At 60.0% G+C, this 56,620-nt stretch carries 56 protein-coding genes (1 of these 56 running past the window's edge); 43 read left to right on the plus strand and 13 right to left on the minus strand.

Features of this window, described 5'->3' with window-relative positions:
- Nucleotides 1-37: 37 nt before the first annotated feature.
- The 3 genes from secD to QDY28_RS17705 all read right to left on the minus strand — a co-directional run bounded on the left by secD (nt 38) and on the right by QDY28_RS17705 (nt 4,980).
- Entirely contained in the window at nt 38-2,596 is a 2,559-nt protein-coding gene (gene secD, locus QDY28_RS17695; protein WP_331382969.1) for a protein translocase subunit SecD, read from the minus strand.
- 95 nt (nt 2,597-2,691) lie between these two features.
- Entirely contained in the window at nt 2,692-3,063 is a 372-nt protein-coding gene (locus tag QDY28_RS17700) for a hypothetical protein (protein ID WP_331382970.1), read from the minus strand.
- A 66-nt stretch (nt 3,064-3,129) separates the two neighbouring features.
- Complete coding sequence (locus QDY28_RS17705) at nt 3,130-4,980, minus strand: cation:proton antiporter domain-containing protein (protein ID WP_331382971.1); 1,851 nt, start codon at nt 4,978-4,980, stop codon at nt 3,130-3,132.
- Between the two features lie 76 nt (nt 4,981-5,056).
- Here QDY28_RS17705 and QDY28_RS17710 point away from each other — a divergent pair, with 76 nt between their 5' ends.
- Complete coding sequence (locus QDY28_RS17710) at nt 5,057-5,329, plus strand: helix-turn-helix domain-containing protein (protein WP_442967549.1); 273 nt, start codon at nt 5,057-5,059, stop codon at nt 5,327-5,329.
- A gap of 97 nt (nt 5,330-5,426) precedes the next feature.
- On the opposite strand, the gene QDY28_RS17715 is transcribed toward QDY28_RS17710, so the two are convergent.
- Nucleotides 5,427-6,923 carry an ArnT family glycosyltransferase gene (locus QDY28_RS17715; RefSeq protein WP_331382972.1) on the minus strand — a complete coding sequence of 499 codons (1,497 nt, stop codon included), beginning with the start codon at nt 6,921-6,923 and terminating at the stop codon, nt 5,427-5,429.
- A gap of 723 nt (nt 6,924-7,646) precedes the next feature.
- Between QDY28_RS17715 and QDY28_RS17720 the strand changes: the two genes are divergently transcribed.
- The 13 genes from QDY28_RS17720 to visR all read left to right on the plus strand — a co-directional run bounded on the left by QDY28_RS17720 (nt 7,647) and on the right by visR (nt 19,969).
- The gene (locus QDY28_RS17720) at nt 7,647-9,287 is read left to right on the plus strand and encodes a globin-coupled sensor protein (RefSeq protein ID WP_331383030.1); all 1,641 of its coding nucleotides are present in this window, start codon (nt 7,647-7,649) and stop codon (nt 9,285-9,287) included.
- A 62-nt stretch (nt 9,288-9,349) separates the two neighbouring features.
- Nucleotides 9,350-9,646 (plus strand): STAS domain-containing protein, encoded by a 297-nt coding sequence (locus tag QDY28_RS17725; protein ID WP_331382973.1) that lies wholly within the window; start codon nt 9,350-9,352, stop codon nt 9,644-9,646.
- On the plus strand, nt 9,643-10,008 hold the full coding sequence (gene cheY1, locus QDY28_RS17730) for a chemotaxis response regulator CheY1 (RefSeq protein ID WP_104821976.1): 366 nt from the start codon (nt 9,643-9,645) through the stop codon (nt 10,006-10,008). The genes QDY28_RS17725 and cheY1 overlap by 4 nt, the downstream gene beginning before the upstream one ends.
- 15 nt (nt 10,009-10,023) lie before the next feature.
- Nucleotides 10,024-12,330 carry a chemotaxis protein CheA gene (locus tag QDY28_RS17735; protein WP_331382974.1) on the plus strand — a complete coding sequence of 769 codons (2,307 nt, stop codon included), beginning with the start codon at nt 10,024-10,026 and terminating at the stop codon, nt 12,328-12,330.
- A 4-nt stretch (nt 12,331-12,334) separates the two neighbouring features.
- Entirely contained in the window at nt 12,335-12,802 is a 468-nt protein-coding gene (locus QDY28_RS17740; protein ID WP_283057086.1) for a chemotaxis protein CheW, read from the plus strand.
- On the plus strand, nt 12,799-13,707 hold the full coding sequence (cheR, locus tag QDY28_RS17745; protein WP_331382975.1) for a protein-glutamate O-methyltransferase CheR: 909 nt from the start codon (nt 12,799-12,801) through the stop codon (nt 13,705-13,707). The genes QDY28_RS17740 and cheR overlap by 4 nt, the downstream gene beginning before the upstream one ends.
- Nucleotides 13,704-14,744 (plus strand): protein-glutamate O-methylesterase CheB, encoded by a 1,041-nt coding sequence (cheB, locus tag QDY28_RS17750; protein ID WP_331382976.1) that lies wholly within the window; start codon nt 13,704-13,706, stop codon nt 14,742-14,744. The genes cheR and cheB overlap by 4 nt, the downstream gene beginning before the upstream one ends.
- Nucleotides 14,744-15,133 (plus strand): response regulator, encoded by a 390-nt coding sequence (locus QDY28_RS17755; RefSeq protein WP_004128537.1) that lies wholly within the window; start codon nt 14,744-14,746, stop codon nt 15,131-15,133. The genes cheB and QDY28_RS17755 overlap by 1 nt, the downstream gene beginning before the upstream one ends.
- Nucleotides 15,130-15,684, plus strand: coding sequence for a chemoreceptor glutamine deamidase CheD (cheD, locus tag QDY28_RS17760; protein WP_028751183.1), 555 nt, complete (start codon nt 15,130-15,132; stop codon nt 15,682-15,684). Before QDY28_RS17755 ends, cheD begins: the two co-directional genes overlap by 4 nt.
- A gap of 17 nt (nt 15,685-15,701) precedes the next feature.
- Nucleotides 15,702-16,091, plus strand: a complete 390-nt coding sequence (cheT, locus tag QDY28_RS17765) for a chemotaxis protein CheT (RefSeq protein WP_028751184.1) — start codon at nt 15,702-15,704, stop codon at nt 16,089-16,091.
- Nucleotides 16,092-16,257: 166 nt separating this feature from the next.
- On the plus strand, nt 16,258-17,937 hold the full coding sequence (fliF, locus tag QDY28_RS17770; protein WP_331382977.1) for a flagellar basal-body MS-ring/collar protein FliF: 1,680 nt from the start codon (nt 16,258-16,260) through the stop codon (nt 17,935-17,937).
- A gap of 536 nt (nt 17,938-18,473) precedes the next feature.
- Complete coding sequence (gene visN, locus QDY28_RS17775; protein ID WP_331382978.1) at nt 18,474-19,211, plus strand: transcriptional regulator VisN; 738 nt, start codon at nt 18,474-18,476, stop codon at nt 19,209-19,211.
- Nucleotides 19,212-19,222: 11 nt separating this feature from the next.
- On the plus strand, nt 19,223-19,969 hold the full coding sequence (gene visR / locus QDY28_RS17780; protein ID WP_331382979.1) for a transcriptional regulator VisR: 747 nt from the start codon (nt 19,223-19,225) through the stop codon (nt 19,967-19,969).
- Nucleotides 19,970-20,170: 201 nt separating this feature from the next.
- Here visR and QDY28_RS17785 read toward each other — a convergent pair whose 3' ends face one another.
- The 6 genes from QDY28_RS17785 to motA all read right to left on the minus strand — a co-directional run bounded on the left by QDY28_RS17785 (nt 20,171) and on the right by motA (nt 25,305).
- Nucleotides 20,171-20,608, minus strand: coding sequence for a hypothetical protein (locus tag QDY28_RS17785; protein WP_331382980.1), 438 nt, complete (start codon nt 20,606-20,608; stop codon nt 20,171-20,173).
- A 5-nt stretch (nt 20,609-20,613) separates the two neighbouring features.
- The gene (gene flhB / locus QDY28_RS17790; protein WP_331382981.1) at nt 20,614-21,693 is read right to left on the minus strand and encodes a flagellar biosynthesis protein FlhB; all 1,080 of its coding nucleotides are present in this window, start codon (nt 21,691-21,693) and stop codon (nt 20,614-20,616) included.
- 93 nt (nt 21,694-21,786) lie between these two features.
- Nucleotides 21,787-22,830, minus strand: a complete 1,044-nt coding sequence (gene fliG, locus QDY28_RS17795) for a flagellar motor switch protein FliG (RefSeq protein ID WP_331382982.1) — start codon at nt 22,828-22,830, stop codon at nt 21,787-21,789.
- A 49-nt stretch (nt 22,831-22,879) separates the two neighbouring features.
- Nucleotides 22,880-23,416, minus strand: coding sequence for a flagellar motor switch protein FliN (gene fliN, locus QDY28_RS17800; protein WP_331382983.1), 537 nt, complete (start codon nt 23,414-23,416; stop codon nt 22,880-22,882).
- A 66-nt stretch (nt 23,417-23,482) separates the two neighbouring features.
- Complete coding sequence (locus QDY28_RS17805; protein ID WP_331382984.1) at nt 23,483-24,427, minus strand: FliM/FliN family flagellar motor switch protein; 945 nt, start codon at nt 24,425-24,427, stop codon at nt 23,483-23,485.
- Between the two features lie 5 nt (nt 24,428-24,432).
- Complete coding sequence (motA, locus tag QDY28_RS17810; RefSeq protein WP_331382986.1) at nt 24,433-25,305, minus strand: flagellar motor stator protein MotA; 873 nt, start codon at nt 25,303-25,305, stop codon at nt 24,433-24,435.
- A 228-nt stretch (nt 25,306-25,533) separates the two neighbouring features.
- On the opposite strand from motA, the gene flgF reads away from it, so the two are divergent.
- From flgF to fliP, 13 genes are all read left to right on the plus strand, one after another.
- Nucleotides 25,534-26,268 carry a flagellar basal-body rod protein FlgF gene (gene flgF / locus QDY28_RS17815; protein WP_331382987.1) on the plus strand — a complete coding sequence of 245 codons (735 nt, stop codon included), beginning with the start codon at nt 25,534-25,536 and terminating at the stop codon, nt 26,266-26,268.
- 12 nt (nt 26,269-26,280) lie between these two features.
- Nucleotides 26,281-27,669: a flagellar protein export ATPase FliI gene (fliI, locus tag QDY28_RS17820; RefSeq protein WP_331383031.1), complete on the plus strand. Its 1,389-nt coding sequence runs from the start codon at nt 26,281-26,283 to the stop codon at nt 27,667-27,669.
- 100 nt (nt 27,670-27,769) lie between these two features.
- Nucleotides 27,770-28,315: a flagellar protein gene (locus QDY28_RS17825; protein WP_331382988.1), complete on the plus strand. Its 546-nt coding sequence runs from the start codon at nt 27,770-27,772 to the stop codon at nt 28,313-28,315.
- 118 nt (nt 28,316-28,433) lie between these two features.
- Nucleotides 28,434-28,826 carry a flagellar basal body rod protein FlgB gene (flgB, locus tag QDY28_RS17830; protein WP_331382989.1) on the plus strand — a complete coding sequence of 131 codons (393 nt, stop codon included), beginning with the start codon at nt 28,434-28,436 and terminating at the stop codon, nt 28,824-28,826.
- Between the two features lie 16 nt (nt 28,827-28,842).
- Nucleotides 28,843-29,262 (plus strand): flagellar basal body rod protein FlgC, encoded by a 420-nt coding sequence (flgC, locus tag QDY28_RS17835; RefSeq protein ID WP_331382990.1) that lies wholly within the window; start codon nt 28,843-28,845, stop codon nt 29,260-29,262.
- On the plus strand, nt 29,259-29,609 hold the full coding sequence (locus tag QDY28_RS17840; RefSeq protein ID WP_331382991.1) for a flagellar hook-basal body complex protein FliE: 351 nt from the start codon (nt 29,259-29,261) through the stop codon (nt 29,607-29,609). Before flgC ends, QDY28_RS17840 begins: the two co-directional genes overlap by 4 nt.
- A 97-nt stretch (nt 29,610-29,706) precedes the next feature.
- Nucleotides 29,707-30,495, plus strand: a complete 789-nt coding sequence (gene flgG / locus QDY28_RS17845; protein ID WP_331382992.1) for a flagellar basal-body rod protein FlgG — start codon at nt 29,707-29,709, stop codon at nt 30,493-30,495.
- A gap of 33 nt (nt 30,496-30,528) precedes the next feature.
- On the plus strand, nt 30,529-31,014 hold the full coding sequence (gene flgA / locus QDY28_RS17850; protein ID WP_442967550.1) for a flagellar basal body P-ring formation chaperone FlgA: 486 nt from the start codon (nt 30,529-30,531) through the stop codon (nt 31,012-31,014).
- Entirely contained in the window at nt 31,011-32,129 is a 1,119-nt protein-coding gene (locus QDY28_RS17855) for a flagellar basal body P-ring protein FlgI (protein WP_331382994.1), read from the plus strand. The genes flgA and QDY28_RS17855 overlap by 4 nt, the downstream gene beginning before the upstream one ends.
- Nucleotides 32,126-32,659: a MotE family protein gene (locus tag QDY28_RS17860; protein WP_331382995.1), complete on the plus strand. Its 534-nt coding sequence runs from the start codon at nt 32,126-32,128 to the stop codon at nt 32,657-32,659. Before QDY28_RS17855 ends, QDY28_RS17860 begins: the two co-directional genes overlap by 4 nt.
- Nucleotides 32,656-33,369 (plus strand): flagellar basal body L-ring protein FlgH, encoded by a 714-nt coding sequence (flgH, locus tag QDY28_RS17865; RefSeq protein ID WP_104822002.1) that lies wholly within the window; start codon nt 32,656-32,658, stop codon nt 33,367-33,369. The genes QDY28_RS17860 and flgH overlap by 4 nt, the downstream gene beginning before the upstream one ends.
- 43 nt (nt 33,370-33,412) lie before the next feature.
- Nucleotides 33,413-33,904 (plus strand): flagellar basal body-associated FliL family protein, encoded by a 492-nt coding sequence (locus QDY28_RS17870; RefSeq protein ID WP_331382996.1) that lies wholly within the window; start codon nt 33,413-33,415, stop codon nt 33,902-33,904.
- Nucleotides 33,901-34,659 (plus strand): flagellar type III secretion system pore protein FliP, encoded by a 759-nt coding sequence (gene fliP, locus QDY28_RS17875; protein ID WP_331382997.1) that lies wholly within the window; start codon nt 33,901-33,903, stop codon nt 34,657-34,659. The genes QDY28_RS17870 and fliP overlap by 4 nt, the downstream gene beginning before the upstream one ends.
- Before the next feature lie 144 nt (nt 34,660-34,803).
- Here the strand turns inward: fliP and QDY28_RS17880 are convergent, their stop codons facing one another.
- Nucleotides 34,804-36,747, minus strand: coding sequence for an O-linked N-acetylglucosamine transferase, SPINDLY family protein (locus QDY28_RS17880; RefSeq protein WP_331382998.1), 1,944 nt, complete (start codon nt 36,745-36,747; stop codon nt 34,804-34,806).
- Between the two features lie 330 nt (nt 36,748-37,077).
- On the opposite strand from QDY28_RS17880, the gene QDY28_RS17885 reads away from it, so the two are divergent.
- Together QDY28_RS17885 and QDY28_RS17890 are read left to right on the plus strand one after the other, a co-directional pair.
- Nucleotides 37,078-37,989, plus strand: coding sequence for a flagellin N-terminal helical domain-containing protein (locus QDY28_RS17885; RefSeq protein WP_331382999.1), 912 nt, complete (start codon nt 37,078-37,080; stop codon nt 37,987-37,989).
- Between the two features lie 256 nt (nt 37,990-38,245).
- Nucleotides 38,246-39,157 (plus strand): flagellin N-terminal helical domain-containing protein, encoded by a 912-nt coding sequence (locus QDY28_RS17890; protein WP_331383000.1) that lies wholly within the window; start codon nt 38,246-38,248, stop codon nt 39,155-39,157.
- A 127-nt stretch (nt 39,158-39,284) separates the two neighbouring features.
- Here QDY28_RS17890 and QDY28_RS17895 read toward each other — a convergent pair whose 3' ends face one another.
- Together QDY28_RS17895 and QDY28_RS17900 are read right to left on the minus strand one after the other, a co-directional pair.
- Nucleotides 39,285-40,547 carry an ATP-grasp domain-containing protein gene (locus tag QDY28_RS17895; RefSeq protein WP_331383001.1) on the minus strand — a complete coding sequence of 421 codons (1,263 nt, stop codon included), beginning with the start codon at nt 40,545-40,547 and terminating at the stop codon, nt 39,285-39,287.
- Entirely contained in the window at nt 40,541-42,028 is a 1,488-nt protein-coding gene (locus tag QDY28_RS17900; protein ID WP_331383002.1) for a pyridoxal phosphate-dependent decarboxylase family protein, read from the minus strand. Before QDY28_RS17900 ends, QDY28_RS17895 begins: the two co-directional genes overlap by 7 nt.
- Before the next feature lie 318 nt (nt 42,029-42,346).
- On the opposite strand from QDY28_RS17900, the gene QDY28_RS17905 reads away from it, so the two are divergent.
- The 14 genes from QDY28_RS17905 to flgD form a co-directional block, all read left to right on the plus strand.
- Nucleotides 42,347-43,267, plus strand: a complete 921-nt coding sequence (locus tag QDY28_RS17905) for a flagellin N-terminal helical domain-containing protein (protein WP_331383003.1) — start codon at nt 42,347-42,349, stop codon at nt 43,265-43,267.
- 257 nt (nt 43,268-43,524) lie between these two features.
- Nucleotides 43,525-44,502 (plus strand): flagellin N-terminal helical domain-containing protein, encoded by a 978-nt coding sequence (locus QDY28_RS17910; protein ID WP_331383004.1) that lies wholly within the window; start codon nt 43,525-43,527, stop codon nt 44,500-44,502.
- 221 nt (nt 44,503-44,723) lie between these two features.
- Nucleotides 44,724-45,353, plus strand: coding sequence for a hypothetical protein (locus QDY28_RS17915; protein ID WP_331383005.1), 630 nt, complete (start codon nt 44,724-44,726; stop codon nt 45,351-45,353).
- Nucleotides 45,350-46,852: a MotB family protein gene (locus QDY28_RS17920; protein ID WP_331383006.1), complete on the plus strand. Its 1,503-nt coding sequence runs from the start codon at nt 45,350-45,352 to the stop codon at nt 46,850-46,852. Before QDY28_RS17915 ends, QDY28_RS17920 begins: the two co-directional genes overlap by 4 nt.
- Before the next feature lie 3 nt (nt 46,853-46,855).
- Entirely contained in the window at nt 46,856-48,160 is a 1,305-nt protein-coding gene (motC, locus tag QDY28_RS17925; RefSeq protein ID WP_331383007.1) for a chemotaxis protein MotC, read from the plus strand.
- Nucleotides 48,161-48,162: 2 nt separating this feature from the next.
- Nucleotides 48,163-49,839, plus strand: coding sequence for a flagellar hook-length control protein FliK (gene fliK, locus QDY28_RS17930; protein ID WP_331383008.1), 1,677 nt, complete (start codon nt 48,163-48,165; stop codon nt 49,837-49,839).
- Nucleotides 49,787-50,374 (plus strand): transglycosylase SLT domain-containing protein, encoded by a 588-nt coding sequence (locus QDY28_RS17935; RefSeq protein WP_331383032.1) that lies wholly within the window; start codon nt 49,787-49,789, stop codon nt 50,372-50,374. The genes fliK and QDY28_RS17935 overlap by 53 nt, the downstream gene beginning before the upstream one ends.
- Before the next feature lie 280 nt (nt 50,375-50,654).
- Nucleotides 50,655-51,326 carry a transcriptional activator Rem gene (gene rem, locus QDY28_RS17940; protein ID WP_331383009.1) on the plus strand — a complete coding sequence of 224 codons (672 nt, stop codon included), beginning with the start codon at nt 50,655-50,657 and terminating at the stop codon, nt 51,324-51,326.
- A gap of 290 nt (nt 51,327-51,616) precedes the next feature.
- Entirely contained in the window at nt 51,617-52,897 is a 1,281-nt protein-coding gene (locus QDY28_RS17945; RefSeq protein WP_331383010.1) for a flagellar hook protein FlgE, read from the plus strand.
- Nucleotides 52,898-52,924: 27 nt separating this feature from the next.
- On the plus strand, nt 52,925-54,400 hold the full coding sequence (gene flgK / locus QDY28_RS17950; protein ID WP_331383011.1) for a flagellar hook-associated protein FlgK: 1,476 nt from the start codon (nt 52,925-52,927) through the stop codon (nt 54,398-54,400).
- Between the two features lie 3 nt (nt 54,401-54,403).
- Nucleotides 54,404-55,462, plus strand: a complete 1,059-nt coding sequence (locus QDY28_RS17955; protein WP_331383012.1) for a flagellar hook-associated family protein — start codon at nt 54,404-54,406, stop codon at nt 55,460-55,462.
- Nucleotides 55,463-55,499: 37 nt separating this feature from the next.
- Entirely contained in the window at nt 55,500-55,847 is a 348-nt protein-coding gene (flaF, locus tag QDY28_RS17960; RefSeq protein WP_028751223.1) for a flagellar biosynthesis regulator FlaF, read from the plus strand.
- Nucleotides 55,844-56,293, plus strand: coding sequence for a flagellar biosynthesis repressor FlbT (gene flbT, locus QDY28_RS17965; protein ID WP_331383013.1), 450 nt, complete (start codon nt 55,844-55,846; stop codon nt 56,291-56,293). Before flaF ends, flbT begins: the two co-directional genes overlap by 4 nt.
- Nucleotides 56,284-56,620, plus strand: partial view of a flagellar hook assembly protein FlgD gene (gene flgD, locus QDY28_RS17970; RefSeq protein ID WP_331383014.1) — the 5' portion only. It continues 161 nt past the right edge of the window; 337 of the gene's 498 nt are visible here — the first part of the coding sequence; it begins with the start codon at nt 56,284-56,286; the stop codon falls past the right edge of the window. The genes flbT and flgD overlap by 10 nt, the downstream gene beginning before the upstream one ends.

A 56,620-nucleotide genomic window follows, 5' to 3' on the forward strand; every position in this document is an offset into this window, starting at 1 on the left:
AAAGTCGGGCATGCCCTCGTTCGTGTCCGTCTGCCGCTTATTCGGCGGCGGGGATTTGCTTGTTGTCCTTGTCGGACTTGTCGTCGCCAGGCTTCTCATCATTGGCAACCGCCTTGGCATGGCGGCGGCGCCAATCGCCGAGGAAGAGCAGGATCGGAGCGGCGATAAAGACCGACGAGGCGCCTGCGACAAGTATGCCGAACACCATCGGGATCGCGAAGCTCGAGACGGCGCTGCCGCCCCAGATCGCCATCGGCACCAGCGCCAGGAAGGCGGTGGCGTTGGTATAAAGGCTTCGCGCCAAGGTCTCGTTGATCGACTTGTCGATGATGTCGCGCAGCGGCATCGATTTGTAGAGCCGCATGTTTTCACGCATACGGTCATAGACCACGACCTTGTCGTTGACCGAATAACCGACCAGCGTCAGGATCGCGGCGATGGCCGTCAGGTTGAAATCGAGGCCGGTGATCGCGAAGAAGCCGATCGCCTTGGTGACGTCGAGTATCAGAGTGACGATGGCGCCGACCGCGAACGGCCATTCGAACCGATACCAGATGTAGAACAGCATCGCCAGGCTGGCGATCACGACCGACAGGATGCCGGCCCAGGCAAGCTCGCCCGAAACCTTCGGACCGATGACATCCGTGCCTTCGATGGTCGCGGTTGGGTCGATCTTGATGATTTCTGCCTTGAGCTTGGTGACCGCGGCCGTCTGCGCCTCTTCACCGCCGTCCTGGCGCTGGGCGCGGACAAGGAGGCTGTGGTTGTCGCCGAAGGACTGCAGTGCGATTTCGCCGAGGCCGAGCGTGTTCAGGCCCTCGCGGAACGTCGCCAAATCGGCCGTGTCCTTGGTCTTGACCGACATCTGGATGCCGCCGCGGAAATCGACGCCGTAGTTGAGGCCCGGATGGATGAAAAGGACCACCGAGGCGATCGACAGGATCGCCGAGACGGTAACGCCAAAGAAGCGGGCCTTCATGAACTGGATGTGCTTGTCATAGGGGCTGAGGGGGATCAGCGGCCTTATGTTGAGCACCTTCAGCTTGCGGCGACGGGTGATGGCGATCATCACGACGCGCACGAAGGCGACGGAGGTGAACATCGAGATAATGAGGCCGAGACCCATGGTCACGGCAAAGCCGCGAACCGGGCCGGAGCCGAAGTAGAACAGGATGGCGGCAGCGATCAGGGCCGTCATGTTGCCGTCGATAATCGTCGAATACGCCTTCTTGAAGCCGTTATCGATGGCGGCGAAGGCGCCGCGGCCCTTGCGGGTTTCTTCACGGATGCGCTCGTTGATGAGAACGTTGGCATCAACCGCAAGACCGATACCAAGGACAACGCCGGCGATGCCGGGGAGCGTCAGCGTGGCGCCGACAAGCGTCAGGGCGGAGAATGTCAGGATCGTGTGGATGAGCAGTGCAACATTCGCGAGAATCCCCCAGGCGCCGTAGAGCACGAAGATGAAGGCGGCAACCAAGACGAAGCCGATCAGGCCGCTATAGATACCCTTCTGGATCGCGTCGCTGCCGAGGTCGGCGCCGACCGTGCGCTCTTCGATGACGGTGAGCTTGGCTGGCAGAGCGCCGGCGCGCAGCAGGGCTGCGAGCGTGGTTGCGCTGTCAGCCGTGAAGTTGCCGGAGATCTGGCCCGAACCGCCGGTGATCGGCTCGCGAATATTGGGCGCGCTCAGCACCTTGTTGTCGAGCACGATGGCGAAAGGCTTGCCGACATTCTCGCGGGTAATTTCCGCAAAGCGGTTGGCGCCGGCGCTGTCGAAGCGGAAGGTGACGAGCGGCTCGTGCGTATTCGGATCGAAGCTGACGCGGGCGTCGGTGAGGCGGTCGCCGGCAAGCTCGATACGATCGAGAACCGGAAAGCTGTTGCCTTGGTCATCCTTCAGGATGGAAACGCCGGGCCCGGGGTTTTTCGGATCGACATTCTCGGCGAGCAGATGGAAGGACATCTTCGCGGTCGAGCCGAGCAGTTCGCGCAGGCGCGAGGGATCCTGTGCGCCGGGAAGCTGGACGAGGACGCGATTGGGACCGACGCGCTGAATGGTCGGTTCGGCGACGCCCACCTGGTCGACGCGCTTGCGGATGACTTCAAGGCTCTGCTGGACGGCGGAATCGACGTTGCTGGCGATGCCGGCCGGCGAGAAGGACATGGCAATCGCATTGCCATTCGGCGTGATCGTCAGGTCGGACTGGCCGGCGGAAAGGCCGGACGCGATCGTATTGGCAAGCGTCCGCAACTGCGTCACCGCATCGTTGCTCTGTGACGGATCGGTCAGCGTGACGACGATCTGGTCACCATTGCGGACGATCGAACGGGTCTGGATGTTCTTGTCGCGCAGGACACGGCGCGAGTCTTGCAGCAGCGATTGCAGCCGGCCATTGGTCAGGTCCTTCTCGTCGACTTCGAGGACGAGATAGGAGCCGCCGCGAAGGTCGAGGCCGAGGGAAACCTGGCTGTGCGGCAGCCAGGACGGCATTTTGCTTAAGACCGACTGCGGCAGCGCGTTCGGCAGGGCGATGAAAAGGCCAAGCACGATGATCACAGTATAGAGGACCACCAGCCATGGTGAGGTGCGCATGAGTATTATCCTTGGAAATACACTTATACCAGCGGAGCCTGCCGCTGGCGGACGTTAGGTCATGTCGAAGATGCGCCGTCAGGCGCGCGAACCGGTCAGGCGAAAGCAGCCGGCGGGGCGCGGGCGAGATAGGCGCGGAAAGCAAGCGATTCGTGCCGCGCGAGTTCGCCGCGCTCGCGCGGCAGTCCCGGATTGCTCAGAAGTCTGAGCGACGGAAGGGTCGTAAGTGTTGCCGGTCCGATATCATGCCAGGTAGCTTTCGGCGTGACCGTACGGTCGGCGACGACAGTGCCACGCACCGGATCGCGCAGGGCGAGATAAAGCGGTTGGGTGTCCTTGCCGGAGGAGAAGGCTTCCGCATCGGCCCGCGCGGCAAGATTGATGCCGCCGCCGAGCGCCAGTCCGAGATAAGCGAAGAAGGCGACGAACAGCGAGGCGATCACGCGCGCTCCGGCACGTCGCGTCATCCTGCTATCGCTCTCTTCGCTGTCGGCAGCGCCGAATTCGAATGGGTTCAACGGTTAAAAGGGCCTTCATTCCTTTGCCGGAGCGGATTCCGACGGTTCGATGATGATATCAGGACGCTGCGCGTCTTCATAGTGCGGCCTGTCATGATGCACTTGCGCCAGCCGGTCAACCATCCCCAGTGCAATTTCCCGCTCTCCCATGATCACCGTATCGGCGCCATATTGCTTGAGCACGTCGACCTCGGCATCGAAATGGGCGCGGGCGACGATCAGGATCGATGGATTGACGGCGCGCGCCTGCTCGGCGGCGCTGCACGCTTCGAAGGTATTCGGAATGGCAATGACCAGGCTGCGGGCGGCGGAAATATTGGCATAGGCCAAAACCTCGGCGGAGGCGGCATTGCCGTAGATCGCCTCGATTCCCTCTCTCATGAGATCGCCGATTCGTTTGTCGGAATCTTCGATGACCACGAAGGGTGTATCGGAGGATTTGAGCTTTTCCCCGACGATGCTGCCGACGCGGCCATAGCCGATCAGCACCGCATGGTCCGTCAGCGTAACCGCGTGCAGTTCCTCACCGACATCGTGGGCCGTTGGGCGATTGGTAGGGGCAGGTAAGGCTTCGCCCTCCGTCGGCTCTGCCTGCGCGGCCGGCTCCGTGCCTTCCGTCATCTCGCCCTGCGGCCTGGTTTCCTGCGTCTTCCGCAGCCAGTCGCAGGCAACGAAGACAAGCGGGTTGAGAATGATCGAAATGATCGCGCCGCCAAGGATCAGGTCGCGGCCTTCGCCCGGCAGCAGACCGAGATCGGAGCCGAGAGCTGCGAGGATGAAGGAGAATTCGCCGATCTGCGCCAAGCTGGCGGAGATCGTCAGCGCCGTGCTCATCGGCTTTCGGAAGGCGAGCACGATGAAGAAGGCGGCGACGGACTTGCCGATGACGATGATGAACACCGTCGCCAGCAGCGGCAGCGGATTGTCGACGAGGATATTGGGATCGAACAGCATGCCAACCGAGACGAAGAACAGCACGGCGAAAGCATCGCGCAGCGGCAGGCTTTCCTGCGCCGCCCGGTGGCTGAGCTCGCTTTCCGAGAGGATCATGCCGGCGAAGAAGGCGCCGAGCGCTAACGAGACTCCGAAGAGTTTCGCAGCCCCGAACGCGACGCCGAGCGCAATGGCGAGGACACCGAGGCGGAAGAGTTCCCGTGAGCCGGTATGGGCGATGCGGTGCAGGATCCAGGGAATGATCCGCCGCCCGAAGACCAGCATTAGCCCGACGAAGGCCACGACCTTCAGCAGCGTCATGCCGATGATGCCGGTGAGCCCGAGATCGAGGCCAAGCAACCGGCTGAGGCCGGCCGATAGCGGCTCGGCGGCGCCGTGACCGTCGCCGGAGATGCTGGCGGCAGCCGGAATGAGCACGAGGGCCAGCACCATGGCCAGATCCTCGACGATCAGCCAGCCGACCGCGATCTTGCCGCGCTCGCTCTCGATCAGCCGCCGCTCCTGCAAGGCTTTCAGGAGAACGACCGTCGAAGCGACGGAGAGCGCGAGGCCGAAGACGAGGCTCCCGCCCAGCGGCCACCCCATCAGCGCGCCGAGCCCCCAGCCGAGCAGGGTGGCGAAGCCGATCTGGACGATCGCGCCGGGAACGGCGATGCCGCGTACCGACAGCAGGTCCTTCAACGAAAAATGCAGGCCGACCCCGAACATCAACAGGATGACGCCGATTTCGGCGAGTTCCGGCGCAAGGCTCTGGTCGGCAACGAAGCCCGGCGTATGCGGGCCTGCGAGCACGCCCGCGATGAGATAGCCGACGAGTGGCGGCAGCTTGAAGCGATTGGCGACGGCGCCGAAGATGAATGCCAGCACAAGGCCCATGACGATGGTCGAAATCAAAGGCGTGTCGTGCGGCATCGCTGTCTCCTTCGATACTGGAAATCCTGTCTGGTTTATGACATATTTGGCTTAAGTTGACCAATATGAGTAGTTTTTGATTGTGAATCAAGGCCGCAACCTAACGATTCTGACGCCCGCGCTCTGCCGCGCGGCGCGCGGGCTGCTCGACTGGACACAGTTGGATATAGCCGAGAGAGCCGGCGTGTCACGGAGCACGATCCGCGACTACGAGGGTGGGCGCCACGACATTCACCGGGCGACCGAAGCGCAACTGCGCATCGCCTTCGAAGAGGGTGGGGTCGTCTTTGCGGAAATGCCGGGACTTGGTTGGGGCGTCTGCCTGCGGCCGGCTTCCGACCGCGGTTAGAGCGCTTTAGCGTTTCACGGAATCGCTTTCCCGCTCTATCCCTTTGTTTTTACGCATTCCGGACGGAAAACCGCTTCGCACTTTTCCTGGAATTGCTCTAAGCTTTCGGCGCCAGGCAGCTTGGCGAAAGATGGTAGGCGTAGAGCGTCCTGCCTTTCATGTTGCCGAAATCCGGCGACCAGCTCTTGATGAGTTCCGACCGGCCCGCGGTGCAATCGAACGGTTCGTCGTCGATATAGAGCACATCATCGGTCACGGCGGATGGCAGCGAAAAATTCTGCTCGTAATAGCTCTTCGGGAAACCGCCGGCGTTGCGGGCGTAGATATGATAGGGTTTGCCCTTCAGCGTATAGAAGAGATCGGCGAGGATATCGCGGTTATCGGCGACGATGGTCGAAGTATTCGCCTGGGCGGCGATATCGGCGATCTCCAGGCTAATGGCGCTACGGCCGACGTACCGCTTCATGACGAGATCGCCGTTCGGCAGCTTGATGTCATAGGCAAATACGGTCAGGACCGGCAACAAGAAGGCAACCACCGAGCCGATGATCAGCGAGACGGCGAGCCCTTTCCTGGTCAGGCGATAGAGCAGCCAGACAGCGAGGATGGTGCCGGCTGAATAGGCGGTGACCGCCCAATTGGCATAGGCCTTGGCAAACAGCGCCTGCAGCGTGATCAACGCGATGACCGGGATGGACAGCCAGACGAGCAGCTTTTCCCTGTCGTCGCTTTCCCCGCGGATCGTCCGCCAGGCGGCCCAAAGCATGCCATAGAAAATGACGGGGCCGACCACGCCGAATTGCGCGCCGAGGAATCCAAGCGCGCCGAGCAGATGCTTCATCAATCCGCCGCCGTTTCCTTCGCCGTTCCAATGGGCAATGCTTTCTGTATGACGCACCGTCGCGGCATCATGGGCGAAATTCCACCAGAGATTGGGAGCAACGACGATCGCGCCGGCAATGGCGGCGATGAAAACGTCCCGCCAGGCAATGCGCGCCGAACGCAGCGTCAGCATGGCGATGCCGACGCCCGGCAGTAGGAAAAGCACCGAATATTTCGTCAGAAAGGCGATCCCAAGGCTAACGCCAAGGATCAGTGCCTCGATGACCGAGGAGCGCTTGGTAAGGCCGAGAAAAGCCCAGATGGCAATGGTGACGAACAGGATCTGGATCGTGTCCGTCGACATCAGCACGGCCGAAAGCGAGGCCGCCGGCAGGGTGACGAAGATGACGCCGACCCAGGGCTCGATCTCCCGCCCATCATCGCCCTCGATCAGCCGCCGCGTCGTCCGCATCAGCATCAAGGCGGTGGCGAGATGAAAGAGAGGCGCGGAAACGCGGATCCAGAAGGTCGAGTCCGATCCCGATATCGCATTGAAGAAGCGAATGACCCAGGCGACGACCGGTGGCTTGGAATAATAGCCGAAGTCGAGGTTCTGGCCCCAGAACCAATATTGCGCCTCATCGACGAAGAGGTCCGTCTTGTTGAAGACCAGCATTACTACACGCCAAAGCGTGACGCCGAAGATGATTGCAAGAGCAAGCCGCAGTGAAAGTGCCTTGTGGCTCGTTTCGGAATAGGTGGTGTCGGACATCAACAGGTCAATCTCGGTGCCGGGTCGTCAGGCTTCATACGGAACTATCGAGCCCAACGCTAGCTCTGCCCGAGATAACGGCAAAAAGCGCCGCCCGATGCCGCGCATAATACGTCTTTATAAAAGGTTTGTGTCGCCTATGGGCGCCTGAGGCGGGATTCTCAAAGTACGCGCGGAGCGATTGTGCTACGGGCCTCTTCGATGAGACTTAGGAACACGAAGGCAGCAAGCGTCATGCCGGCCGTCAGCGAAGCAGTCAAACCAAGAACAATCATTGCTCTCTCCGTATCGACATCGAAGGTGTCTCTACTTATCGACTTAGAATAGGAAGCTTGCCTGTGACTTGCGGCTACCGCGGTTTTTACTCAAAACGGCGACCGACAGAAATCGAACCTGCGACTGTTTAAATCAAAACGGGATAGCTACCTGCACTTATTAACCTTCAAGCAAGGAATTAACCATAAACATTGGACTAGCACGTCGGAATGGGAAAACTGTCACTCGTTCTCACCAGGCATGAAGCCGCCCCGTCGTACCGGGTCAGATCCGGTATCCATGTCATCAAACGGTCCGAACAGGCTTTGATGAACGAGCGAGCTTCAGCGTCCCGGTCAATGAACCGGCGGCGGCGTGCACCTGTCCTCGTCTCTTCATCGCGTCTGAACCGGATCACCAATGGTTTCGCCGGCGTTGCTTACGCCCGGCAGTTCGGTAGGGACGATTTTGGCGCAGGATTCGCCGTCAGATCAGGCAGGACGGGCGCAGGCGGGCAGCCTTCGCGACCGCTTGCGTTTTGCTGGTCTCGATGCTGAGCAATGCGAAATCGTGCGCCGCAACCGGCCGATGCTGGACGCGCATCTGAAAGCCGGCCTGCGCGACCTCTTCCACCGTCTTCAGACTTTTCCGGACGCCGCCCGCAATTTTAACAGCGAAAGCCAGCTTGAGCGGTTGCAGGATCTGCAATCCTCGCATTGGGGCGTGCTGACAGACGCCCGTTTCGACAGCCTTTATGCCGAGCGCGTCAAGGTTCTCTCCGATACCGAAAGCAAGATGGGGCTCGACCCGCGCTGGCACGTCGCCGGCCACGGTGTGGTGCTGGAGCATGTTCTCGCCGGCATCGTCGAGGAGATGGGCGGCCGCGCCATCCTGCCCGGTACCAAGCGCCGTGCCCGTGAACTCAGCGATCTGATCACGGCGGCCGTCCGCCTCGTCATGGTCGATGTCGAAATCGCCGTTTCGCTGCGCTTCAACGAATTGCGGCTGAGCCATCAGCGGGCGCTTGCCGAACAGCGAAGCTCCGATCATGCCGAAGCCGTAGGTCTTTTTGCCGATGTCATTCGCAGCCTCGCTGAACGCGATCTGACCGCCCGCCTGCCTTCCGATGGTCCAGAAGCCTATGCCGAACTGGCGCAGATGCTGAATGCGGCTCTGGACGACATCCAGCAGCAATTTGCGGTGCTGTCCGGCAGGATACAGGCGGCCGATGCGGCGACGGATGCGCTCGCACGCGATTCCCGTTCCCTCGCTCAGAATTCCATGGAGCAATCCCAGGGGCTTGCGGCATCGGCAAAGCAGCTCGCCGAACTGGCCGATCAGGTTCGCAGCAATGCGGCGAGCACCCGGTCTGCCGAGCGCGCCGCCGCCTCCACCCGTGTTGCGGCTGAAGACAGCGGCCGGGTCGTTGGCCAGGCGATTTCCGCGATGGCCGATATCGAAACCTCGGCGGAAAAGATCGGGCAGATCATCGGCGTCATCGACGAGATCGCTTTTCAGACCAATCTGCTGGCTCTCAATGCCGGCATCGAAGCGGCACGCGCCGGCGAGAGCGGCCGCGGCTTTGCCGTCGTCGCCCAGGAAGTCCGCGCGCTCGCCCAACGCTCCGCCGATGCAGCCCGCGAGATCAAGGTGCTGGTGACAGGCACCAAGGCACAGGTCGATGCCGGCGTGCAGATGGTCGGCCGCACGCAGGAGGCGATCGGCGGCATTGTCCGTCAGGTGACCGATATCAACGATGCAATTTCCGGCATCGCGGCCGCCACCGATGAACAGGCCGCTACCCTGCGTACCGTGACGACGGAGGTCGGCGGCTTCGGCGAAAGCGCCGCTGCCAGCGAAAGCCTTGCCCGTCGCTCGAACGAAGGCGCCGATCATCTTCATACCGTTATCCTCGAACTTGGCCAGACGATCCGCGAATTCCGCCTCGAGCGCGAGCGCCGCCAGGCGGTTGCGCCGCGTCCGGTGACTGCCGCCCAACGCTTGCCGGTCGCTCGCCGCCATGAAGCGGCTGATGACGAGGGAAGTGCCGGCGAATTCGATTTTCCGCTTCGCAGGGCCGCGTTGGGAGGCGAACGGAATGCTTACTGACATCTCTGTTTTATGCGCATGCGGGCTGTGGAACCCGATTTCAGGCAACAAGGAATAAAGCGATGCCGAGCAGGAAGGGCGAAAAGACAATCAGTCTGGCTGCGGTGCTGGACCTCAACGAAGCCTCGACGCTTCGCGGCAAGTTGGTGGGGCTGCGCGGCAGCAATCTCGTGATCGACGCCTCCGGCGTCGAAAGGATCGGGGCCTTGTGCGTCCAGGTCATCATGGCTGCCGCCAAGACTTGGGATGAAGACAAGCTGTCCTTCACCTTTTCGAAGGTGTCGGATGCATTTCAAAAAACGATGCAGTTGATCGGCGTCGACATCGATCATCTGCTTGCCAAGGAGATCCGGCAATGAAGAAAAAAGTACTGACCGTGGATGATTCACGGACCATTCGAAACATGCTTCTCGTCACCCTCAACAACGCCGGCTTCGAGACTATCCAGGCCGAAGACGGTGTCGAGGGTCTCGAGGTTTTGGAAGAAGCCAATCCCGATGTGATCGTCACGGACATCAACATGCCGCGCCTTGACGGCTTCGGCTTCATCGAGGGCGTGCGCCGCAACGACAGGTACCGGGCGATCCCGATCCTGGTCCTGACGACCGAAAGCGACGCCGAAAAGAAGAACCGTGCCCGCCAAGCCGGGGCGACGGGTTGGATCGTCAAGCCCTTCGATCCCGCCAAGCTGATCGATGCCATCGAGCGTGTAACCGCTTAAACAGGATCTGTTCCTATGGATATGAACGAAATCAAAGAGATTTTTTTCCAGGAGTGCGAGGAGCAGCTCGCCGAACTGGAATCCGGTCTCCTGAAAATGAATGATGGCGACCGGGATCCGGAAACCGTCAACGCCGTCTTCCGTGCCGTTCATTCCATCAAGGGTGGGGCAGGGGCCTTCGGTCTGGATGACCTTGTCGCCTTTGCCCATGTCTTCGAAACGACGCTCGATTGCGTTCGATCCAACAAGCTTGAGCCGACACAGGATGTCCTGAAAGTCATGCTCAAGGCCGCCGACGTGCTGGCGGACCTCACCAACGCCGCCCGCGACGGCGGCAGCGTCGACCAGGCCCGCAGCAAGGGGTTGGTCAAGGAACTGGAAGCGCTGGCCCACGGCGAACTGCCCTCGGCATCCCCAGCCGCGGAAGCCGGGCCGAAGCCGGTGAAGGCCGCCGCGCCCGCCCCGGCCCCCACCCCAGTCAAGGCCGCACCAGCTCCCACGGATGACAGCGGTTTTCAGCCGATCCCCTTCAGCTTCGACGACGATTTCGGTGGCGACGAAGCGCCCGTGGCGATGCCGGAATACGAAGTCAGCTTCAAACCGCGCTCCGATCTCTACGCCAAGGGCAATGATGCGACGCTGCTGCTGCGCGATCTGTCGCGCGTCGGCGAGATGAGCATCCATTGCAACATGGATGCCCTGCCGGGCCTCGATCAACTCGACCCCGAAGGCGCCTATTTCAAGTGGACGATCTCGGTCAGAACGGACAAGGGCGAAGACGCCATCCGCACGGTCTTCGAATTCGCCGAATGGGATTGCGAGCTCGATATCCGGCGGATCGAAGACGCCGCTGCCGGTAGCGATGAAGAACTGCCGATGGTCCCCGTGCCTTTCGATCTCTCCGTTCTCGACGGCGACGAACAGGCTGTCGAAACGCCCGTGCAAGCACCGAAGCCGAAAAGCGATGCCGCCGTTGCCGTTGCCGCCGCTGAAACGGCAAGCAATGTCACGCAGCTTGCCGCTGCCGCCGCTCGTGTCGAGAAGAAGGAAGCCGCGGCAGCCGCCGCCGCTGCCGCTGCCAACGCCGCCGCGCAGAACAATGCCGCCGCCGGCGCCGGTCAGACCATCCGCGTCGATCTCGACCGTGTCGACCGGCTGATCAACCTCGTCGGCGAGCTCGTCATCAACCAGGCGATGCTGTCCCAGAGCGTCATCGAGAATGACAACAACGGCGCATCCTCGATCAATATGGGCCTCGAAGAGCTGCAGCAGCTCACCCGCGAGATCCAGGACAGCGTCATGGCGATCCGCGCGCAGCCGGTAAAGCCCGTCTTTCAGCGCATGTCGCGTATCGTCCGCGAAATCGCCGACATGACCGGCAAGTCGATCCGCCTGATCACCGAAGGTGAAAACACCGAAGTCGACAAAACGGTCATCGACAAGCTGGCCGAGCCGCTAACCCATATGATCCGCAACGCCGTCGACCACGGCGTCGAAACTCCGGAAAAGCGTACAGCGCTTGGCAAGAACCCGGAAGGCACGGTCCGCCTGACGGCAAAGCATCGGTCCGGCCGCATCCTGATCGAACTCGCCGACGATGGCGCCGGCATCAACCGCGAAAAGGTGCGGCAGAAGGCGATCGACAACGATCTCATCCCCGCCGACGCCAATCTCTCGGACGAGGAAATCGACAACCTGATCTTCCTGCCGGGCTTCTCGACAGCCGATAAGATCTCCGACATTTCCGGCCGCGGCGTTGGCATGGACGTCGTCAAGCGCTCGATCCAGGCGCTCGGCGGCCGCATCAATATCAGCTCCAAGCCGGGACACGGCTCGGTCTTCACCATGAGCCTGCCGCTGACGCTTGCCGTCCTCGACGGCATGGTGGTCACGGTGGCAGGCCAGACGCTGGTGGTGCCGCTCACCGCCATCGTCGAGACCCTGCAGCCGGAAGCCGCGGCGATCCATTCCTTCGGTGCCAACCACCGCCTGATCTCGATCCGCAACAGCTTCTGCCCGCTGGTCGATGTCGGCCGCATCCTGAACTTCCGCGCCACGCAGGCCAATCCGGTCGACGGTGTCGCATTGCTGGTGGAATCGGAAGGCGGCGGGCAGCGCGCTCTGATGGTCGATGCGATCCAGGGCCAGCGCCAGGTCGTCATCAAGAGCCTCGAAGCGAACTACACGCATGTGCCCGGCATTGCCGCCGCGACCATCCTTGGTGATGGGCGCGTTGCTCTCATCCTCGACGTTGATGCCGTGGTCGGCGCCTCCCGCGGACAATCGCTGAAGGCCGAAATGTCATACGCAGCAGCAGGTTAAGCCTATGTCATATGCCGTCAAGAACCTGACCCAGGGTGCCCGTGAGCTGATCGCCTTCCGCATCGGCGATCAGGAATTCTGCGTCGATATCATGTCGGTCCGTGAAATCCGCGGCTGGACGCCGGCGACGGCCATGCCGCATGCGCCGGCCCATGTCCTCGGCATTATCAACCTGCGCGGCGCCGTCCTGCCGATCGTCGATCTTTCCGCTCGTCTTGGCATGAAACGCGCCGAGCCGACCGCGCGCCATGTGATCATCGTGGCGCAGGTCAAGCGCAAGGTCGTCGGCCTGTTGGTCGACGCCGTGTCCGATATTCTGACAGTAACCGACGACAATATTCAGCCGACGCCGGAAGTTTCTTCCGACTATGAGCGGCAGTTCGCGCGGGGCATCCTGGCGATCGACCGCCGCATGATCTGCCTTATCGAACTCGAAACCCTGTTCCCGGACAGCGAAAGCGAAGCTGCATGAGCATTATGGGAGCGACAGATCTGAGAGCATCCCCGGACGAGGTACTGGCCAGCGGCGAATATCCGCTGACGAGACGCGATCTTTCCGAAATTGCCGCCATGATCTACTCGGACGCCGGAATTTCTCTCAACGAGACCAAGGCCTCGCTGGTTTATTCGCGGCTGTCGAAGCATATCCGCGCACTGGGCTTGCCGGGCTTTCGCGATTATTGCGTGCTGGTCGCCTCGCCCGCGGGGGCGACGGCGCGGCGCGAAATGCTGTCGCATCTGACGACGAACTTCACCCGCTTCTTCCGCGAGAACCATCATTTCGACCATCTGCGCGACGAGGTTCTCCCGGGGCTTCTGGCGCGCGCCAAAAGCGGCGGTCGCGTTCGCATCTGGTCGGCAGCCTGTTCCGACGGGCAGGAGCCCTATTCCATAGCGCTCACGGTGCTGTCGCTGCTGCCGAATGCCGCCGAATTCGACTTCAAGATTCTGGCGACGGATATCGATCCGAAGATCCTCGGCCTTGCTCGCGCAGGCGCGTATGACGAGACTTCGCTCGAAACGGTTTCGCCCGCCATGCGCAAGCAATGGTTCCAGGAAGTCGACATCCAGGGGCGCCGCAAGTTCCAGATCGACGATCGCGTCAAGCGGCTGATCACCTTCAACGAGCTGAACCTGATGGCGCAATGGCCGTTCAAGGGCATGTTCGACGTCATCTTCTGCCGCAACGTCGTCATCTATTTCGACGAGCCGACGCAGACGAAGATCTGGTCGCGCTTCGCCGGTCTGCTGCCGGAGAACGGCCATCTCTACATCGGCCATTCCGAGCGCGTCTCGGGCGAAGCCAAGCACGTCTTCGACAATATCGGCATCACAACCTATCGCCGTCTTGCCAATTCGACCGGGAGGAAAGTATGAGCGCCGCCCGTGTTCTCGTCGTCGATGACTCCGCAACCATGCGCGGCCTGATCACCGCTGTCCTGCGCTCCGATCCGGAGGTCGATGTCATCGGCCAGGCCGGTGATGCAATGGAAGCGCGCGCGGCGATCAAGGCGCTCAATCCCGACGTGGTGACGCTCGACATCGAGATGCCGAACATGAACGGCCTCGATTTCCTCGAAAAAATCATGACGCTGAGACCCATGCCGGTCATCATGGTCTCGACCATGACCCACCGCGGCGCAGAGGCGACCCTGGCCGCCCTCGAGATCGGCGCGTTCGATTGCGTCGGCAAGCCTGCTCCGGGCGAGCCACGCCCGTTCGGGGATCTGGCGGAAAAGGTGAAGGCAGCGGCCCGTTCGCAGCGGCAATATTCCAAGCCGGCCGCAAACCATGCTCCGCCGCCGGCAGTTGCCGACTTCCGCGTCGGCCGCAAGATCGTCGCGATCGGCTCGTCGACGGGGGGCGTCGAGGCATTGATCGCCGTCCTGCAGAAATTCCCGGCCAATTGCCCGCCAACGGTCATTACCCAACATATGCCGCCAAGCTTTACCCGCAGTTTTGCTGAACGGCTCAACCGGCTCTGCGCACCCGTGGTGCAGGAGGCGACCGATGGCGCGCGGCTGGAAATCGGCAAGATTTATCTGGCGCCGGGCGGCGATCGGCATTTGCAGATCGCCAACGCATCGGCGCCTCATTGCCGTCTGGTCGATCGCGGTCCCGTCAACGGCCATCGTCCCTCCGTCGACGTGCTCTTCGATTCAGTCGCCGAGCTCGCCGGCCGCAATGCGGTCGGCGTGATCCTGACCGGCATGGGCCGCGACGGTGCCGCCGGCCTTCTCAAGATGCGCCATGCCGGTGCACGGACGATCGGCCAGAACGAAAAGACCTGCGTGGTTTATGGAATGCCGAGGGTCGCATTCGAATTAGGTGCAGTCGAACAGCAGTTTCCGCTGAACGCCATTGGCGAGGAAATATTGAAAGTAACAGCCGCCCGTAAGGAAGGGAGCGAATAATGTCTCTAGCGGAGAAAATCAAAGTTCTGATCGTGGACGATCAGGTCACCAGCCGTCTGTTGTTGAGCGACGCGCTGACGCAACTGGGTTTCAAGCAGATCACTGCTGCCGGGGACGGCGAGCAGGGCATGAAGATCATGGAGCAGCAGCCGCATCATCTGGTGATCTCCGACTTCAACATGCCGAAGATGGATGGTCTCGGCCTGCTGCAGGCCGTGCGCACCAATCCGACGACAAAGAAGGCGGCCTTCATCATCCTGACGGCGCAGGGCGACCGTGCGCTGGTGCAGAAGGCCGCCCAGCTCGGTGCCAACAACGTTCTCGCCAAGCCCTTCACCATTGAAAAGATGAAAGCGGCGATCGAGGCCGTGTTCGGAGCATTGAAATGATCGTCGAGGGTGCTGCCCGTCGCGTGCACATCATTCAGGGCGAGTACAAGGTCATCAACGATCCGGACGTGGTGCTGTCGACCATTCTGGGCTCGTGCGTGGCGGCGTGCTTGCGTGATCCGATCGCGGGCGTCGGCGGCATGAACCATTTTCTGCTGCCGGGAACGGCTGCTTCGCCGACGAGCGGTGGCGATGCGACGCGATATGGCGTGCATCTGATGGAGCTTCTGATCAACGGTCTTCTGAAGCAGGGCGCGCGTCGTGACCGGCTGGAGGCCAAGGTCTTTGGCGGCGCAAAGACGATTGCCACCTTCTCCAATGTCGGAGAACAGAATGCCGCCTTCGCCATGCAGTTCCTGAGGGATGAAGGCATTCCGGTCGTCGGCTCCAGCACCGGCGGCGAGCATGGACGCAAGATCGAATACTGGCCAATCTCCGGCCGCGCCCGGCAATACCCGTTGACCGGCGCCGAAACGCAGAAGACCGTGGCTCTGGAACAGCGCCCCGTTGCCGCCCCGAAACCGGTCGACAACACGATCGAATTTTTCTGATCAACGAGGACTACCTGATGACCACCATGCCGCGTGCCGAAGCATCCGCCATGCAGGAAGCGCTCCCCGCCATTCTCATGCGTATCGTCTCGGAATTGCACGATGTCGCCTATCTGATCGAGCGCATCGAACCGCAACTGCTCGATCTCGGCGGCATCAACGTGTTGGAATCACCCGACTCCATGAAGGTCATGCAGGGCATCGATCTCGCCGTGCAGAAGACGCGGGGCATTGCCGAGTTCATCGACACGATTACCGGCGGCATGCCTGAGGGTTGGATGGTCGATGTTGCGACGGCGCTGAGCCTGGTCAAGCTGGCCGAAATGCAGAAAGCTCTCGGCGGCAGCGGTCGCCACGGACATTCCCAACCTCTCGCCAAGGCCGCCGGCGATTTCGATTTCTTCTGACGGGAAGCGCCGGCCCCTGATATTGTTTTTCTTATATTATCTCGGATAAATTTTTCGAGTTCTTCATTTTTCCTGCCCAGGACGAAACGCTCGCACAAGTTTCGATTTCTATCTTCGCTGCAGGGCACAAAGCCATCAGGTCTTTGACGAATCGTGCGAGAACAGAATGAATCTGTTAAATCAATTAGTTCCCTTGTTCAGGAATCTGCAGAACCTGGGGAGGACACGCCTGCTGATCATGGCGGGCGTCGGCGTCGTTTCCATGGCGCTGATTCTGTTTGCAGCCCTCTACGTCAATAAACCTGCCCAGGAAACGCTCTATGTGGGCCTGGATGCGACCGATCTGAACCAGATCAGCATAGCGCTTGCCGAAGCCAATATCGGTTTCCAGGTGGGCACGGACGGGACCAGCTTGACCGTGCCAGCCGGCATGACCGGCAAGGCCCGCCTGCTGCTTGCCGAGCGCGGCCTGCCGAACAGCACCAATGCCGGCTATGAGCTCTTCGACAATGTCGGCTCTCTCGGCCTCACCTCCTTCATGCAGGAAGTGACCCGCGTGCGTGCGCTCGAAGGCGAAATCTCGCGCACGATCACCTCGATCACGGGCATCAACGCCGCACGCGTCCACATCGTCATGCAGGATGTCGGCAACTTCCGCAAAGCGGACCAGAAGCCGACGGCCTCCGTCATGATCCGAGCGAATGCCGAAGCGGCGCGCAAGTCGGCCCAGGCCATCCGTCATCTCGTCGCCTCTGCCGTTCCAGGCCTCGAAGTCGATGATGTTACGATTCTTGATTCCACCGGACAATTGCTCGCCTCGGGTGATGATCCGAGCAATGGCGCGCTGAACCGCAATCTCGGCATCGTGCAGAATGTTCAGGACGAAATCGAATCGAATATCAATAAAGCGCTTGCGCCATTTCTCGGCATGGACAATTTCCGCTCCAGTGTAACGGCGCAGCTCAATACCGACAGCCAGCAGGTGCAGGAAACCACCTACGATCCGGATTCGAAGGTCGAGCGTTCGGTCCGCACCACCAAGGAAGCGCAGAAATCGCAGCAGCGCCAGTCGGATACGGCAGCGACCGTTGAGCAGAACATTCCGCAGGCTGCTCCGCAGGCCGGTGGCGGCGGACCGACGTCGAACGATCAGTCCGACAAGCGCGAAGAACAGACCAATTACGAAATCAACAGCAAGACGACCGCCACGACCCGCAACAGCTATAGGGTCGAGAAGCTCTCGGTGGCCGTGGTGGTCAACAAGGGCCGCATCGCCCAGATGGTCGGTCAGCCGGCCGATCAGGCGAAGGTCGACGCTTATATCGCCGAAATGCAGAAGATTGTCGCGACTGCCGCCGGGCTCGACACCAGCCGTGGTGACGTGGTCACCGTCAACGCGATGGACTTCCTCGACAATCAGCTTCTCGACGATGGCTCTTCGGGCTTCAGCGTCATGGACATGCTGAGCCGCAATATGGCCGGCATCATCAACTCGGCTGCCTTCGTTGCGGTTGCCTTCCTCATCGTCTGGATGGGCTTCCGTCCGCTGATCCGCTCGCTCGGTGGCGGTGTGGCCGGTGGCGCGGCTCTGCCGGAAGCGGCGGGCCTGGAGTTGCCGGATTTCGCTCCTGCCGTCGGTGGGCCGGGCGCCGCGCTGATGGACGGCTTCGGCTCGGACTTCGGCTTCGACAGCACCGACGATCTGCTGACAATGGGCGAAGACGGTGGCACCTTCAACCGCCGCGTCAAGGAAGGGCCGGAACGTCGCCTCTCGCGCATGGTGGAAATCAGCGAGGAACGCGCCGCCAAGATCCTCAGAAAATGGGCCGTCGACAACGCTGCCTGATAAGAAGACCGGGATATGCTCCCGGTCTTTTCTTGCGATCGGAAGGAGAGCGGCTTTTTCAGGACAGCTTAGGGTTTCGCAAACGTTTCCTGCAGGTCAACCGGACGAATTCATGTGACCGAACGTGTTGGCAAGGTCTCGCCGGAGCGGAAATTTCGTTGCTGGGTAGAAAGAATCGACTTACAATCATCATACCTATTCGGAATTGCGCAGAAGCGGTGAGAGTCAGACCATGACATGCGTGTTCGGTAAATTCAGAGAATTTTGGAGATGCCGATAGGCGGAGAAATCAGTCTATAGTTGGTTGATTGCGATTTCGGGGATTCGCGCCAATGCGATTGCCCAAATCGAATTTATATATTAGCGCATTTACCGCGTCCTACATTCACCGGGATTCGGAGACGTGGCAACAAATTGAGTTGGCGCAGACGCCTGTTTGAAGATCGATCCCATCTTCGAGGTTATGCGCCGGGTCCAGACCGAGCAATGCTCACGTTGGCGTTTCGAGCGCCTGACAGCGGCAGGAAATGCAAAAAATGGACATGCAGATATTGCAGGGGAGTAAGGGCGACAAGGATATGCGATTGGCCGCATCCGCCAATACCATGTCGCGCGATCAGCTCATTCAGCAGTTGAGCACCATTGTCGGCTCGGCCTATCTCCAATCCGGTCTGCGCGTGCTGACGGACTATGTCGGCGCTTCCCACTATCTTCTGGCTCGTTGCGACCTGATCCAGGAGAGCGGTCTCGATTTCGTCGTATCTTCCGATTGGCCTTTCGATCTCGTCCGGCGTCTTGCTTCCGAACTCACATGCGGCTACGGCCGTACGAGCGAATTTGAGAAGTGCATGTCGCTATTCCAGCCGAATTTTGCATTCCTGCCTGACGATGTTGAGTTGCCGGAAGGCCTCGGCCGCCAATATTGCTCACTGACCTTCAATGTCGGGCGCACGCGCTTCTCGCTGATGCTGCTTGCCCGGGATGGCCTGCTGCTGTCGCCCGAGCGGCTGCGCGACGTGGGATTGTTGTCGGGCTATTTTGCGAGCTTCACGCGCTGCGCAGACGGCAAGTCCGAGCGCGATTTCGATCTGACCGAGCGCGAACTTGAATGCTTGTTCTGGATTGCGGAGGGCAAGACGAGCGACGAGATCGCCATGATCCTCGGTATCTCCAGAAACACCATCAACAACTATATTACCAGCGTGATGCGAAAGACCGCGACCAAGACGCGATCGGAAGCGATCGCCTTTGCCGTCAGAAACAACCTCGTTTGAAAGCCCAGTGGATGCGATATCAGCCGGTTAGGACGACGGACACGCCAAGCGAAGCAAGGCTCGGTCGTTCGCATCGGATATCGAGCCGCTCTGATCTCTTCCCGAAACTGGTGTCGATGCAAAAGTTGATCGACGCGCAGAATTTTGCGGTCTATCGCCTCAGCGGCTCGGGCCTGCCAAGCAAGCAGCGCCTGGTCTGCGAGCTGGAAAACTGGGGCTCGACCAATACTGTCCTCAACAAGGCCTTCGTCGAAGCCTATGGCGAGGCGATGATCGAGCACATCGAAAAGTCGCTGCTGCCGCTAATGTGGAACGGCCGCGATAGCGACAGCACCGCCGAGACGCCTGATTTCGCCTCATTCACCCAGCGCCTGAAGCCGCATCTCCTACCTTTTGCCGGCGTCGCCTTTCCGGTGCGCTTGGGATCGGTCGGCAACGGCTATGTCGTGTTCGCCGCGAAATTCATGGATCTGACCAGCGATATGATCGTCGAGCTGCATGGCCGTAGCTGCCAGATCATGATGGATCTCCTCTCGCTCGACGAACGCCGTTCGCCGGCCGCCGAAGCGCTGAGCGAACGCGAGATCGCCTGCCTGCAGCTTGCCGGCGATGGCCGGATCAGTGAGGAAATAGCCGAAAAGCTGGGATTGTCGGTGCATACCGTCAACGCCTATCTCGGCTCGGCGACAATCAAGCTCGACAGCGTCAACCGCATTCAGGCAATCGCAAAGGCGATCCGCTTCGGTTACATCAGCTAGGGCGCGATTGCGTTCAGAGGAACGCATAAAGTCGGCCCCGATCTGCCCTCAGCTACTGATTTTCATAGCGGATAAGATCTCCCCAAGATTGTGGGAACGCGTAATGAGGGTGCGGTTCTGCGCATCTCTAAGCAGAACCGCTTGAACGCCGAGATGCCTCAGCCATCTTCATTTTAAGACTTGGGATGGGTTCAGCCTACTTCAGGCTGCGTGCGTCGTGCCGCCGATCGCGTAGCGGGCGTCCCGCAGGCTGCGCGCGAGAAGGGCGGTGTTTTCGTCCGGATCGGCCGAGGCCTTGTCGAAGGCGATATGGTTGATCTCGATGCCGGCATGATGTTCGGCCAGCGCGAGCTTGGCATAGACGGTAACGCCGCGCGGTTTGATTTCAAGGTCGATGGTGACTTCCGCCGGTCCGCCCCATTCGAGCTTGTAGTCGCCCCCGAGACCGAAATTGACCGTGCCCGGGTGGAAATAAAGCTCCGCCGCCGAAGCCACGAGGTCGGCGAGATTGCCATAGCGCTCGAAACGGAGCAGCGAGATCAGATCGGCCGCGTCGAGGAGCCGCAATTCACTGGCGACCGGGCTGATGGCCTCAGCCAGAATTTGTTCACGTTGGGCAGAGTAGGGGGATTTTTTCATTCGATTTATCGTACCCGTTTTCTATTCGACTGCGCGGCATAGATCCGATGAATCAGTTCTGCGACGGCCTTGTAAAATACTGACGGGATGACACTATCTACCGAGACTTGCGCAAACATGGAGCGCGCGAGTGGCGGGTCTTCGAAGACGGGAATGCCGTTTGCCTCGGCGATCTCTCTGATTTTGAGGGCGATGAGGTCCTGCCCCTTGGCAACGACGATGGGTGCGTCGTTTTCTTCCCGGACATAACGCAGCGCCACGGCAAAGTGTGTCGGGTTGGCGATGACCAGAGTGGCGCGCGGCACCTGCTTCATCATGCGCCGGCGGGCGCGGTCGCGGGCGATCGAGCGCTGGCGCGATTTGACGATCGGGTCGCCCTGGGATTGCTTGAACTCTTCCTTGACCTCCTGCTTGGTCATTTTCAACTGGTCGACCCAATGGTACCGGGTCCAGAGCACGTCACCGATGGCGACGATAGCGGTTGCCAAGAGCACGATGGTCAGAATTCTCTGGATGATGGTCGACAGCCGCACGAAGATTGTCTGCGGATCGGAAACCAGCGAATCGATTGCATGGAAGAATTGGCCGCGCAGCACAAAGAACATGATGATGCCGACCACGAAGATCTTCGCGAGCGACTTGCCGAATTCGACAAGGCCCGACGTGCTGAAGATGCGGCCCCAGCCGGCCACTGGCGATATGCGGGAAAACTGTGGCTGAATGCGGTCGAGAACGGGTGTCGGCAGGTTCTGGAACAGCGAGGAACCGATGCCGAAGACGAAAAACAGCACGATGGCAGGCAGCAACAGGTTGCCGACTTCCCAGCCGATGCGGACGAACAGCGAGATGACGTCCGGGCCTGTCTCTAGTTGCCACTGATCGGGTTTTTCGAAGAGGTCGCGCAGCACCTCGCCCATGCGCCCGATGCGCCCCGGCAGAAAGAAGGTGACGTAGATGACGGTGGCGAGCATCGACGCGAAGAGCGTTGCTTCCTTGGAGTGAGGCACATTGCCCTTCTCCATGGTGTCGCGGAGTTTTTTCTCCGTCGGTTTTTCTGTTTTACTGTCCTTGTCTTCGTCAGCCAAAGCAGCCGTCCTTCATGAAACGGAAAGAGGCCGTGCATCATGCACGGCCTTGTTCTGAACAGTCTAAGACGATTTAGGTGAGTCGCGCTGAGGTCACGCGGCTTCTTCCACAGGCGTCTTGTCCTTTGCCTTGAGCTCGATCTGACCGGAATTGGAAAGCCGGATGGCTTCCTGGGCGATGGCGCGCCGCGCGATGGCGATTTCGCGCGGATTGATGCCGGTATTGCCCATCTGCAGGTCGGATTCGATCATGCGGCGCTGGCGCGGGCTGATCGAACTGAGCACGATCTCGCGAATCTCGGACGACGAGCCGCGCAGCGCCATGGTGAGAATGTCGGCCGCAATGTCGTTGAGCAGCATGACACGGCTTGGCTGCGGCATGAGCGTGAGGTCGTCGAAGAGGAAGATCTTCGGACGGACCTTGTCGACCGATTCCTTGTTGAGCGTTTCCAGCGAGGTGAGCAGCGTGTCGACCTGCGGCTTGTCCAGCTCGTTCATCAGCTCCGCCACCTTGGTCGAGCCGGAAGCATTGCGTTCGGCATCGATTTCCGCCATCAGCCCCAGCACGCGATTTTCGATGATCTGCGCCGCTTTCGGGCTGACATCCTTGAGATTGACGGTGCGGTTCATGATGTCGGCGCGTTGCGCCTCCGGCAGTTGCAGCAGAACCTTGGCGCCGAAGGAGGATGGCATCATCGACAGGACATAGGCGATGGTTTGCGGATGTTCGCGCAGGAAGAACTTGGCGACGAAGATCGGGTCCGCCTCGCCGAGGCGATCCCAGATCGAGGTCTCGTATGCCTGGAAGGCCGTGCGCCGACCGAGAAGGCTGTCGACCTCATCGGGCGTCAGGCCTTCCTCGAGGATGCTTTCGATCGCCTTGGCGTTGTCCATCAGACCCGCGCCTTCGGTGAAGAGATCCTCGAACTCCACGACAAGCTGCGCCAGTTCGTCGGGCGGAATCAGCCTCAGCGATTGTGCAGAGGCGATGATGAGCTGCAGTTCATGCTGCGTAAAATACTTCAGCAGCCGTCCCGCCACCTGTTTTCCCATGGCAAGAAGAACGGCTGCGGCCTTTTCAGCCTGAGTTAACGGTTTCTCGGCAATCGCACCGCTGAAATCGTCAAAGTCCATCATGGTCTTCGTCTCCGTCCCAAACCGGGAGTGGGCTTATTCTGAACCAGGTTCAGGTTTTCTTCGTATTCGATACTTCGATGAGCTTGATGCCGAACCGGGTGTCGTCATGTTCCAGCACGGTAATTTCGCCCCGGCCGATTCTGCGGCCATTGACGGTGATTTCGACGGGCTCGCCGATCTTCTTGTCGAGGGCGATGATCGCGCCTTCGGTCAGGTTCATCAGGCCGGAGACCTGCATGCGGCTGCTGCCGAGCACGATCTGAACGTCGATGGGGATGTCCATGATCAGATCGAGATTGGCGGTCAGCGCACTGCCCGGAGCTGCCGGTTCGGCAAAGGAGGGACCGCCGAAATCGCCGCCGCCAAAGGCCGAGCCTGCGCTGTCGTCGCCGAAATCGCCACCGAAGGCGGAAAGATCCGTGCCCGGCTCGGCCCCGAATGTATCGGCACCGAAATCCGGCATGCCACCATCGTTGTCCTTCTTCAACACGCCGCGCAGGCCGTCGATGGCCTCATCCAATGCGGCGTCGCTGTTTTCAACTTCCAGCGATTCCTCGCTGCTTTTCTGTGTCGTCTTCCTAACCATGAAATCACTATCCCAGTTGAAACTTGCCTCAAGCTGCCGTGGGTAGGCGAGCCACCCGCCAGCCGGTCAATTCATCAGGTGCCGAAGAAGCTCGTCGTCGGAATTCACATTGTCCTTGACGCGCACCGTGTAATTTTCGCCCGAGCGGCCGAATTCGCAGATGTAGAGGTCCTTGCTGTTGGCGCTGACCTCGACGCGGACATCGCCCGCGTCCATGAAGGGAATGACGTCGCCGACGGCGAGCTTGGAAATCGTGTTCAGCGTCAGGGATTGCAGCCGGATCCGGGCCTCCAGCGTCACCTGCGAGCGACGCACCTGCTCGCTGAGCTGCTCCGTCCATGCTTCCGAGGCGGCGGATGGGTTCTTCGCCCGCGGCGCGCTGACCACGGTGCGCAGCAGAACCTGCTGCGGTATGACGACGACGATCTCCGAGACGGTCTTGCCGAGAGAGATCATCATGGTGATGGCAGCGGCGAATTCATCAGCCTGGTCGGCAACCGGCTTCGGGCGGTTCTCGATGTTGTACGGCGGATCCAGATAGGGTTCGAAACCACCGGCCGCGTTGACGGCCGAGCGTAGCACGTTGGCGATCTTGTCGAATACCATGACCGCCAGATCGAGCTCGATGATCGACAGCGGCCGCGGAACGGGCGCCTCGATGTTCTCGGGCAGCGCGCCCAGCATGTGCTCCATCAGGGTCATGATGAAGCCCGAGCCGCAACCGAGAATGAACTTCGGTGCCCAGTTGCGCAGCGAACCGTTCACAAGCGCATAATTGCCGCCAAGGCCGGCGATGAGATCGTTCATCAGTCCCGACTGGCAGCCGGCATAGGCGACGGACACGTCGAGACCGGTTTCGCTCTTGATGATGTCGGGGAGGAATTCGCCGTAGACCTGGCCGAATGCGGCGGCGAGCTTTCCAACGGTTGCCTGGTCGCCGAGGCCGCCGGTCAGCTTGGCGAAGAGGGCGCGATCCATCGTCTGTACCTTGGCTGGTGATTGCTGGCTCATGATCGTCAGGCCGCCTTGCTCTCACCGCCGGGATTCATCATTTCCTGCTCGACGGCATCGATCGACGGCCGTTCGTAGGAGGAGATGGTCTTGCGGCCGTATTCGAGCGCCACCTGCGGTACCGAGCCGTTCATATAGGCGAGCAACGTCTGCTTCACGATCACGTAGAGGCGATGCTGCTTGTTGCGCACGATCTTGATCTGCGACACGAGGGGGGCGCAGACGGAGTACGAAAGGATAATGCCGAGGAAGGTGCCGACCAGAGCCGAGCCGATGAGATGACCGAGCACTTCGGGCGAATCGTTGATGTGGCTCATGGCCTTGATGACGCCGAGAACGGCGGCGACGATACCGATGGCCGGGAAGGAATCTCCCATGATCGTGATGGCATGGTATGGCTTCATCTTGTCGTGCAGGATGGTGTTGATTTCCTCGTCCATCAGCGCCTCGATCTCGTGCGAGCGGGCGTTTCCGATGATGATGAGACGGACATAATCGCAGATGAAAGCCGTCAGTTCCTTGTTCTTCAACACCGTCGGGGCGGCTTGGAAGATCACCGATTCGTCCGGGTTGTCGATGTGCGCTTCGATTTCGTTGCGCGACTTCGTGCGCAGGTCCCGCATCAGCGCATAGAGCACGCCGAGCGTGTCGAGGTAGTTGCGTTCCTTCGGAACCGCATGCTTGAAGGCTTCGCCCAGCGCCTTACCGGAATCCTTCACGACCTTCATCGGATTGGCCATGATGAAGCCGCCGATGCCTGCGCCTGCGATGATGACAAATTCGAAGGGCTGGAACAGCGCGTCCACATGCCCGCCCATCGCCATGAAGCTGCCAATGATGCAGCCGCAGGTCACTACAAATCCGATAATAATATTCATCGCCAGTCCACACCTGAACGTTGCTTCCTTCGTTGAAGTAGGAGACCTGCCTTGCGTGAGGCTGTTCGGTGTGCTCCGAAAACGGCCTTTCGACGTGTCAGCTTCGCACAAGCCAATGCGGGCAGAGTATCGGGTAAGGGCATCCACGCCCGGCTAACGAAATGTAGGAGCGCCGCAATATTGGCGTTTCCTTTCCCGTTATTCTCCAATGTCCGGAGGGCGTTGAAAATGCAGTCTGGTATCTATGTGGCGCTGTCATCGCAGATGGCGCTCGAGCGGCGTCTGACGACGATCGCCGATAACATGGCCAACGTGAATACCACGGGTTTTCGTGGCACCGAGGTCAAGTTCAATCAAGTGCTCAGCAATACCGAAAACAAGCTCAACGCCAAGGTCGCCTTCGTCTCGCAAGGCAACGACTATCTCTCCACCGACAACGGCGAATTGCAAAACACCGGCAATCTCTTCGATTTTGCGGTCAAGGGCGATGCCTGGTTTGGCATCAACACGCCGGCGGGCCTGGTGCTGACGCGCGACGGCCGCTTTACCATGAGCGAGAGCGGTGCCCTGGTCTCCACTCGCGGCTATCCAGTACTGGATCCCGGCGGCGCACCGATCCAGCTTGACCCCGGCGGCGGCGCACCGAGTGTGTCTGCGGACGGCACGATCGCGCAGAACGGCAAGCAAGTCGGCAAGATCGGGCTCTACAGCGCCGATGTCAGCAAGGGGTTCCTGCGCTATGACAATAGCGGCGTGCTGCCGACGGACCCGCCGCAGGCCGTCGTCGACCGCTCCAATGTCGGTGTCGCCCAGGGTTATCTCGAAAACTCCAACGTCAACGGCATGCGGGAAATGACTCAGCTTATCGAAGTCAGCCGTGCCTTCGACAACATTTCGACGCTCACGAACAGCAGCGAAGGCACGCTATCGGATGCGATCAAGACCCTCGGCGGCAGCCAGTAAGAGGGTCGGATGATGTTCGAGGATGGGCTGCCTGAAGGCGCGATGTCGCCGAGATTTTCCCGTATGGCCGCTTTGGCGGATCAGTATTTGATGGCGGAAAATACGGTTGCCGATGGCGGCCATGTGCGCACCATCGCGGCCGGGCACTACACCGTCGCCGGCCTTTCCAGGCATGTGCGCCTCGGCGAGTTCGTCGCCCATCGATCCTCGACCGGCATCCATCTCGGCGAAGTCGTCCGTGTCGAGCCGGAGCTGACCTATGTCTGCCCGATCGAGCCGGGCGAGCCGATCGGCATCCACGACACGGTCATCCGCAAGGGCGCCTTCCGTATCGCTCCTTCGGATAGCTGGTGCGGGCGCACGATCAACTCGCTGGGCGAGCCGATCGATGGCCTGGGGCCTCTGACGGCGGGCATGGAGTTGCGCTCGATCTCCAATACGGCGCCGCCCTCGATGACGCGCAAACGCGTCGAAACGGGCTTTAAGACCGGCGTGCGCGCCATCGACATCTTCTCGCCGCTCTGCCTTGGCCAGCGTCTCGGCATCTTCGCCGGTTCCGGCGTCGGCAAGTCGACGCTACTGTCGATGCTTGCTCGGGCAAATGCTTTCGACAAGGTGGTGATCGCGCTGGTCGGCGAACGTGGCCGCGAAGTCCGCGAATTCATCGAGGATACGCTCGGTTCCCACATGCAGAAGTCGATCGCCATCGTCGCGACCAGCGACGAGAGCCCGATGCTGCGCAAGATGGCGCCGTTGTCGGCCATCACCATCGCCGAGCATTTCCGCGATCAGGGCGACAATGTGCTGTTGATCGTCGACAGCGTCACCCGCTTTGCCCATGCCATCCGCGAGGTTGCGACCGCGTCCGGCGAACCGCCGATCGCGCGCGGTTATCCGGCCTCCGTCTTCACCGAACTGCCGCGCCTTCTGGAGCGCGCAGGTCCCGGGCCGGAAGGGACCGGCACGATCACCGCGATCATCTCCATCCTCGTCGATGGCGACAATCACAACGACCCAATCGCCGATTCCACCCGCGGCATTCTCGATGGCCATATCGTCCTGCAGCGCAGCCTGGCGGAGGAAGGGCGTTACCCGCCGATCGATCCCTTGGCCTCGGTCTCGCGTCTGGCGCGCAAAGCCTGGACGCCGGATCAGGAAAAGCTGGTTTCGCGCCTGAAGGCACTCGTGCACCGCTATGAGGAAACCCGAGACCTGCGCCTGATCGGCGGATATCGCCAGGGCAGCGACCCGGATCTCGACATGGCCGTCCGCCAGGTGCCGATCATCTACGACATTCTGAAACAGACCCCAGGCGAACGCCCCTCGGCCGACGCCTTCACCGACCTTGCGACCGCGTTGAAAAACGGTTCGGCCGCAAACATCCAGCCGAGAGCAAAATGACGCTTACACGCAATGTCGTTCGCTCCAGCCATTTGATGTCGCATCACCCGGTCCGAAACGGCTCCAAGCCGTTCGGATCATGCCGAGAGAGAGGCCAGACGTGAGAGAATCCGATGCAGACGAACCGGTCGCTCCGCTGAAGCCGGCGAAAAAGCGGACCTTCACCGATAAGGCGCTGGCCGGCACCGGTCTGTTGCTCGCCGGTATCTCGGCCTTCTTCCCCTGGTACGTATTTTTGAATCCCGACAAGTTCGGCATCCACGTTGCCGAGGGCGATCGCACCCGTGACCTGCCGAACTGGCCGGGACGCGAGATCGTCAACGTCTCGCCGCTTGCCATGGTCAACAAGAATCCGAGCGAGCCGAGGGTTATCGCTCCCGATCCGCTGACGACGGCAACGATCAGCAACGTCGGACGCGAGGACGATAAGGGCCAGCCGGCCGAAGATCAGCCGTTCCCCGGCAAGTCGCCGTTCCATTTGCTGCACGTCGCAAACGGCCGGGCTCTGATCGAGGATGACACCGGCATGTATGTCGTGCGCGTCGGCTCGATCCTGCCCGATAACAGCCGCCTGGCGACGATCGAGCAGCGTGACGGAAAGTGGATCATCGTCACCTCTACCGGTGATGTCTACGGCCATAACTGAGAACCCGCAATCGCCTGCGTATCAGGCTTAGTAAAGACTTTAGCAAGAACGCATTCCCCGCAAGTCCCACGCAAGATTATCCCTCTAGGGTCCCTGCTGTAAGAACGGAGAGAAGCCCATGCAACCGATTCAGCTCTTTGACCTGGCCTCGCGGCAAGCCGAGTGGCTCCAGGTTCGCCAGGAGGTCGTTGCCGGCAATATCGCCAATGCCAATACCCCGAAGTACCGCGCCAAGGATGTCACGCCCTTTCAAGCCATTCTCGACAACGAGAACGTCGCCATGGCGAAGACCAATCCGGCGCATTTTTCGGGCAATGAATTCAGCCAGAGCGGCGACGTCAACGTCGAGGAAGCGTCGCTCAATCAGGAAATCGGCGTCCAGGAGTCGGGTAACACCGTCGGCCTGGAAGACGAGCTCGCCAAATCCGGCGAAATCCAGCGCCAGTACGGTTTGAACACTGCGCTGGTCAGCTCCTTTCATCGCATGATGTTGATGACCGTAAAACAATAGATGAAGTGAAGATGTTATGGACCCTTTATCAGCCTCGTTGAAGATTGCGGGCTCCGGCCTGGAGGCTCAATCGACCCGCCTGCGTGTCGTTTCCGAAAATATCGCCAACGCTCGCTCGACGGGCGACACCCCGGGTTCGGATCCCTATCGCCGCAAGACCGTGACGTTCGGTGCTGAACTCGATCGCGCCAACGGCGTAACCACGGTCGGGGTGAAGAAGTTGGGCGAGGACACCAGCAAGTTCGTCGAGGAATACGACCCGGACAATCCGGCGGCGGACACGAAGGGCTACGTCAAGATGCCCAACGTCAACATTCTCGTCGAAATGGCCGATATGCGCGAAGCCAATCGCTCCTATGAGGCCAATCTGCAAACGATCAAGCAGTCGCGCGATCTCATCAACTCCACCATCGATCTCTTGAAGAATGCACAATGATTGACGCTATCAAGAATATCTCCTCCCTTTCGGCAGTCCGCGGCCTCGGCAGCATCACCACCGACCAGAGCTCTTCTTCCTCCAATACGCTGGCGCCGACGCCGGCAACAACGCTCGGAAACGCGACCGGGACCAGCTTTTCCGCGGTCATGTCCAATGTGGCGAAAGACACGGTCAACACGCTGAAGGAAGCTGAAAATGCCTCCTTCGCCGGCATCAAGGGGACGATGAGCACCCGCGAAGTGGTCGACAAGGTCATGCAGGCGGATCAGACGCTGCAGACCGCGATCGCACTGCGCGACAAGGTCGTCTCGGCCTTTCTCGATATTACGAAAATGCAGATTTAGGGCGGGTGGCCCCGCTCCCATTATTTGATTTGGCGCGATCTTGTCGAAAGCCGCTTTGCGGCTTTCTGGATCACGCTCTAGCTCGAAGGACGAAGACATGAGAGCGCTCGCTATTGCCGCGACGGGCATGGACGCCCAGCAGACCAACCTCGAAGTGATCGCGAACAACATCGCGAACATCAATACGACGGGTTACAAGCGTTCCCGCGCCGAGTTCTCGGACCTTCTTTATCAGACCGAACGCGCCAAGGGCATTTCCAACCGGCCGAACCAGGCCGTGGTGCCTGAAGGCGCCAATATCGGTCTCGGCGTGCAGACGACGGCCGTGCGCAACATTCAGATCCAAGGCGAACTGTCGCAGACCCAGAACGATCTCGACGTCGCGCTGGTCGGCCGCGGCTGGTTCCAGATTCAGATGCCCGACGGCACGACGGCCTATACGCGCGCCGGCTCCTTCAACAAGAGCGATACGGGCCAGATGGTGACCGCCGACGGTAACGTGCTGGAGCCGGGAATCACCATCCCGAGCAATGCCAGCAACATCTCCATCAATGAATCAGGTCAGGTTTCGGCAACCATCGGCACCGCGACGACGCCGACCGTTCTCGGCCAGTTACAGATCGCCAACTTCGTCAACGAAGCCGGCTTGCAGCCGATGGGCAGCAACCTCTTCACGCAGACGCCGGCCTCCGGCGATCCCGTCGTCTCCGATCCCAATACGAACGGCTTTGCCTACATGAAGCAGGGCTATCTGGAATCCTCGAACGTCGATGCGGTCAAGGAAATCACTGACCTCATTTCCGCGCAGCGCGCCTACGAGATGAATTCCAAGGTCATCACCACCGCCGACGACATGGCGCAGATCGTCAGCAAAGATCTGAAGTAACGAGAGGACGGGCCGAACATGAGGTTTCGCCGGATGAAAAGCTTAGCAATGGCCTGGTTCGCCGCAGCGAGCCTCTCCGTCATCTTCGCGTCGGCCGCTCCTGTCGGCGCAACCGGAACCGACGGTACCAGCCTGGGGACCGCCGTCGTGCCGACCGAGACGATCTATCCGGGCGATATCATCAGCAGCGGTCAGCTCGAAGAGGTCGAGGTCACCAATCCCAACCTCACAGGCGACTATGCCAAGCGGCTTCGCGATGTGACGGGGTTGGTATCGAAACGGACGCTTCTGCCCGGCCGAACGATCTCCGTTTCCGCCCTGCGCGAACCCTATGCGGTGACGCGTGGCTCCAATGTCCGCCTTGTGATGAACATGGGCAGCATGACGATCACCGCGGCCGGAACGCCGCTGGACGACGGCGCCGTCGGCGATAGCGTGCGAGCCCGCAATCTGGACTCCGGCATCATCGTCAACGGCACGGTTCTTGAAAACGGCACGATCCGAGTGGTCGCAAAATGAGAAGCCTTCGTCATTTCCTCGGGGTTCTGCTGGCATTGCCGAGCCTGATCGTCGCCGATCCGGCTTTGGCGATGCAATCGCGCATCAAGGACATAGCCTCGCTGCAGGCGGGCCGCGACAACCAGTTGATCGGCTACGGCCTGATCGTCGGTCTCCAGGGAACTGGCGACAGCTTGCGTTCCTCGCCGTTTACCGAGCAGTCCATGCGCGCGATGCTGCAGAATCTCGGCATTTCGACGCAGGGCGGCCAATCCGCCGCCAAGAATACCGCCGCTGTCATGGTGACGACCAATCTGCCGCCCTTCGCAAGCCCAGGTAGCCGCATCGACGTCACGGTCAGCTCGCTCGGCGATGCGACCTCGCTTCGCGGCGGTACGCTGATCATGACCTCGCTCAGCGGCGCCGATGGGCAGATCTATGCCGTGGCACAGGGCTCGGTCATCGTCTCGGGCTTCCAGGCTCAGGGGGCTGCCGCCAGCGTCACCGAAGGCACCACCACCGCCGGTCGCGTGCCGGGCGGCGCGATCATCGAACGCGAACTGCCCTCGCGTTTCAAGGATTCCGTCAATCTTGTTCTGCAGTTGCGCAATCCTGATTTCTCCACCTCGATCCGCATTGCCGATACAGTCAATGCCTGGGCGACCTCGCATTTCGGCGCTCCGATCGCCGAGGCTAAGGATTCCCAGGAGGTAGCGATCGAAAAACCGAAGATGGCGGACCTGACACGGCTGATGGCCGATATCGAAAATCTGGACGTCCAGACCGATACGCCTGCCAAGGTCGTCATCAATGAACGCACCGGAACGATTGTCATCGGCGCCGATGTTCGCGTCTCGCCGGTCGCCGTCAGCTACGGAACCCTGACGGTCCAGGTCAGCGAAAACCCGCAGATAGTCCAGCCGGAGCCCTTCTCGAATGGTCAGACGGCCGTTCAGGATCAGACGGATATCACTGCGAGCAAGAGTGGCGGCCGCGTCGCCGTGCTCGAGGGACCTGATTTGAAGACGCTGGTCTCCGGGCTGAACAATATCGGCGTCAAGCCTGACGGCATCATCGCCATCCTGCAAGGCATCAAATCGGCCGGCGCACTGCAAGCGGAGCTCGTGCTGCAATGACATCGATCACCATCGCCAGGAAATTGCTGACTTCCGGCTGCGTCGCGGCGGCGTTGCTGCTGTCGGTCTCTGTGGCCGCGCAGGAAGCGCCGAAGCCGGTTATGGATCCGGCTTCGAGCCAGGACGAGATCAAGCAGTTCTGCACCAATATCGCCGATCCGGCCCGCGACCAGCGCTATCTGTTGCAGAAGCAGGAGCTTGAAAAGCTGCAGGCCGATGTCGACCAGCGCATCGCCACGATGGACAAGCGCAAGGCGGAATACGAAGACTGGCTGAAGCGGCGCGACGACTTCCTGAAGACCGCCGATTCAGGCCTGGTCGACATCTACAAGAATATGAAGCCCGACGCGGCGGCGGCAAGCCTTAATGACGTTAAGGTCACCGTGGCGGCCGCGATCATCATGAAACTCTCACCGCGCCAGTCGAGCCTCATTCTGGCGGAGATGGACGCGCAGAAGGCGGCTGTTGTCACCAACATCATCGCCAGCGCGTCCGATCCGAATACATCGAAGTCGAAGGACCCCTCATGAACATGCGTCTTACGGCCACGTGCGCAGTCGTCGTTTTCCTCGCCGGTTGTCAGTCGCAGGCTCTGAAGGAGATCGGCAGGGCCCCTGCCATGAGCCCGATCGGCAGCGGCCTGCAATATGCCCAGACGCCGCAGATGTTGCAGTATCCGAAGCGACCGCATCAGGTGGCGCAGGGCTATTCGCTCTGGAACGATTCACAGGCGGCGCTTTTCAAGGATTCGCGTGCGCTCAATGTCGGCGACATCCTGACGGTCAATATCTCAATCAACGACAAGGCGAACTGGGATAACGAGACGAACCGCAGTCGCACGAACAAGAGCGACATGAACTGGGATATCACCGCCAAGATCTTTGGCTGGCAGCCGAGCACCAATGCCGACGCGACCTCCGGCTCCGACACCAGCACCGACGCCAAGGGCAAGATGCAGCGTTCCGAGCAGATCACGCTGCTTGTCGCCGCGGTCGTCACCGGCGTTCTCGAAAACGGCAACCTGATGATCAGCGGTTCGCAGGAAGTGCGGATGAATCAGGAGATTCGCATCCTGAACGTCGCCGGCATCGTCCGGCCTCAGGACGTCACGTCGGAAAACACGATCTCCTATGACAAGATCGCCGAAGCGCGCATCTCCTACGGCGGCCGCGGCCGTCTGACGGAAATACAGCAGCCGCCGCGCGGTCAGCAGGCGGTCGACCTGCTGTCGCCACTCTGACGGCCGGGCAGCACATAGCATTCGATAACGGGCGGACAGAGACATGGCAGCGGCAGACACATCGGAAAAAAGCAAGGGATCGCCGCTGATCATGATGATTGTCGGACTGGTGGTCCTGACGGTTCTCGGCGGCGGCGGCGGCTGGTTTCTCGGCACCCTGGTGGCGCCGAAGATCAAGACGGCGACCGCCGTGGTGCAGGCCGCGGCGCAGGCTCCGACCGGTGAAAAGCAGGCTGCTGCCGCCGCCGAAGCAAATGGAATCATCCAGCTCGATCCGATCACGACCAATCTTGCCTATCCCTCCCAAAACTGGATCCGGCTGGAAATCGCGCTGATGTTCAAGGGCAAGCCGGACGCGCAGCTTGCGGAAGCCATCCACCAGGATATCCTCGCCTATGTCCGCACCGTTTCGCTGCAGCAGGTCGAGGGCCCGCGCGGCTTCCAATATCTTCGGGATGACATTCAGGAACGTGTTGACCTGCGCTCGGAAGGGCGCGTATCGAAAGTTATGTTCAGAACTTTCGTGATCGAATGATTCGATTAATACTTGCTTTATCTATATTAGCTTTTGCTGCGTTTTCGCCTGAAATGGCGATGGCGCAGCAATTGCCGCAACAGCTCCCGACGGATCTCTTGAATGTCCCGGTGAACGGGTCGGTCGCGGCTTGGATCATTCGCACCTTCGGGCTGTTGACGATCCTGTCGATCGCGCCCGGCATCCTCATCATGGTGACGAGCTTTCCGCGCTTCATCATCGCCTTCTCGATCCTGCGTTCGGGCATGGGACTTGCGACGACGCCGTCCAACATGATCCTGCTGAGTCTCGCGCTATTCATGACCTTCTACGTCATGTCGCCGACTTTCGATCAGGCCTGGAAGGATGGGGCGCAGCCGCTGCTTGCCAATCAGATTTCGGAGGCCGATGCGGTTCAGCGCATCGCCGAGCCGTTCCGCACCTTCATGTCCAACAACACGCGCGACAAGGACATCAAGCTCTTCGTCGATCTGGCGCAGGAGCGCGGGCAGACGGTCGTGGTCGACAACAAGATCGATTACCGCGTGCTGATCCCGGCCTTCATGATCTCGGAAATCCGTCGTGGTTTTGAAATCGGCTTCCTGGTCGTTCTGCCGTTTCTGGTCATCGACCTCATCGTCTCGACCATCGTCATGGCGATGGGCATGATGATGCTGCCGCCGACATCGATCTCGCTGCCGTTCAAGATTCTTTTCTTCGTGCTGATCGACGGCTGGAACCTGCTGGTCGGCAGTCTGGTGCGTTCTTTTCACTGATCCCTGCCGGCGGGACGGTTATCGGGAACGGAGTTCCCGATAACGCCAATCAATTCTAGGAAAGCGCGCGGCAATTTTCCGGCCGGAATCGCGTAAAAACAATAGGGTAGGGCGTTTCAGCGAAGTGCTGAAACGCTTAGATCGTCACTCCGCAGCGATTGCTGCCGCATTCTGATCTTCGACCATGAACGGCTCGGTGCGCACCGGCAGTGCGGGCACGTCCATATGATCCGGACCGAGGCCCTTTCTGGCACGATCGATCATCATCTCGTAAGCAGTCTCGAGGTGACGGGTCAGGCGTTCGGCATCGAAGAGCGGCTTGATATAGCGGTTGACGGCCAGTGTTTCCTTGAGGGCCGCAATGCGCTCCGGCTGCCCGGCAAGCTCCACGGCCATATCTTCGTAGGCTTGGACATCGGCGGCCACCAGCTCCGGTACGCCGATGGCGGTAAGCAGGCTTTCGCTGACGCGCGAGGCGAAGTTTGTGCCCTTCATCGTCACCACCGGCAGGCCGGCCCAGAGCTGCTCCGAGGTCGTCGTATGGCCGTTCACCGGGAAGGTATCGAGGCCGAGATCGGCCAGTTGCTGGCGGTCGATGTGATCCTCATAGCGGATACGGGTGGTGAAGACGATGCGCTTGCGGTTGACGCCGCGTGCCTCCAGGCGAGCCCAAAGGTTGGCCTCGGCGCGCGGACCATTGCAAAGCAGCCAGAGCACGCTGTTCTTGGTGCGCTTCAGGATGTTGCACCACACGTCGATCATTTGAGAGGTGATCTTGCGGTTGCCGTTGAACGAGGCGAAGACGAAGGCATCTTCCGGCAGACCATGCGCTGCTCGAGTGGTCGGCCGCGCCTTCGGGCGATACATCGGATCGTTCGGCTGATAGGTTTCGGGCAGCCGGCAGAACTTCTCGTGAAAATGCGGTTTGGAATAATCGGGCAGAACGTAGGGATCGCCGATGATGTAGTCGAGGTCGATGTTGACGGCCGAGCCCGGAAAGCCGAGCCATGCCGTCTGAATCGGCGCTGCCTTATGATTGAGGATGCGGGCACGGCTATCCTTGGTATGTCCTTTGAGATCGATCAGAATGTCGATCCCACGGGCGCGGATCGCCTCTGCCGCCGCCTGATCGGAGAGGCTGCGGATATCGACCATGGTACCCAATCTCGAATAGTCGAATTCTTCTTCGCGCTGGGATGACAGGGACGAGTGGTCGAAGAGGGTAATCTCGAACCGATCCCGGTCGTGCAGTTCCAATGTCCGCTGCAAGAGCTTCATCGTCGCATGACCCGGCCAGAAGTCCGATGAGAGATAACCGATGCGAATCTTGCCGGCCCATGCATGCGGTGCCTTCCGGCGCGCCTCGGCGTGCCCTGCGGGCAGCGGCACCGTATCGTGCACAGCAAACTTGTTGATCGCCTCGTCGCCGCACCAGTGCAGATGGAAGAAGGGATTGTCCGGCCTGACATAGTCGAGATTGCCTGCGGCTATCGACGTCAGGATCGGCGCCATATGTTTGTCCACCGTCGCAAGATCGGACAATTCGCGGGCAAAGATCAAATGGAGCGTGCGAAAGACGATGTTGTCGGGATGCTTCTTGAACAGGGTGGCGACGATGTGCCGATTGCCCTCGTCGTAAAGGTCATCGGTCAACAGTTTCGCCGCCATCAGCCGATGTCTGAGCTCCGGCCCCTCGACGAGCACGCTCTTGAACCCGGCCAGCAGGTCTCTTTGCTGACGGCTCAGAAAGATGCTGGTAAGGGCATAGGCGAGGTCCGGATCCTTGAACGCCTGAGGCAGGATCAGGCTGCCGATCGAGAGCGTCGCGTCTTCGTTGCCGGTGGCAAAATGCAACAGCAAGGCTTCCCGCAGATAGTCTTCGCGATAGGGCTTCTGTCTGCCTGCCAGTTCATAGGATCTCGCCGCGTCCGATCTGAAGCCGAGTTTCAGCAGCGTCTTTGCGAGCAGCGCGTAGGTCTTCGGCGATGTGTCGGTATTGAGCAGCTCGTTCAGTGTTTCGAGCGCACGCGTATATTGCCCCTTTTGATAAAGGTTGGACGCTGTCACATAGGCGTTTTTCGTATTCACGAGCGAGACTCCGGGCGAACTTTGAACAGCCCCCGGCAAAGGCCGAAGTCCGTCATCAAGGATTCGTGGGATAATCGCGCGCGTAGCTTGCCTGAAACCGAAGCAATGGTCGAACGCTCCTTTACGTATCGTTAGCTACGTTGCGGTCGGCCGCGTTCCAAGCTTCCACGTTTAAGAAATTCGCAAGCAATGCATGCGAGTTTACCTGCGACATGACGGGTTTGGCCTTCTAGGAAATGGGGCCGAGGAGCATGAAGCCGCTCCGTCATCGCCGGTATTTGAAGTCCGGTATGTCCTCCTTTTCGTATTCAGTTTCCAGGGGACACACTTATGACCAGCATCGTAACCAACAATTCCGCTATGGCCGCTCTGCAGACCCTGCGCGGCATCAGCAACAACCTGCAGAACACGCAGGACGCCGTTTCTTCCGGCCTTCGCATCTCCAAGGCTTCCGACAACGCCGCCTATTGGTCGATCGCCACCTCGATGAAGTCCGACGACAGCGCTATCGGCGCCGTCTCCGACGCCCTCGGCCTCGGTGCCGCCAAGGTCGACACGGCATCTACCGCCGTCAGCAGCTCGATCGACATCGTCGGTCAGATCAAGGACAAGCTCGTCACCGCCATGGAAGGCTCGGTCGACAAGGGCCAGGTCCAGGAAGAAATCGGCCAGCTGCAGGAGCAGTTGCAGAGCGTTGCTCAGTCCGCCTCGTTCAACGGCGAAAACTGGGTCATGGCTGCCAGCGGCGACTCCGCCTCGGTCGTTTCGTCCTTCATTCGCGGCACCAACGGCACCGTTTCGGTCAGCACGACGTCCTACGCGTTCAACACCGGCGCAACGGGCAATGTTCTGTTCGGTTCGAATTCCGGCTCGATCGATACTTCTTCGGGCATTCTCGGCACCGTGGACAGCACGGTCGGCGCTTCGGTCTTCAGCCTCGATATTTCCAGCATGACCTCCGGCCAGATCTCCAGCGCTCTCAACATGGTTCAGACCGCTCTGAACTCCATGACGAGCATGGGTTCGAAGCTCGGCTCGATCTCCAGCCGTATCGATCTGCAGACGACCTTCGCTTCGTCGCTCTCTGACTCGATCGAATCGGGTGTTGGCAAGCTCGTCGACGCCGACATGGAACAGGAATCGAGCAAGCTCTCTGCTCTGCAGACGCAGCAGCAGCTGGCTATCCAGTCGCTCTCGATCGCCAACTCCTCCACGCAGTCGATCCTGTCGCTGTTCCGTTAAGAAGAACGACTGGCGCCCGGCGCCAGCCGAAATTTCTAAACACCAAGTTAACCGCGCCTGCATAAGGCGCGGTTTTTTTTATGTTTTCGGATCGGGATCGGTTCAGGTTTTCTTAACCATATTGCTGTTTTCTAACACCATTGAAACGGCGAGTTAACCTTAACAGATTGGTTAACAGGCATGATGCTGAGTGCCGTTACCGGTTTTTAGGTCCGGAATGTCCCTTATTTAACCGCTGCCAAAGGGGCAAAATATTATGACGAGCATCCTTACCAACAACGCTGCAATGTCCGCTCTGCAGACCCTGCGCGGCATTAACAATGACTTGCAGACCACTCAGAATGCCGTTTCTTCCGGCCTGCGCATCTCCAAGGCTTCCGACAACGCCGCCTATTGGTCGATCGGCACGACGATGAAGTCCGACGACAGCGCTATCGGCGCCGTCTCCGACGCCCTCGGCCTCGGTGCCGCCAAGGTCGACACGGCAACCACCGCAGTCACGAGCGCCCTCGACATCGTCAGCCAGATCAAGTCCAAGCTCGTCACCGCCATGGAAGGCTCGGTCGACAAGGGTCAGGTCCAGGAAGAAATCGGCCAGCTGCAGCAGCAGCTGGAAAGCGTCGCTCAGTCCGCCTCGTTCAACGGCGAAAACTGGGTCGTGGCTGCCGCCAACGACTCCGCCTCGGTCGTTTCCTCCTTCATCCGCGGCACCAACGGCACCGTTTCGGTCAGCACGACGTCCTACGCATTCAACACCGGCGCAACGGGCAACGTTCTGTTCGGCTCGAATTCCGGCTCGATCGATACGTCTTCGGGCATTCTCGGCACCGTGGACAGCACGGTCGGCGCTTCGGTCTTCAGCCTCGACATCACCGGCATGACCGGCGGCCAGATCTCCAGCGCCCTGAACATGGTTCAGACCGCTCTGAACTCCATGACCAGCATGGGTTCGCGTCTCGGCTCGATCTCGACCCGTATCGACCTGCAGACGTCTTTCGCTTCGTCGCTGTCAGACTCGATCGAATCGGGTGTTGGCAAGCTGATCGATGCCGACATGGAACAGGAATCGAGCAAGCTCTCTGCTCTGCAGACGCAGCAGCAACTGGCCGTCCAGTCGCTCTCGATCGCCAACTCCTCTTCGCAGAACATCCTGTCGCTGTTCCGTTAATAGGAAGAGCCGGCGCTCGGCGCCGGCTGAAATTCGAAACAAAAGATTTACCGCGCCTTCCCAAGAGGCGCGGTTTTGTTTTTCGGGGTGCCTTTACCCAATTGGCACTCTCCCCGAGCAAGTTTGCTCAGGAGGCGTTCGGCCCTGCACCGGCCATCCTGCTGCGCACCACATCGATGAAGCCATCGAACAGCTTGCGCATGGCAACCTGCTTATAGGGATAGATGGTGGGGCTATCCATGTTGTGGACGACCATCGCCACGTCGAGTTCAAACACCAGCAGACGTCCGTCGGGAAGTTCCGCGCAGTCGATACCGAAATAATCGAGGCCTATGTGCCGATAGAGAGCCGCGAAACTCTCCTGGTGGCGGATCGCAAAATCCGTGTCGAAATTCTCCATCCAAGCCTCTTCGACAGCGCGCTTGGCCGGGCTTTCCGCCATGCCGGCGCTGAGATAATGCACGATCCAATGCTCGGAGAGCGCCATATGGCTGGCGAAAGCCTTCCCGCCGATGAATACAATGCGCTGCTTGTTGTAGAGGCCGTCCGGTCCGCGAAAATCGATGAAGGGTGCCACATAGAGCTCGGGAGCCGGCTGCGTGACAATCCATGCGGACAGTTCCGAGTTGTCGGCAATGCGTTCCATTCCGTTGCCGGCATGGGTGCTGATTGGGCGAACCACGAGCGGAAACGAGAGCCCCGGTGCGCATTCATCCAGGGTTTTTATGCCGGCGCCGATAGCAATGAGGTCTCCGCGCGGTATGCGATATGTGCTCGGCGATAAAATGGAGGGCTCATTGGCAAGCATGCCGCTAACGCCATCGCGGGTCAGCCGACTGATCAGTTCCGGATCGTTGTTCATGATCGGGCCGCTAAAATCGGCCAGCAGCTTCTGCATCCGTTCAAGCACGGGGGCATTTTCCGTCGATTCGCCGATCGCCATGAATGCAACGTCGTGATCCGGCAAGTCCGCGAGCGCGGTCGTTTCGGTATCCACATAATGCAGCCAAAGCACGCAGTTGCTGTCCGCCAGCAGGAAATCCAGCGGCGTGTTCGCCATGAAGTTGCCCGGCGTAACGAAAGCCAGCAGCCGAGGTCCCGATCCATTCCCATGGACGACGCAAAAATTGCGGCTCAGATCCACCGCGCCGCGCAGGACTTGTTGAGCTTCCTCGGAACGGCCAAGCGTCTGCAGGATCGTCGCCAGATCGAAAATCGCCGCCGCATCCGTGCCGTCGGCCCCGACGCATTGCATCAGCTCGTTCCAGAGCGGCGTCACATCGGCGCCGGCATAGATGAGCGACACGATCCTCTGCATGCCCAGAATTCGGTTGGCGCCACCGATTTCATCAGGGGCGCGATCGGCCACGAGGCCGGATGTCATCAGCATGGGAGCAAATCCTGTCGAGAACCGAGTTTCAGAACCCCGTCAATCAGCGCGTCGATATCCGCCTGCCGCGTGCGATGATTGACGATTGCGGCGCGGATTGCCGGTTGTCCGTTGAAGTGGGTGAGGGAAGGGGCAACGCGCCCTTCGCCGTGGAGATGTTCGATGATCCGTGCATTGACCTGCGGCGGCGCATCACCGCCGGGGCCGACATAGGCAAAGCAGACGATGTTGAGCGCGACCGGCGCGAGGAGCCGCAAGGCGGGCTCCCGTTCGATCCGGCACGCCAGACCGCGTGCCAGAGCACAGTTGGCAGCCATCGAATCCCCCAAAGCCTTGAGGCCATAGGTCTTGAGGGTGAACCAGGTTTTGAGTGCGCGGAAGCCACGTGACAGGTCCGGGCCATAGTCGCAAGGCCACCAGTCGCCGCCGGCCAGGCCAGAGGCCGCACGGCTGAGATACGCGGCTTCCGAGGCAAACCTCTGACGCTGCCATGCGCTGTCCCGCACCAGCAGGAAGCCTGCGTCGTATGGCACCTGACCCCATTTGTGGAAATCGAACGCGAGCGAATCGCAGGATTGGATGCCGGTGAACAGATGCGCCAGATCATCGCAGAGGATGCCCAAGGCCCCCAGCGCGCCGTCGACGTGAAAATGCAGGTCATGGGCGTCGGCGATACCGCGCAAGGCGGTGAGGTCGTCAACTGCTCCAGTATTCACCGTCCCCGCGCTTCCGATGAGCAGGAAGGGCGTATGTCCCGCCTTCTTGTCGCGCACGATCGCAGCTTCGAGAGCCGAAATATCGATCTGCCCCGCCGCATTGACCGGGATACGCCTGAGCTGATCGCTGCCGATGCCAGACATTTCAAAGGCGCGCGGCACGCAGCCATGCACTTCGCTCGATGCGTAGCCCACCAATCGTTGCTCGTTCGACAGGCCTTTTGCACGGACATCGGTACCGAGTTTTCTACCGAGCGCGAGCAGGACGGCGACGAAATTTGCCTGCGAGGCGCCGGTCAGAAACAGGCCGCCGGCGGTATCGGGAAATGAAAATATTTGCCGCGTCCATCGGATGATCTGACGCTCGACCTCGATCGGCATATGGTCGCGCCCGCCGAGATTGGCGTTCAGGCCACCGGCCAGCATCTCCGCCAACATGCCGGCGGCCGTTCCGCCGCCCTGCACCCAGCCCATGAATCCCGGGTGGATATTGCCGCTGCCATAGGGGAGGATGTTGTCGCGGAATATAGCATGGACATCCGCCATAGCAGTCGGTTCGACCGGCAGCGGCGCGTCGAACAGAGCGCGCGCAGGCGACGGGGCCGGTTGCCAGACGGGCTTTTCGGAGAGCGTTGCCAAATGGTCGAGCATGTCGTCCAACATCTGGTGACCCTGCTTGCGCAGGGTATGCCAGTCGTCGGGGTCGAGGCTTGTTCGTTGAGGAGATCCATCCCACGGCAATTCGCCGTCTTGCAAACTTAACATGCCGATCCCGCATTGGCTGAATTGTCGACGTCGCGATCACCGTTTCTGGCGGGATAGTCAGCCGATCGTAACAATCTTACGCCGCCCAAGGTGGCGCGAAGCTGACCTGATGTGCCGCCAGCCTTTCGGGATATATGATTTTGTTAACTTTCCGGTTTTGCCGTTAACCTTTTATTAAGCCTAATGTTGTCATCTGCGGCTAACGCAACGGTTGGTTAACTTCTCCTAAGAGCCGGTTAACAGGCATGACGCTGACTGCCGTTCCCGGCCGAAGACCGGAATGTCCCTTCCAATTTCAGCCACAAGGGGCACTTCTCCATGACCAGCATTTTGACCAACGATGCGGCAATGTCTGCTCTCCAGACTCTGCGCTCGATCAACAACAATCTGGAAGACACCCAAAACCGCGTATCCTCCGGCTATCGCGTCGCCAAGGCCGCCGACAACGCAGCCTATTGGTCGATCGCGACCACCATGCGTTCCGACAACAGCGCGCTTTCGGCCGTCTCCGACGCTCTGGGTCTCGGCGCCGCCAAGGTCGACACCGCCTATACGGCAATGGACAATTCCATCGATGTCGTCCAGCAGATCAAGGACAAGCTTGTTGCGGCAACGGAAAACAGCGTCGACAAGTCGGATGTTCAGGAGGAAATTTCGCAGCTTCAGCAGCAGCTTGAGAGCATCGCGCAGTCTGCTTCCTTCTCCGGGCAGAACTGGATGATCGGAGCCAATGGGGCCTCCGCATCGGTCGTCTCCTCCTTCGTCCGCAACAACGACGGCACGGTCGAAGTCAACAGCACCAGCTATTCGTTCGACACGGGATCGCAAGGCAATGTGATGTTCGGCGCCAATGCCGACGGCACGATCGATACGAGCTCGGGTATCCTCGGCACCACGCAGGATATCAACGGCACCGGGTATTCTGTCTTCAGCCTCGACATTACCAACATGACGAGCGGCGACATTTCCCAGGCGATGAACCTGGTGCAGTCGGCTCTCAACGCGATGACGAGCACCGCTTCGCAGCTCGGCTCGCTGTCGACCCGCATCGACCTGCAGACAAGCTTCGTTTCTACACTGAGCGACACGATCGACTCCGGCGTCGGCAAGCTTGTCGATGCGAATATGGAAGAGGAATCGAGCAAGCTCTCGGCGCTGCAGACACAGCAACAATTGGCGATCCAGTCGCTCCAGATCGCCAACAACAGTGCCCAGAACGTCCTGGCGCTCTTCAAGTGAGCCTTGACCGGGGCTTACGCTAGAAAAGCGCGGCGGCATTTCTCTCTTGCCGCCGCGCGTAAGCTTTTGTTAACGTTCCGGGGTACTGATTTGCAGTATCTGCGCAGAGCCCCGGTGTCCAACCGATTTCGTTGGAGCCGCAGGGCTTTATCTAGCGACGGGCCGCGTTGGGATCATTCCCGCTGGCGGGCATGAGGCCGTTCGTTGCTGCCGGATCGGTCCGGTCTGCCGTTCCCAATAGAATTACGGATTTTCCGATGAGCAATGTGACGACAAACCCCGCCTCTTTGGCCGCGTTGACCGTATTGCGCGGCGTCAACAAAGATCTTGGTGTCGTGCAGGAACAGGTTTCGTCTGGGTATCGCGTCGAGAACGCGAGCGACGATCCGACCTATTGGTCGATGTCGAAGACCATGCAATCGGACCAGAGCAGTCTTTCAACCATCAGCGACGCGCTCGGCCTCGGCGCCTCGAAGGTCGATACCGCCTCCACCGCCATGGATTCGGTCGTCGATCTCGTGACCCAGATCCAGGCCAAACTGGTTTCGGCCAAGGAGCCCGGCACCGACAAGACCGCTGTCAATGCGGACATTCAGCAGCTCAAGGACCAGTTGCAGTCGGTCACGCAATCCGCGTCCTTCTCCGGTGAGAACTGGCTCTACAACGCCGATGCGCAGCCCGATACCGAGCAATCCGTCATCAGCAATTTTACGCGTAGTTCGAGCGGCCAAGTCAATCTTGTAACGATCAATTACGACAGCTCGCAAACCTTGATGATCGACACCTCTGATGCGAGCCGTGGGCTGCTGACGAAGGACATCGACGCCAGCACGTTCGATAGCTCCGATGGAACGTCGACGTCCCGCAATTACTATCTCCTTGCTGCAGATTCCGGTACGCCGCCCTCCGACGGCACCGAAATTTCCATTTCCGACAGCACGACCGACGATCAACTCACCGATATGATCAACGTCACGAATTCGATCCTGAAGCAGGTGACGTCAGCGGATTCGACGCTGGGCGTGATGAAATCCCGTATCGACGATCAGTCCGACTACATTTCCAAGCTCAGCGACGCCATTAAGACCAGTGTCGGCAATCTGGTCGATACCAACATGGAAGAGGCATCCGCGCGCCAAAGCGCACTGCAGACGGCACAGCAGATGGGCATTCAGGCGCTGTCGATCGCCAACACCATGTCGAGCAAGATGTTGATCCTGCTTCAGGCAAAGTGATTCCGGGTCGGCGCGGCCGAGAGGCTCGCGCCTGCCGCATTCATCCTCGCACAAGTTTGACCCCCTACGGTCCATCGCAATGGCATGGCTGCGCGCGCAAAGCATGGCCGCAGGACGGAAACCGGAAGCGTGATGATCGACGTTTTGAGCATGGAAATTCAAGGGGCCTGTCGGGAAATCAGTTCGCGGCCTTCTGCGGATGAAAAGGGGAGGATGTCAGTATGAGCCCGACACTGTCCCGCTATCTCAAAGATTTCAGCGAGCCGCCGCCGTCCCCTGCAATGCCGGACATGCCGTTCGAAGAGACTTTGGACTTCCCGGAAACGCCGGCAGCGCCGATGATCGATATCGAGGCGGAGCGCCGCGAAGCTTATGCGCAGGGCCACGAAGCCGCGACGCAGGAACTCGAGCAAAAGCATCAGGCCGAGTTGGCGACGATCGCCGAAACACATCGCGGCGAGATGGACGCCTTGCGCGCCCGGTATGAGGAGCGCGCGGCCGAGAAGATTGTCAACGGATTGACGCAGCTCGCTACGACGCTCGGGCAGGCGATCAGCGCGGAGGCTGCTGTCGCACTCGCGCCGATCATGACCGAAGCGCTGACGGCGAGAGCCGTCGCCGACCTCGCTGAACGGGTGACGGCGGCAATTCTCGATGGCGCGGCAGGCCCGATTACCGTCAGCGGCCCGCGTCATCTCTTCGAAGCTCTGCATGCCAGCATCGGCCAAAATGGCGTTTTGCTGCGCCACACGGAGGCTCGCGATGTTGATCTCACCGTAACGATCGGAGAGAGCGTTCTCGTCACCCGAATGTCTGCCTGGGCCGCTAGTCTGAAAGAGATTCTGAAATGAGCGACGGCGATCAAAACCAGGCCAAACACGAGATCATCATCGTCAAGCGGCATGGCGGCGGCGATCATGAAGGTGGCCATGGCGGCGCATGGAAAATCGCCTATGCCGACTTCATGACGGCGATGATGGCCTTCTTTCTGGTGATGTGGCTGGTGAATGCCGCAAACGAAGAGACGAAGGCCTCCGTCGCCTCCTATTTCAACCCGATCAAGCTTGCTGACGAAAAGCCGACGGAAAAGGGACTGAAGAAGCCCGTCGACAAGGCGGACGGGCAGAAGAACCAGGCGAAGTCGAAGAACAAGGAAGACAATCCGAACGACGGCAAGTCCGCCAATTCTGGTGAGGACCAGACTTCGACGTCGGGCGATCAGACCAATTATTCCGAAGCCGATTTCTTCGAGAATCCATATTCGGTTCTGGCTGAAATCGCTCAGCAGGTCGGTCAGCAGGCCAATGTCAGCGCCAAGGGTGAGGGGGGCGCTGCCCAGTCGGGTCCCGCCACCGGCGCGGATGGCGGCCAGGCCTATCGCGATCCCTTCGATCCGGATTTCTGGACGAAGCAGGTTCAGGTCTCCAGCGCCTCGAAGAAGGCGGACGAAGAACAGTCCGCAAAATCCGACCAGTCCCCGAAGGGCGAAGTGATTGCCCTTTCCAAGGCGACCGCCGCCGATTCCGGCCAGCCGGCCACCGAGCCGCAAAACCCGGAGGAGCAGCCGACGCTGAGCGATCAGCAGGCGTCGCCGGACCAGAAAACCCTTGATAAGGACCAGCAGAACAAACAGGCTGAAAAGCAGACGGCGAACCAGCAAAGCGCCAGCGCCGCCGCCGCTGAACAAAACGATGCTTCGACAGGCGAAGGCACTACTGCCGCGGCGCAGAACAAGGACGTCGCGCCGACGAAAGATCAGCAGCAGGACGCCAAGGACCTGCAGCAGGCTATCGAGAAGCAGATCAGCGGCGTTGCCGGTCAGCTTGCCGAAGGTCTTCAGGTCACGCCGGCAGAGGGCGGTCTGCTCGTGACGATTTCCGATCAGACCAACGACCCGATGTTCAACATCGGCTCGGCCGTTCCACGTCAGGAGATGGTGCTGGCGATGGCCAAGATCGGCAAGGTTCTCGCGGACCGCAAAGGTTCGATCCTAATCCGCGGCCATACCGACGGGCGTCCCTATATGGTCGACGGCCACAATGACAATTGGCGCCTGTCGCTCGACCGCGCCCAGAGCGCCTATTATATGCTCGTCAACGGCGGACTGGACGAGAAGCGGATTGCGCAGGTTTCGGGTTTTGCCGACCGCCGGCTGAAGCTGCCTGACGATCCCTTCAACGACGCCAACCGCCGCATCGAGATCCTGATTCAGGGTGCTTCGAACCAAGCCGCCAAGAGCGAGACCGATGGCGGCAATCAGGAGCCGATTAAACCGGCGCAGGGTAAGCCGAGCCAAGGCAAGCAGGGTAAACAGGGCCAAGGCAAGCCGAGCCAAGGCAAACAGGGATAGTCCATGGCGCGCCTTCAGCATCATCATCGCCTCGCGCTCGCTTTGACCCTCGGCATGTTCATGCCGGGGATCGCGGGTGCCGAGGGGCCGGACAACCTGCCGCCCTACAAGATGCTGCGCTCGCTTGAATTCATTCAGGACTCCGTGGTGGCGGGCGACAGTTCGGCCGGCGAGATGCAGCGTTTCATGCTGTCGACCATCGACGAACGCCTGCGCACCGCCGACAAATCCGCCTTCGACGACAGCCGCGACGTCGATGCCGCATTGATCTACGCGATGAGCGGCGGCAATCCCGCTACGCTCGAATATCTAATGTCGCGCGACCTCAACGGAAATTTCGACAATCGCGTTGCCGACGTGTTGAGGAAATATCTGAACGGCAAAGGGCTGCTGGTGGTCAACACGCTCGCCGATATTGCCAAGGAATATCGCGACAAAAAGATCGGCCCTTACCTTTCGCTGGTTGCCGGCAACGTTATGTCCGCCAAAAATCCCAAGGCGGCGCTGAAGTTTTATGACTGGGCTCGTTTGACGTCGCCGGGCACCATCGTCGAGGAATCGGCGCTGCGTCGCTCCCTTGCTCTGTGCGCCGACACCAATATGGTGCCGCAGGGTCTCGACTATGCGCAGCGCTACACGAGGCGCTTTCTGCATTCGCCCTATGCCAGCCAATTCGCCAATCTCTTCGTGCAGCTCGTCGTCGATCATGACGGCGAGCTCAAGCAGCAGGATATCGTCGATATCCTCGCCTTCATGGATCCGCCGAGGCAGCGGGAAATCTATCTGCGAATGGCCCGCCGCGCCGCGATCGCCGGCAAGGCCGATCTTGCCGCGCTCGCCGCCGGTCGCGCCCAAGCCATTTCCAATGACGGTGGCGATGCGTTCGGCGCTCTGGCGGGCTTTTATGGCGGCGTTGCCGGCGTGTCGACGCCCGATTTGGGGGCGGCGGTGCGCAACATCGACCAGATGCCGGCCGGCGAATTGAACGCGCAGGATCGCGCTCTGCGCGAGGCCGCCAAGGTGGTGGCGGACGAAATCCTGCGTGCGCCGGACGCGACAAGCCTGACGCAAGTCTCACCTCTTAATCTGCCTAATCAAGAAAATACTGAACACGATGCTGCTGTGACGAACCAACCTGGGGCCAAGTCCCCTGGCACGGCGGGTGTTGAGGAGGGAGCCCCGGCAAAGGCGGCTCACGCCCCGGAGGAAGAGAGGCAGGAGGCCGACTCTTCATTCAACGCATTCGTCACGACGAGCCGCTCGAAGCTTGATGCCATCGACGGCCTGTTGAAGCAGGAAAGTCATTGATCATGATGGATATCGGTATCGCCAGTGCCCCACCCGGGGCCGATCTGGTTGCTGTTGCCAAAGGCGGGCGTTCGGCCAAGCAGGATGACGGTGATGGCAAAGGGTTTCTGGATGCACTGACCAGTTCGCGCGGCAACGGGCGAAAATCCGACGCGACCGCTCCGGATGATACGGACACGACCGATGCGGCGACCGGGACCGATACCGGTGCCGACGCAGATGCGGATACGGTAAAAAATTCGGCAGGCGATCCGACGGCGACCACACCGGCCACACCGCCGCCCATGGATGACAGCAGCATCGGAGCCGGCATGATCGATCCGTCCGCCTCCAACATCGCCGCTCTCGCCGAGCTGGCCAAAGGCTCCAAGCAGCCTGGCGTTGCCAAGTTCCCGCAGGGAGCGGCTGCGTCCAACCTTTCCAAATCGCTGGTGGATCTCCAAACGCCGGCTGAGGCCGATACAGCGCCTGCCGATAAGGCTGAGGCGACCGATCCGGCCAGCAATGCGGATGCAACCGATATTCTGGGTCAAACACAGGCCCAGACCTCGGATCAGCTCGATAATATTGCGCAGCAACTGGCGGACGTGATTGCCGGCAATCAGCCGGTGCAAGGCAATGGCGACGGCAAGACGCAAGCGCCGGCGCCGGGCAAGACAAGCAAGACGACGTCAACAGACGATGACGGTAAGGCTTCGGCGACGCAAAGCACCCAGTCCGGCGGTGCGGCCTCAGACGCGCTGTCGCTTCTGAATGTGCCGCAGGCGGCGGCCGGTGCGGTCGCTGCCGCACCGCAGAACGCGGCGAATGTGTTCGCCGGCGCTGACGGAAAAACTCAGGCGGAGCCGGATCAGCCCTTGCCGAAACTCGCCGATGTGACGTTGAAGAATGCATCGGCGAATGCCACGGACGCCGACACAACGCCTTCTTCCGTTGCCGACGCTACAGCCACCGCGCAGACCTTCCGGCTGGTGCGCGCCGATGGCCGCGGCGGCGCGCTCGACATGTCGATCAGCAAAACGAGCAGCGACGACACGGCACAGGTCGACGTCAAGGCATCAAGCGGCGGCAATGCGGAGACCGTTACCGTGCTCGATTCTCGCCGCTACCTCGGTCTTGCGGCCAATTCCAACGCGGCGCTCGTCACAAGCGCCATGGCGGGAGACGGTGAGTGGTCGGGTGCGATGCAGCCGGCTTCGGCGCTCTCCAACGCGGCGAGCTGGACAAGCACCGGCAAGGTCGTCAATACGCTCAAAATCCAACTGCATCCCAACGATCTCGGCCAAGTCACCGCCACCATGCGCCTCTCTGGCGACCAGTTGAGTGTCGATCTCAAAGTGCAGACCAGCGAGGCCTATCGGCAGCTTCACGCCGATCAGAGCCACATGGTCGACGCGTTGCGCGCCCAAGGCTATCAGGTCGACAATATCACCGTGACCTTGGCCTCGAACGCAGATCAGCAATCGGATAGCGGCAGGCAATCCGGCTTTCAGGGGCAGTCCCAACAGCAATCCCTGTTGAACCAGGGGCAGGGTGGGGACGCACGACCCAGGGGGCAGAGCTATTCAGGACAGCAGGCAAATGGCAATGACGGCAATCGCGGTTCGAGCGAACGTGGCACGGAAGATGGCGCTGCTGGCACTGCTCAGCGCCTGCGCTCTGGCGACGTTTACCTCTGACGCTTTTGCCTCCGCGAACGGCGCCTCGCCGAACAACGGCGCCGCTGGCCTGTGCGAGCGCGAAATCCAGTCGGCTGCGGCGAAATTCGGAATACCGGAAGGCATCCTCTATTCGGTCGGTTTGACAGAGACCGGACGCAAGGGCTCGCTTTATGCTTATGCCCTCAACATCGAAGGCAAGCCGGTTTTCCCGCCATCCGAAGGCGCCGCCCTGCAGACCTTTGTTGCGGCAAAACAGAGCGGCGCGAAGCTGATCGACATCGGTTGCATGCAGATCAACCAGTATTTTCACGGCGAAAATTTCGCCTCCGTTGCCGATATGTTCGACCCGCATCGCAATGTCGAATATGCCGCCAAGTTCCTCCGCGACCTCCATGACAGGCATGAAACCTGGACGATGGCGGTAGCACGATACCACGCCGGCCCGAACAACGACCCCGCCCAGAAGGTCTATGTCTGCCGTGTCATCGCCAATCTGGTCGCCACCGGATATGGAAAATGGACGCCCAACGCGGCGACCTTCTGCCAGAATTGATCTAACCGAAAGTTGTATCTGGCTTTTCGTGCGTGGCCGCTAACCTATTTGGCATGGTTGACAACATGCGGATCGCCTGAATTACATATATTCATAATATACTAACTAACCAATTTTTTATCGGTGTAAAACACAAGGTACCCACTACATATAGTGCAAATCGGCCCCCAAATCTTAATCAATTGTTAATTCCCGTCACTCATTTCCGACAGTTGTTCGTGATTCGCCCGATTCGTACCCATAGTTCATCGAAACACCACACTGATTCGGAGGCGGACGAATGATCGTAGTGGTTGATGAGCGAGAGCTCGTTAAGGATGGTTACACTTCTCTCTTTGGGCGCGAGGGCATCCCGTCGACGGGGTTCGATCCCCGGGAATTCGGCGAATGGGTCACGACCGCTGCGGACGGCGATATTGCCGCTGTCGAAGCATTTCTGATCGGACAGGGACAGCATGTGCACGAATTGCCCCGGGCAATTCGCGACCGGTCGGTAGCTCCCGTCATCGCCGTCAGCGATCAACCCTCGTTGGAATCGACGCTGGCGCTCTTCGACTGCGGAGTCGACGATGTCGTGCGCAAGCCGGTGCATCCTCGCGAGATCCTTGCCCGTGCGGCTGCGATCCGCCGGAGGCTGAAGGCGATCACCAGCTACACCGACATCGGCCCGATACGCGTCTTCGCCGACGGCCGTGATCCGGAAATCAACGGCGAAGTCTTCGCCCTGCCGCGGCGCGAGCGTCGCATTCTGGAATATTTGATTGCCAATCGCGGCCGCCGGGTCACCAAGACGCAGATCTTCAACGCGATCTACGGCATCTTCGACGAGGAAGTCGAAGAAAACGTCGTCGAAAGCCATATCTCCAAGCTGCGCAAGAAGTTGCGCAAGAAGCTCGGTTTCGATCCCGTCGATTCCAAGCGCTTCCTTGGCTACTGCATCGATTGGAATTGATGCACCGACCGGGATTTGGCGTAGCAACGCTTGAACCCCGCGTGTAATTCCCTCCCAGAATTTCTCCCAATTCCCAGAATTATACGCGGGCTCTCCGAACATCGATCCCGGTGTTCGGACGCGAAGGTGCGCCAACTCTTACGCTTACTGCGACCTTGAGCGCTCCTATGAACGCGTCGCAGCAATCTCCGAAAAGCTGCATCATGATGACCGGCTTTTCCTCTTTTCAGACAGCTTCACGCAAGGCCCGCCCCATACTCTCAGCCTTACGAGGAAAACGAGGATTCCAGATGAGCATTTTCGGCAGCATGAAAACCGCGGTTTCAGGGATGAACGCCCAGGCGAACCGTTTGGGTACCGTTTCTGACAACATCGCCAACTCCAGCACGACCGGCTACAAAGAAGCATCGACGAGCTTTTCCTCCCTCGTCCTGCCTTCCTCGGCCGGCAGCTACAGTTCCGGCGGCGTCCAGACGTCTGTGCACCGCGCGATCTCGCAGCAGGGCAACATATCCTACACCACTTCGAGCACTGACCTCGCAATCCAGGGCGACGGCTTCTTCGTCGTCCAGAGTTCGGCCGGACAGACGTTTCTAAGCCGCTCCGGCGACTTTTCGGCAGACTCCTCGGGCAATCTCGTCAATTCCGCCGGCTTTACGCTGATGGGCTATCCCGCAGACTCCTCCGGGACGGCTTCTGTGGTCGTCAACGGCTTCAGCGGCTTGGAGCCGGTCAATGTCAGCCAGAACGGCGTTACTGCCATCGCCACGACGACTGGCGAGATGTCAGGCAACCTTAACTCCAATGCAGACATCGCGACCAGCAGCTCCACGGGTTATCTGCCGTCCGAAAATTTGGCGCCGGTAACCGACGACACGAGCAAGGCCTCGATCACCGGTTATGACAGCCAGGGCAATGCCGTCACCTTCGACGTCTACTATACCAAGACAGCGGATAACACGTGGGATGTAACGGTCTACAATAAGGCAGACCTGGTGTCCGATCCGACGTCGGGCACTGCACTTTATAGCAGTGATCCGGTCGGTAGCACGGAGCTGGATTTTGACGATAACGGCGATTTAACATCAGGTGGATCGTTCGATCTCAGCTACACCAGCGGATCGACGACTCAAACCATCTCGATGGATTTCACCGGTTTCACTCAGGTCGCCACTGACTTCAATGCCACGGGCAAAATGAACGGTCAGGCTCCGAACCCGGTAACAAGCGTCACGATCGGCAAGGACGGGACGGTCAATGCTGTCTACAAGGACAGCTCCACCAAGGCTCTCTATCGTATCCCGCTCGCCACGGTGGCAAGCCCCGACAATCTGACGCTGGAGAGCGGCAACGTCTATTCGGCCAACGGCGACTCGGGCGTTACGGTGACCGGTTTCCCGCAGACCGGCGGCTTTGGCTATATTCAGTCCGGCGCGCTGGAAGAATCCAACGTCGACCTTGCGACCGAACTGACGAACATGATCGAGGCGCAGAAAAGCTACACTGCGAATTCCAAGGTGTTCCAAGCCGGTTCCGACCTTCTGGACGTTCTCGTCAACCTGCAACGTTAATAAGTACGATAGGGTACCGAGCCAGCCATGTCGCTCACCACAGCACTCAATAACGCGCAAGCGATATTCAACAATACCGGCACGCAGAGCAGTGTCGTATCGAACAATATCGCCAACGCCGGCAATGCGGATTATACCCGTCGCCAGGCGATGTTGACGACGGACATGACTGGCGCCCAGGTCGTAAAGATCGCCCGCGCCGACGAGCCATCCTTGCAGAAAGCGTTCCTGGGCAGCACGTCTGACGATGCTGCTCAGCAGCGCCTGCTGAAGGGTTACGAGGATATTCAATCCGGAACGATCGGCGGCAATGACAACGAGATCGCGCCGGCCACCTACCTTGCCGCCCTGCAGACGGCAATGCAGACCTTTGCCGGTTCGCCGGCCAGCACCACCGCAGCGCAATCGGCCGTCAACGCCGCCCAGGATCTTGCAAATTCCCTGAACAACGCCACCACGGCCGTTAATGGAATCCGCGCCGATGCCGACAAGGAAATCAGCTCGGACGTCGATTCGCTGAACAGCTTGCTCGCGCAGTTCGAACAGGCGAACGATGCGGTCAAGACCGCGACGGCAACCGCCGGCCCCACGTCCTCTGCGCTCTCGGATGCGACGGACCAGCGCGACGCGGTCCTGAAACAGATTTCGCAGATCGTCGGCGTCACCACGGTTACGCGCTCGAACGGCGACATGGCACTCTATACCAGCGGCGGCACGACGCTGTTCGAGACGATACCGCGTAAGGTGACCTTCACGTCGACGAATTCCTACACGGATGGCACCGTCGGCAACAGTGTTTATATCGATGGTGTGGCACTCGATCCCGGTGAGGGTGCGGATACGACGGCCCAGGGCAGTCTTCAGGCCGCCCTTCAGGTTCGCGACGATGTTGCCCCGACCTACCAGAAGCAGCTCGACGAAATCGCACGCGGCCTTGTGTCGATGTTTTCTGAGAAGAACCAGACCGACTCCACTCAAGATCCGTTGCCCGGCCTTTTCACCTGGAGTGGCGGTACCGTAGAGACCGATGCCACCGCCGTTGCTGGCATGGCCGGTACGATTGCGGTCAATCCCGCATTGATCACTTCGCAGGGCGGCGATCCCACCCTTTTGCGGGATGGTGGCATCAACGGTTCCGACTATGTCGTCAACAGCAGTGGCGACAGCGGCTATTCCGATCTGCTCGACTCCTACGTCACCGGCTTTGACACGAAGATGGACTTCGACGCCGATGCCGGCTCCGACACGACGGCCAGCATCATGAATTACGCGTCCGATTCTATCGGCTGGCTGGAAGATCAGCGCAGCTCCGCAAATTCGGCGGCGGAAAATACCTCGGCGGCGCTGTCTCGGTCATCCGAAGTCTATTCGAACGAGACCGGGGTTAACCTCGACGAAGAGCTGACGCTGATGATGGATATCGAGCAATCCTACAAGGCGGGAACGAAGATATTGAACGCCGTGAACGAGATGCTTCAATCGGTACTGGATATTGCGAGCTAAGCCATGAAACTTTCCTTCATTTCAAGCGCAGCCATTCAGAACGCTATGCGCCAGACGATCCGTCAGTCGCAGAATGAGATGACGGATGCTTCGACAGAAGCGACGACTGGTGTCTATGCCGATATCGGCGTCGCGCTGGGCAGCAACACCGCGCTCAGCGTCAATCTCACGCGGGAAGTGACGCGCATCGATTCCCTGCTCAGCAGCAACTCGATCGCCGACCAGCGCATGTCGTCCTCGCAGACGGCTTTGAGCGATATGTCGTCCCAGGCCCAGAAACTGATGGACCAACTGGTGGCGCTGCGCGGCAACACCGATGGCAGCAGCGTATCCCTGACGCAGCAGACGGCGAGTGCGACGCTTTCGAGCTTCCTCTCCGATGCCAATACCATGGTCAACGGCGAGTATCTTTTCGCCGGCACGAATACCGACGTGCAGCCGATGACCGACTACACCGCCGACGCAACGACGTCCATCCAGGCGGCGTTGGAGCAATATGCCACCGACAATGGCACGAGCGTCGACCAACTCACCGGCGACCAGATGACGGACTTCATCACCACCCAGGTCGAGCCGATGTTCACTTCGGACAGTGCATCGGCGCCGGACAACTGGGCAAGCTGGTCGGCCGCTTCGGATCAGAACATGTCGAGCCGCATCAGCAACTCGGAAGTGATCGATTCCTCGACCAACGCCAATGAACCCGGCATGCGCTACCTGGCGCTCGCAACCACCGTGGTCAATTCGTTGATGGATTCGAGTTTGGACCTCAGCCAGGACGCGCTGAACGCGGTCAACGACCAAGCCACCAGCTATACGCGTCAGGCGATCGATGGAATCAACGACCAGTCGAGCCAGCTTGGCCTGTCGCAATCGCGTCTCTCGGATGCGAACACATCGCTGAACGCCCAGAAAGACATCATTAACACTAATATCGGTGACCTTACCGGAGTCGATCCTTACGAGGCTTCGACCAAGGTCAACAGCCTCGAAACTCAGCTTGAGACGGCCTATACTATCGTCTCCAAGATACAGCAGCTGAGCCTTGTAAATTACCTTTGATGATCAAAGGGATGTAATGACCAGGAAGGATGCATGAATGTATCAGTTCTCATATGCGGAAGTCATGCAGGATGCGGTGGCCGACGCCAAGGAAAGAGAACGGCAAGTTCTGGACCGGTCGATAGCTCTTCTCTCTGCGGCCCGTGACAAGGGGAAGTACGGCCGCGAAGCAATCGAGGCGTTGTTCTACACAAGACGCGTCTGGATCAGCTTCATCGAGGATCTCAAAAGTCCGGAGAACCAGCTTAACGTCGAACTGCGCGCCAATCTGATCTCTATCGCAATCTGGATTTTGAAGGAATGCGACCGGATCCGCAGGCGCCAGTCTGAAAATTATCAAGGCATCATCGATGTCACCACCATCATCAGGGATGGACTTAAATGAAAAGTACGCTTCGCATATCGCTTAAAGCCGGGGAAAGAATTTTTATCAACGGGGCCGTGCTGCGCGTTGACCGCAAGGTTGCCCTCGAATTCCTGAATGATGTGACGTTCCTGCTCGAGAACCATGTTCTCCAGCCGGAGGATGCGACGACGCCGCTGCGCCAGCTCTACTTCATCGCGCAGATGATCCTCATCAATCCGGAAGGCAAGGAACAATCGACGGCAATGTTCCGCAAGTCGATCGTCATGCTGCTTTCGTGCTTCCGCAATGAGGAAGTGCTGGCCGAGCTGAAGCGCATCGACGGCCTCGTCGCGACGGGCCGCGCCTTCGATGCGTTGAAGGCGATCCGCGCTCTCTACCCGGTCGAAGACAGCATTCTCCACAGCCAGGAAATGCCGGCGGCGACCATCGAACACATTCGCCGGGAGATCGCGCCGTGGCGGTAGATGCGGTCACCAGCAGCACCAGTACCAGCACCTCTTCGAGCTCGGCGGCAGCGGCGTCGGCGAGCGCTACCCTGAATTATAACGACTTCCTCCAGCTCCTCATCGCCCAGATGAAGACGCAGGATCCGACCGATCCGATGGATGCCAGCCAGCAGATTTCGCAGCTCGCCAGCTTCTCTCAGGTCGAACAGCAGATCCAGACGAACTCACACCTGGAAACGGTGCTGCAGAACCAATGGATTTCGAATGCGTCCGACTATATCGGCAAGGAGATCCTGAGTGCCGACGGCACGGTGACCGGCACGATCAAGGAAGTAACCGTCTATT

The organism is Rhizobium sp. BR 362, from assembly GCF_036528765.1.
Lineage (GTDB): Bacteria > Pseudomonadota > Alphaproteobacteria > Rhizobiales > Rhizobiaceae > Rhizobium.

What these genes read in the sequence shown, in the direction of transcription:
- fliN (WP_331382983.1), bottom strand. Translation starts at nt 23,416, where the DNA reads ATGGTTAGGAAGACGACACAGAAAAGCAGCGAGGAATCGCTGGAAGTT.
- QDY28_RS17785 (WP_331382980.1), bottom strand. Translation starts at nt 20,608, where the DNA reads ATGAAAAAATCCCCCTACTCTGCCCAACGTGAACAAATTCTGGCTGAG.
- fliG (WP_331382982.1), bottom strand. Translation starts at nt 22,830, where the DNA reads ATGATGGACTTTGACGATTTCAGCGGTGCGATTGCCGAGAAACCGTTA.
- QDY28_RS17860 (WP_331382995.1), top strand. Translation starts at nt 32,126, where the DNA reads ATGACATCGATCACCATCGCCAGGAAATTGCTGACTTCCGGCTGCGTC.
- rem (WP_331383009.1), top strand. Translation starts at nt 50,655, where the DNA reads ATGATCGTAGTGGTTGATGAGCGAGAGCTCGTTAAGGATGGTTACACT.
- cheY1 (WP_104821976.1), top strand. Translation starts at nt 9,643, where the DNA reads ATGAAGAAAAAAGTACTGACCGTGGATGATTCACGGACCATTCGAAAC.
- cheD (WP_028751183.1), top strand. Translation starts at nt 15,130, where the DNA reads ATGATCGTCGAGGGTGCTGCCCGTCGCGTGCACATCATTCAGGGCGAG.
- QDY28_RS17920 (WP_331383006.1), top strand. Translation starts at nt 45,350, where the DNA reads ATGAGCGACGGCGATCAAAACCAGGCCAAACACGAGATCATCATCGTC.
- QDY28_RS17840 (WP_331382991.1), top strand. Translation starts at nt 29,259, where the DNA reads ATGATTGACGCTATCAAGAATATCTCCTCCCTTTCGGCAGTCCGCGGC.
- QDY28_RS17715 (WP_331382972.1), bottom strand. Translation starts at nt 6,923, where the DNA reads ATGTCCGACACCACCTATTCCGAAACGAGCCACAAGGCACTTTCACTG.
- QDY28_RS17855 (WP_331382994.1), top strand. Translation starts at nt 31,011, where the DNA reads ATGAGAAGCCTTCGTCATTTCCTCGGGGTTCTGCTGGCATTGCCGAGC.
- QDY28_RS17945 (WP_331383010.1), top strand. Translation starts at nt 51,617, where the DNA reads ATGAGCATTTTCGGCAGCATGAAAACCGCGGTTTCAGGGATGAACGCC.
- QDY28_RS17870 (WP_331382996.1), top strand. Translation starts at nt 33,413, where the DNA reads ATGGCAGCGGCAGACACATCGGAAAAAAGCAAGGGATCGCCGCTGATC.
- fliI (WP_331383031.1), top strand. Translation starts at nt 26,281, where the DNA reads ATGTTCGAGGATGGGCTGCCTGAAGGCGCGATGTCGCCGAGATTTTCC.
- motA (WP_331382986.1), bottom strand. Translation starts at nt 25,305, where the DNA reads ATGAATATTATTATCGGATTTGTAGTGACCTGCGGCTGCATCATTGGC.
- QDY28_RS17955 (WP_331383012.1), top strand. Translation starts at nt 54,404, where the DNA reads ATGAAACTTTCCTTCATTTCAAGCGCAGCCATTCAGAACGCTATGCGC.
- fliP (WP_331382997.1), top strand. Translation starts at nt 33,901, where the DNA reads ATGATTCGATTAATACTTGCTTTATCTATATTAGCTTTTGCTGCGTTT.
- QDY28_RS17705 (WP_331382971.1), bottom strand. Translation starts at nt 4,980, where the DNA reads ATGCCGCACGACACGCCTTTGATTTCGACCATCGTCATGGGCCTTGTG.
- cheR (WP_331382975.1), top strand. Translation starts at nt 12,799, where the DNA reads ATGAGCATTATGGGAGCGACAGATCTGAGAGCATCCCCGGACGAGGTA.
- flbT (WP_331383013.1), top strand. Translation starts at nt 55,844, where the DNA reads ATGAAAAGTACGCTTCGCATATCGCTTAAAGCCGGGGAAAGAATTTTT.
- QDY28_RS17900 (WP_331383002.1), bottom strand. Translation starts at nt 42,028, where the DNA reads ATGTTAAGTTTGCAAGACGGCGAATTGCCGTGGGATGGATCTCCTCAA.
- QDY28_RS17935 (WP_331383032.1), top strand. Translation starts at nt 49,787, where the DNA reads ATGGCGCTGCTGGCACTGCTCAGCGCCTGCGCTCTGGCGACGTTTACC.
- QDY28_RS17725 (WP_331382973.1), top strand. Translation starts at nt 9,350, where the DNA reads ATGCCGAGCAGGAAGGGCGAAAAGACAATCAGTCTGGCTGCGGTGCTG.
- QDY28_RS17905 (WP_331383003.1), top strand. Translation starts at nt 42,347, where the DNA reads ATGACCAGCATTTTGACCAACGATGCGGCAATGTCTGCTCTCCAGACT.
- fliK (WP_331383008.1), top strand. Translation starts at nt 48,163, where the DNA reads ATGATGGATATCGGTATCGCCAGTGCCCCACCCGGGGCCGATCTGGTT.
- QDY28_RS17915 (WP_331383005.1), top strand. Translation starts at nt 44,724, where the DNA reads ATGAGCCCGACACTGTCCCGCTATCTCAAAGATTTCAGCGAGCCGCCG.
- flgH (WP_104822002.1), top strand. Translation starts at nt 32,656, where the DNA reads ATGAACATGCGTCTTACGGCCACGTGCGCAGTCGTCGTTTTCCTCGCC.
- QDY28_RS17910 (WP_331383004.1), top strand. Translation starts at nt 43,525, where the DNA reads ATGAGCAATGTGACGACAAACCCCGCCTCTTTGGCCGCGTTGACCGTA.
- QDY28_RS17735 (WP_331382974.1), top strand. Translation starts at nt 10,024, where the DNA reads ATGGATATGAACGAAATCAAAGAGATTTTTTTCCAGGAGTGCGAGGAG.
- QDY28_RS17740 (WP_283057086.1), top strand. Translation starts at nt 12,335, where the DNA reads ATGTCATATGCCGTCAAGAACCTGACCCAGGGTGCCCGTGAGCTGATC.
- flgK (WP_331383011.1), top strand. Translation starts at nt 52,925, where the DNA reads ATGTCGCTCACCACAGCACTCAATAACGCGCAAGCGATATTCAACAAT.
- flgG (WP_331382992.1), top strand. Translation starts at nt 29,707, where the DNA reads ATGAGAGCGCTCGCTATTGCCGCGACGGGCATGGACGCCCAGCAGACC.
- flgF (WP_331382987.1), top strand. Translation starts at nt 25,534, where the DNA reads ATGCAGTCTGGTATCTATGTGGCGCTGTCATCGCAGATGGCGCTCGAG.
- cheT (WP_028751184.1), top strand. Translation starts at nt 15,702, where the DNA reads ATGACCACCATGCCGCGTGCCGAAGCATCCGCCATGCAGGAAGCGCTC.
- flaF (WP_028751223.1), top strand. Translation starts at nt 55,500, where the DNA reads ATGTATCAGTTCTCATATGCGGAAGTCATGCAGGATGCGGTGGCCGAC.
- flgC (WP_331382990.1), top strand. Translation starts at nt 28,843, where the DNA reads ATGGACCCTTTATCAGCCTCGTTGAAGATTGCGGGCTCCGGCCTGGAG.
- visR (WP_331382979.1), top strand. Translation starts at nt 19,223, where the DNA reads ATGCGATATCAGCCGGTTAGGACGACGGACACGCCAAGCGAAGCAAGG.
- visN (WP_331382978.1), top strand. Translation starts at nt 18,474, where the DNA reads ATGGACATGCAGATATTGCAGGGGAGTAAGGGCGACAAGGATATGCGA.
- QDY28_RS17755 (WP_004128537.1), top strand. Translation starts at nt 14,744, where the DNA reads ATGTCTCTAGCGGAGAAAATCAAAGTTCTGATCGTGGACGATCAGGTC.
- cheB (WP_331382976.1), top strand. Translation starts at nt 13,704, where the DNA reads ATGAGCGCCGCCCGTGTTCTCGTCGTCGATGACTCCGCAACCATGCGC.
- QDY28_RS17700 (WP_331382970.1), bottom strand. Translation starts at nt 3,063, where the DNA reads ATGACGCGACGTGCCGGAGCGCGCGTGATCGCCTCGCTGTTCGTCGCC.
- flgA (WP_442967550.1), top strand. Translation starts at nt 30,529, where the DNA reads ATGAAAAGCTTAGCAATGGCCTGGTTCGCCGCAGCGAGCCTCTCCGTC.
- secD (WP_331382969.1), bottom strand. Translation starts at nt 2,596, where the DNA reads ATGCGCACCTCACCATGGCTGGTGGTCCTCTATACTGTGATCATCGTG.
- QDY28_RS17885 (WP_331382999.1), top strand. Translation starts at nt 37,078, where the DNA reads ATGACCAGCATCGTAACCAACAATTCCGCTATGGCCGCTCTGCAGACC.
- flgB (WP_331382989.1), top strand. Translation starts at nt 28,434, where the DNA reads ATGCAACCGATTCAGCTCTTTGACCTGGCCTCGCGGCAAGCCGAGTGG.
- motC (WP_331383007.1), top strand. Translation starts at nt 46,856, where the DNA reads ATGGCGCGCCTTCAGCATCATCATCGCCTCGCGCTCGCTTTGACCCTC.
- QDY28_RS17890 (WP_331383000.1), top strand. Translation starts at nt 38,246, where the DNA reads ATGACGAGCATCCTTACCAACAACGCTGCAATGTCCGCTCTGCAGACC.
- QDY28_RS17805 (WP_331382984.1), bottom strand. Translation starts at nt 24,427, where the DNA reads ATGAGCCAGCAATCACCAGCCAAGGTACAGACGATGGATCGCGCCCTC.
- QDY28_RS17895 (WP_331383001.1), bottom strand. Translation starts at nt 40,547, where the DNA reads ATGCTGATGACATCCGGCCTCGTGGCCGATCGCGCCCCTGATGAAATC.
- fliF (WP_331382977.1), top strand. Translation starts at nt 16,258, where the DNA reads ATGAATCTGTTAAATCAATTAGTTCCCTTGTTCAGGAATCTGCAGAAC.